Origin of the sequence: Glaciecola petra, assembly GCF_031846345.1 — a bacterium.
GTDB classification, from domain to species: domain Bacteria; phylum Pseudomonadota; class Gammaproteobacteria; order Enterobacterales; family Alteromonadaceae; genus Glaciecola; species Glaciecola petra.
Genome location: NZ_JAVRHX010000007.1, coordinates 57,672 through 115,342, shown reverse-complemented (window position 1 = coordinate 115,342; position 57,671 = coordinate 57,672). Strand labels below are relative to the sequence as shown.

44 protein-coding genes, 1 tRNA gene and 1 pseudogene (2 of these 46 cut by a window edge) are annotated in these 57,671 nt (G+C 40.0%); 26 read left to right on the top strand and 20 right to left on the bottom strand.

The features are described 5' to 3' along the window. Positions 1–1,741 carry the 3' portion of a GMC family oxidoreductase gene (locus RM552_RS16670; protein ID WP_311370015.1) on the top strand. Its footprint begins 32 nt before the window's first position, so the window shows 1,741 of its 1,773 coding nt (coding positions 33–1,773); its start codon lies beyond the left edge, outside the window; it ends in the stop codon at positions 1,739–1,741. After that, positions 1,734–2,501 carry a gluconate 2-dehydrogenase subunit 3 family protein gene (locus tag RM552_RS16665; protein ID WP_311370014.1) on the top strand — a complete coding sequence of 256 codons (768 nt, stop codon included), beginning with the start codon at positions 1,734–1,736 and terminating at the stop codon, positions 2,499–2,501. The genes RM552_RS16670 and RM552_RS16665 overlap by 8 nt, the downstream gene beginning before the upstream one ends. Before the next feature lie 30 nt (positions 2,502–2,531). On the opposite strand, the gene RM552_RS16660 is transcribed toward RM552_RS16665, so the two are convergent. Next, positions 2,532–3,551 (bottom strand): adenosine deaminase, encoded by a 1,020-nt coding sequence (locus RM552_RS16660; RefSeq protein WP_311370013.1) that lies wholly within the window; start codon positions 3,549–3,551, stop codon positions 2,532–2,534. Positions 3,552–3,959: 408 nt separating this feature from the next. On the opposite strand from RM552_RS16660, the gene RM552_RS16655 reads away from it, so the two are divergent. Next, complete coding sequence (locus RM552_RS16655; RefSeq protein ID WP_311370012.1) at positions 3,960–5,048, top strand: GGDEF domain-containing protein; 1,089 nt, start codon at positions 3,960–3,962, stop codon at positions 5,046–5,048. Positions 5,049–5,112: 64 nt separating this feature from the next. Here the strand turns inward: RM552_RS16655 and RM552_RS16650 are convergent, their stop codons facing one another. Continuing rightward, complete coding sequence (locus RM552_RS16650; protein WP_311370011.1) at positions 5,113–7,134, bottom strand: methyl-accepting chemotaxis protein; 2,022 nt, start codon at positions 7,132–7,134, stop codon at positions 5,113–5,115. Positions 7,135–7,417: 283 nt separating this feature from the next. Here RM552_RS16650 and RM552_RS16645 point away from each other — a divergent pair, with 283 nt between their 5' ends. The 3 genes from RM552_RS16645 (at position 7,418) to RM552_RS16635 (ending at position 11,361) form a co-directional block, all read left to right on the top strand. Continuing rightward, positions 7,418–8,155 (top strand): hypothetical protein, encoded by a 738-nt coding sequence (locus tag RM552_RS16645; protein WP_311370010.1) that lies wholly within the window; start codon positions 7,418–7,420, stop codon positions 8,153–8,155. Positions 8,156–8,281: 126 nt separating this feature from the next. Continuing rightward, positions 8,282–9,619, top strand: a complete 1,338-nt coding sequence (locus tag RM552_RS16640; protein WP_311370009.1) for an amidohydrolase family protein — start codon at positions 8,282–8,284, stop codon at positions 9,617–9,619. Between the two features lie 743 nt (positions 9,620–10,362). Then, on the top strand, positions 10,363–11,361 hold the full coding sequence (locus RM552_RS16635) for a haloalkane dehalogenase (protein WP_311370008.1): 999 nt from the start codon (positions 10,363–10,365) through the stop codon (positions 11,359–11,361). A gap of 64 nt (positions 11,362–11,425) precedes the next feature. On the opposite strand, the gene RM552_RS16630 is transcribed toward RM552_RS16635, so the two are convergent. Next, on the bottom strand, positions 11,426–12,499 hold the full coding sequence (locus RM552_RS16630) for a glutathione S-transferase (protein WP_311370007.1): 1,074 nt from the start codon (positions 12,497–12,499) through the stop codon (positions 11,426–11,428). 161 nt (positions 12,500–12,660) lie between these two features. On the opposite strand from RM552_RS16630, the gene RM552_RS16625 reads away from it, so the two are divergent. Then, positions 12,661–13,977 carry a DsbA family protein gene (locus RM552_RS16625; RefSeq protein WP_311370006.1) on the top strand — a complete coding sequence of 439 codons (1,317 nt, stop codon included), beginning with the start codon at positions 12,661–12,663 and terminating at the stop codon, positions 13,975–13,977. Here RM552_RS16625 and RM552_RS16620 read toward each other — a convergent pair whose 3' ends face one another. Further along, positions 13,978–15,048, bottom strand: coding sequence for an MBL fold metallo-hydrolase (locus RM552_RS16620; RefSeq protein ID WP_311370005.1), 1,071 nt, complete (start codon positions 15,046–15,048; stop codon positions 13,978–13,980). Positions 15,049–15,112: 64 nt separating this feature from the next. Further along, entirely contained in the window at positions 15,113–15,958 is an 846-nt protein-coding gene (locus tag RM552_RS16615) for an SDR family NAD(P)-dependent oxidoreductase (protein ID WP_311370004.1), read from the bottom strand. Between the two features lie 270 nt (positions 15,959–16,228). Between RM552_RS16615 and RM552_RS16610 the strand changes: the two genes are divergently transcribed. The 6 genes from RM552_RS16610 to RM552_RS16585 all read left to right on the top strand — a co-directional run bounded on the left by RM552_RS16610 (position 16,229) and on the right by RM552_RS16585 (position 22,241). Beyond that, positions 16,229–16,855 carry a hypothetical protein gene (locus tag RM552_RS16610; RefSeq protein WP_311370003.1) on the top strand — a complete coding sequence of 209 codons (627 nt, stop codon included), beginning with the start codon at positions 16,229–16,231 and terminating at the stop codon, positions 16,853–16,855. Between the two features lie 117 nt (positions 16,856–16,972). After that, positions 16,973–17,605, top strand: a complete 633-nt coding sequence (locus tag RM552_RS16605) for a hypothetical protein (protein ID WP_311370002.1) — start codon at positions 16,973–16,975, stop codon at positions 17,603–17,605. Positions 17,606–17,617: 12 nt separating this feature from the next. Next, a complete protein-coding gene (locus RM552_RS16600; RefSeq protein WP_311370001.1) occupies positions 17,618–18,706 on the top strand; it encodes a DUF2855 family protein in 1,089 nt (362 codons plus the stop codon). 11 nt (positions 18,707–18,717) lie between these two features. Then, entirely contained in the window at positions 18,718–19,623 is a 906-nt protein-coding gene (locus tag RM552_RS16595) for a haloalkane dehalogenase (RefSeq protein ID WP_311370000.1), read from the top strand. Positions 19,624–19,659: 36 nt separating this feature from the next. Next, entirely contained in the window at positions 19,660–21,294 is a 1,635-nt protein-coding gene (locus RM552_RS16590) for a sulfatase-like hydrolase/transferase (protein ID WP_311369999.1), read from the top strand. A 59-nt stretch (positions 21,295–21,353) separates the two neighbouring features. Beyond that, positions 21,354–22,241 carry a bile acid:sodium symporter family protein gene (locus RM552_RS16585; protein ID WP_311369998.1) on the top strand — a complete coding sequence of 296 codons (888 nt, stop codon included), beginning with the start codon at positions 21,354–21,356 and terminating at the stop codon, positions 22,239–22,241. Positions 22,242–22,484: 243 nt separating this feature from the next. Here the strand turns inward: RM552_RS16585 and RM552_RS16580 are convergent, their stop codons facing one another. The 8 genes from RM552_RS16580 to RM552_RS16545 all read right to left on the bottom strand — a co-directional run bounded on the left by RM552_RS16580 (position 22,485) and on the right by RM552_RS16545 (position 32,524). Beyond that, complete coding sequence (locus RM552_RS16580) at positions 22,485–23,600, bottom strand: glutathione S-transferase family protein (protein ID WP_311369997.1); 1,116 nt, start codon at positions 23,598–23,600, stop codon at positions 22,485–22,487. Further along, the gene (locus tag RM552_RS16575; protein WP_311369996.1) at positions 23,597–24,859 is read right to left on the bottom strand and encodes an NADH:flavin oxidoreductase/NADH oxidase family protein; all 1,263 of its coding nucleotides are present in this window, start codon (positions 24,857–24,859) and stop codon (positions 23,597–23,599) included. The genes RM552_RS16580 and RM552_RS16575 overlap by 4 nt, the downstream gene beginning before the upstream one ends. A gap of 16 nt (positions 24,860–24,875) precedes the next feature. Continuing rightward, positions 24,876–25,964 (bottom strand): glutathione S-transferase family protein, encoded by a 1,089-nt coding sequence (locus tag RM552_RS16570; protein WP_311369995.1) that lies wholly within the window; start codon positions 25,962–25,964, stop codon positions 24,876–24,878. Positions 25,965–26,416: 452 nt separating this feature from the next. Continuing rightward, on the bottom strand, positions 26,417–26,713 hold the full coding sequence (locus RM552_RS16565) for an SCP2 sterol-binding domain-containing protein (protein ID WP_311369994.1): 297 nt from the start codon (positions 26,711–26,713) through the stop codon (positions 26,417–26,419). A 165-nt stretch (positions 26,714–26,878) separates the two neighbouring features. Then, positions 26,879–27,190: a hypothetical protein gene (locus RM552_RS16560; protein WP_311369993.1), complete on the bottom strand. Its 312-nt coding sequence runs from the start codon at positions 27,188–27,190 to the stop codon at positions 26,879–26,881. A 126-nt stretch (positions 27,191–27,316) separates the two neighbouring features. Next, positions 27,317–29,494, bottom strand: a complete 2,178-nt coding sequence (locus RM552_RS16555; RefSeq protein ID WP_311369992.1) for a 3-hydroxyacyl-CoA dehydrogenase NAD-binding domain-containing protein — start codon at positions 29,492–29,494, stop codon at positions 27,317–27,319. Between the two features lie 12 nt (positions 29,495–29,506). Next, positions 29,507–30,721, bottom strand: coding sequence for an acetyl-CoA C-acetyltransferase (locus RM552_RS16550; RefSeq protein ID WP_311369991.1), 1,215 nt, complete (start codon positions 30,719–30,721; stop codon positions 29,507–29,509). 24 nt (positions 30,722–30,745) lie between these two features. Then, positions 30,746–32,524, bottom strand: a complete 1,779-nt coding sequence (locus RM552_RS16545) for an acyl-CoA dehydrogenase C-terminal domain-containing protein (protein ID WP_311369990.1) — start codon at positions 32,522–32,524, stop codon at positions 30,746–30,748. 152 nt (positions 32,525–32,676) lie between these two features. On the opposite strand from RM552_RS16545, the gene RM552_RS16540 reads away from it, so the two are divergent. The 4 genes from RM552_RS16540 to RM552_RS16525 are packed head-to-tail and all read left to right on the top strand — an operon-like array spanning position 32,677 to position 37,137. After that, positions 32,677–33,429, top strand: a complete 753-nt coding sequence (locus RM552_RS16540; RefSeq protein ID WP_311369989.1) for an SDR family NAD(P)-dependent oxidoreductase — start codon at positions 32,677–32,679, stop codon at positions 33,427–33,429. Between the two features lie 24 nt (positions 33,430–33,453). Continuing rightward, the gene (locus RM552_RS16535; protein WP_311369988.1) at positions 33,454–35,223 is read left to right on the top strand and encodes an arylsulfatase; all 1,770 of its coding nucleotides are present in this window, start codon (positions 33,454–33,456) and stop codon (positions 35,221–35,223) included. A 41-nt stretch (positions 35,224–35,264) separates the two neighbouring features. After that, positions 35,265–36,092, top strand: a complete 828-nt coding sequence (locus RM552_RS16530) for a type 1 glutamine amidotransferase domain-containing protein (protein ID WP_311369987.1) — start codon at positions 35,265–35,267, stop codon at positions 36,090–36,092. Positions 36,093–36,099: 7 nt separating this feature from the next. Further along, positions 36,100–37,137, top strand: coding sequence for a glutathione S-transferase family protein (locus RM552_RS16525; protein WP_311369986.1), 1,038 nt, complete (start codon positions 36,100–36,102; stop codon positions 37,135–37,137). Here RM552_RS16525 and RM552_RS16520 read toward each other — a convergent pair. Beyond that, positions 37,121–37,303: a hypothetical protein gene (locus tag RM552_RS16520; RefSeq protein WP_311369985.1), complete on the bottom strand. Its 183-nt coding sequence runs from the start codon at positions 37,301–37,303 to the stop codon at positions 37,121–37,123. The two genes, RM552_RS16525 and RM552_RS16520, sit on opposite strands and share 17 nt — an antisense overlap. 231 nt (positions 37,304–37,534) lie before the next feature. Between RM552_RS16520 and RM552_RS16515 the strand changes: the two genes are divergently transcribed. Next, positions 37,535–40,141: a TonB-dependent receptor gene (locus tag RM552_RS16515; protein WP_311369984.1), complete on the top strand. Its 2,607-nt coding sequence runs from the start codon at positions 37,535–37,537 to the stop codon at positions 40,139–40,141. Positions 40,142–40,186: 45 nt separating this feature from the next. Here the strand turns inward: RM552_RS16515 and RM552_RS16510 are convergent, their stop codons facing one another. Continuing rightward, positions 40,187–40,768, bottom strand: coding sequence for a TetR/AcrR family transcriptional regulator (locus RM552_RS16510; protein ID WP_311369983.1), 582 nt, complete (start codon positions 40,766–40,768; stop codon positions 40,187–40,189). 242 nt (positions 40,769–41,010) lie between these two features. Between RM552_RS16510 and RM552_RS16505 the strand changes: the two genes are divergently transcribed. The 4 genes from RM552_RS16505 (at position 41,011) to RM552_RS16490 (ending at position 46,274) form a co-directional block, all read left to right on the top strand. After that, positions 41,011–42,840: a long-chain-acyl-CoA synthetase gene (locus RM552_RS16505; protein ID WP_311369982.1), complete on the top strand. Its 1,830-nt coding sequence runs from the start codon at positions 41,011–41,013 to the stop codon at positions 42,838–42,840. Between the two features lie 71 nt (positions 42,841–42,911). Then, the gene (locus tag RM552_RS16500) at positions 42,912–43,661 is read left to right on the top strand and encodes an electron transfer flavoprotein subunit beta/FixA family protein (protein WP_311369981.1); all 750 of its coding nucleotides are present in this window, start codon (positions 42,912–42,914) and stop codon (positions 43,659–43,661) included. A gap of 13 nt (positions 43,662–43,674) precedes the next feature. Continuing rightward, complete coding sequence (locus tag RM552_RS16495; protein ID WP_311369980.1) at positions 43,675–44,601, top strand: electron transfer flavoprotein subunit alpha/FixB family protein; 927 nt, start codon at positions 43,675–43,677, stop codon at positions 44,599–44,601. A gap of 32 nt (positions 44,602–44,633) precedes the next feature. Further along, positions 44,634–46,274: an electron transfer flavoprotein-ubiquinone oxidoreductase gene (locus RM552_RS16490; RefSeq protein WP_311370037.1), complete on the top strand. Its 1,641-nt coding sequence runs from the start codon at positions 44,634–44,636 to the stop codon at positions 46,272–46,274. A 93-nt stretch (positions 46,275–46,367) separates the two neighbouring features. On the opposite strand, the gene RM552_RS17790 is transcribed toward RM552_RS16490, so the two are convergent. Then, entirely contained in the window at positions 46,368–46,463 is a 96-nt protein-coding gene (locus tag RM552_RS17790; protein WP_432277241.1) for an efflux RND transporter permease subunit, read from the bottom strand. Positions 46,464–46,537: 74 nt separating this feature from the next. Here RM552_RS17790 and RM552_RS16485 point away from each other — a divergent pair, with 74 nt between their 5' ends. Continuing rightward, positions 46,538–47,695 carry a glutathione S-transferase family protein gene (locus tag RM552_RS16485; RefSeq protein ID WP_311369979.1) on the top strand — a complete coding sequence of 386 codons (1,158 nt, stop codon included), beginning with the start codon at positions 46,538–46,540 and terminating at the stop codon, positions 47,693–47,695. A 214-nt stretch (positions 47,696–47,909) separates the two neighbouring features. Then, positions 47,910–48,038: pseudogene (locus RM552_RS17785) on the top strand (hypothetical protein); the annotation flags it as partial. Positions 48,039–48,325: 287 nt separating this feature from the next. Here the strand turns inward: RM552_RS17785 and RM552_RS16480 are convergent. The 3 genes from RM552_RS16480 to RM552_RS16470 all read right to left on the bottom strand — a co-directional run bounded on the left by RM552_RS16480 (position 48,326) and on the right by RM552_RS16470 (position 52,823). Then, positions 48,326–48,402: transfer RNA gene (locus RM552_RS16480), tRNA-Arg, on the bottom strand. Positions 48,403–48,594: 192 nt separating this feature from the next. Further along, the gene (locus RM552_RS16475) at positions 48,595–51,549 is read right to left on the bottom strand and encodes a TonB-dependent receptor (protein ID WP_311369978.1); all 2,955 of its coding nucleotides are present in this window, start codon (positions 51,547–51,549) and stop codon (positions 48,595–48,597) included. A gap of 803 nt (positions 51,550–52,352) precedes the next feature. Then, complete coding sequence (locus RM552_RS16470; protein ID WP_432277240.1) at positions 52,353–52,823, bottom strand: YHS domain-containing (seleno)protein; 471 nt, start codon at positions 52,821–52,823, stop codon at positions 52,353–52,355. Positions 52,824–53,248: 425 nt separating this feature from the next. Here RM552_RS16470 and RM552_RS16465 point away from each other — a divergent pair, with 425 nt between their 5' ends. Together RM552_RS16465 and RM552_RS16460 are read left to right on the top strand one after the other, a co-directional pair. Next, the gene (locus RM552_RS16465; RefSeq protein WP_311369977.1) at positions 53,249–53,653 is read left to right on the top strand and encodes a c-type cytochrome; all 405 of its coding nucleotides are present in this window, start codon (positions 53,249–53,251) and stop codon (positions 53,651–53,653) included. 44 nt (positions 53,654–53,697) lie between these two features. Next, entirely contained in the window at positions 53,698–56,316 is a 2,619-nt protein-coding gene (locus RM552_RS16460) for a sensor domain-containing diguanylate cyclase (RefSeq protein ID WP_311369976.1), read from the top strand. Positions 56,317–56,337: 21 nt separating this feature from the next. On the opposite strand, the gene rep is transcribed toward RM552_RS16460, so the two are convergent. Next, on the bottom strand, positions 56,338–57,671 hold the 3' portion of the coding sequence (gene rep, locus RM552_RS16455) for a DNA helicase Rep (protein WP_311369975.1). Its footprint extends 679 nt past the window's final position; the window shows 1,334 of its 2,013 coding nt (coding positions 680–2,013); the start codon falls outside the window, past its right edge; it ends in the stop codon at positions 56,338–56,340.

The window sequence follows — 57,671 nt, the reverse complement described above, 5'->3', positions numbered from 1 at the left end:
TGAAAATTTTGAGCATGATGTGCTAGTAGTTGGTTCAGGTGCAGGTGGTGCCATGGCCGCTTATGTGTTGACTAAAGCTGGCCATAAAGTGCTTATGCTCGAAGCTGGCAGGGATTATGATCCAAAAACCGAGACCCCTATGTTTCAAACAAACGCGCAAGCGCCTTTGATGGGTGGTGGAAATTCTGATAAAGAATTTGGTTTTTATGATGCGACCGTTGACGGTGGTTGGCAAGTACCTAACGAACCATACACTAACGCAAGTGATAGTGATTTTATGTGGTGGCGAGCGCGTATGCTGGGTGGCCGGACAAATCACTGGGGACGTTACTCCTTGCGTTTTAGTGAACACGATTTTAAGGGCAAAACACGCGACGGTTTGGGTGCAGATTGGCCAATGGTTTACGAAGATATCGCTACTTGGTACGACAAAACAGAAGCTTTAGTTGGCGTGTGTGGCACAAATACAGGGCTTGATGACATGCCACCCTCTTCAGATGGTATTTTGCAAACACCCCCTGTGCCACGAGTAACAGAGTTATTGGTGGCGGCGGCGGCCAAAAAACATGGTATTGACGCAGTGCCAATGCATAGAGCAGTGCTGACCAAACCATTAGACGATCGCGCTGCTTGTTTTTATGCCACTCCATGTGGCCGAGGTTGTTCAATTGGTGCTGCTTTTCAGACGACCACTTCGCTTCTTCCTATGGCAAAAGCGACCGGTAATCTAAAAGTCATTACAAACGCCATGGTTAAGTCAATTGATGTTGACCAACAAGGGCATGTAAATGCGGTTAGCTATGTCGATAAAAACAATGTAGACAATGTTGTCAGCGTTGCTTCACCAGTGGTGATTTTAGCGGCAAGCGCCTGCGAATCAGCGCGTATTTTATTAAATTCTAAGAATAAACATCATCCTAATGGTCTAGCTAATAGCAGTGGTCAGGTAGGTCGTAATTTAATGGATTCGACGGGTGCATGGTTGGGTGCCAGCATTCCAGCTTTGCAAAATCGCCCCCGCTATAACGAAGATGGACACACCGCAAACCATTTGTTTATACCCTGGTGGGGACATAAGGCTCAAGAGACGGGCGAACTTGATTTTCCACGCGGTTATCATTTTGAAATTAGCAGCGGTTTTAGACAACCTAGTTCATGGATTGCAGACTATTACCATGGCTATGGAAAGACCCTCAAACAACAAGTAAAACGAGATTATGGTGCATACATTGGATTTGCCTTGAGGGGAGAAATGCTGCCCAATGACAACACCTATATGGATATCGATCCTAAAGTGAAAGATAAATGGGGCATTGGTGTTGCCCGCTTTCACTTTAGTTGGTCAACACATGAACTTAAGCAAATAGAGCATGGACTAAAAACAGCCAAAAACATACTTGAAAGTATGGGCGCAAGTGTTGGTGAACTGCCTTGCGCAGAACAAGCGATCTCAAAAGGCGGCTCCATTATACACGAGGTAGGGACTACTCGTATGGGCAGTTCGCCTAAAGATTCTGTCACGAATCAATGGGGACAAACATGGGATTGCCCAAATTTGTTTATAATGGACGCGGGCGTTTTTGCCTCCAACCCACATAAAAATTGTACCTTAACCATTATGACGCTAGCCATGCGAAATGCGGCTTGGTTGAGTGAGCGTTTAATAGACGGGCAACTAAACCGCGAATATGTTGGTTTTGGGCAAACCAATAGCAATTTGGGGGACATACAGCATGCATAAACCTAAACCAGAACAGCCTACTTATAAATCTACAATGAATCGAAGAGAGTCACTCAAGTGGTTAGGAGCACTTATTGCGGCAAGTTCAACGCAAGCGGCTAGCGCCATGACACCGGCAAGTAGGTTGTTGGGAAATGAAACGCTAAAACAAACATCGACCAAAAATAGATGGCCAAATATACAACCAAGTGCAATAACTACCAAAGGATATGGCAAAGATCCAAATTTGATTGTTCCACCTAAATCGCCTTGGCCGCGAACGTTAAGCGCCGACGAATTAACACTCTGCGCTGTACTTTCAGACATTGTCGTCCCAAGAGAAGGCAATGTTCCATCAGCTTCTGAAGTGAATGTCCCAGACGTGATAGACGAATGGATAAGCGCTCCATATTCAACACAACAGCAAGACCGCACCAAAATTCTTAATTTGTTATTGTGGTTGGATATTGAGTCGGACCACCAATTTAAAACCTCGTTTGTTCAATTAAGCGATTCAAATCAAAAACGAATAATAGAAAATATCGCCTATCCCGTTGATGATGTAAAAAGCGAATATGCGCAAGCCACTGAGGCATTTTCGCGTTTTAAAGGCATTGTTCTTGCCGCTTTCTTCAGCTCAAAAGAGGGTATGAAAGACATTGGATACATGGGAAATGTACCAATATCTGGTGATTATCCTGGGCCGAGTAAAGCTGCAAAAGCGCATATTGATAAAGTCATAGAAGAGTTAGGTTTAGGTAAATATGCATACAAAACTTGAATACACTTTGTATGCACAATAAAAAACTACTCAGTCTAATATGCTTTTGTTTTCTATATCTGCTATCCATTGTTGTTTGGCTGCATCAGGCAAGAAACTAGCACGAAATCCATTAACAATAAGTTGCTTTACTTGCCGCTCACTAATGTCTAAATTTTCGATAATAGCAGCATAATTTTCATTTAAATAACCACCAAAGTAAGAAGGGTCGTCAGCGTTAACGGTTACCAATAAGCCTTGAGACAATAAGCTAAGAATATTGTGTTCTTGCATGCTACCGACAACACAAAGCTTTACATTGCTCAATGGGCATACGGTTAACGGAATTTCATGCTTTCTTAGGTATTCAATCAGTGCTAAATCTTCACTGCTACGCACGCCATGGTCAATTCGATGAACATCTAATAACTCAATTGCTCCCCAAATATAAGAAGGTGGTCCTTCTTCTCCAGCGTGTGCTACACGTTTAAACCCCAATGATTTGGCTTCAGCGAAAACTTTTTCAAATTTCTCTGGCGGATTGCCTAATTCGGAACTATCAAGCCCAACCGCCTTTATCATTTCATAATAAGGTTTAGCTTGGTATAAGGCGTCAAACGCACTCTGTTCACTTAGATGACGTAAAAAAGACAATATGAGGTATACCGACATGCCAAATTCTTGTTTTGCCTGTGCTATTGCCTTCTTAAAACCCTCCATAAATATAGAAAAATCAATGCCACGAGCAGTATGAGTTTGTGGGTCGAACATAATTTCTGTATGTACTACTTTTTGTTCATGGCATTTACACAAATATGACCACATTAAGGTGTAAAAGTCGTCTTCATCCCTAAGCACATCTGCGCCTTGGTAATATAAATCCAAAAAACTCTGCAAGTCTTCAAATTGATAAGCGTGCTCTATTGCTTCAACACTTTCAAAGGGCAAAGTAATGTTATGTTTTTGCGCCAGTCGCCACATTAAAGCAGGCTCTAAGCTACCCTCAATATGAATATGTAGTTCTGCTTTAGGTAGTTTATTGGCAAATTCTACCAATCTATTTTTACTCATTACTTTATATCCTAAGCACTATTTTTATTGCCCAAATTCACAATGTATACATCATACATAGTCGCACCTTCACTATAACGGAACAATAGTAATATTATATTTTTATCATCAAATTATAGACTTTACGATATAGCAATTGGCGCATTAGCTAGTTCGAGCCCAAACAAAATAATAAAACATGCTAAGTATATTGATTCGTCTAAAGATTATTCAATTAGGCTCAATAATGACGATGGTAACTACACTTCGTATAGTACTTATTTTTGCTTGAATATGTGTTCTCATCATGTATACAATATGTTAATAACTATACTAAAGTTAAAGTTCTAAACATCCAAACAAGATAGTAAAAAGCAGAACAAACAAGGTGTAGCGTTTCATATACTTATCTCGCTGGGGACTTTATACATGCTTAATTGGCCACAAAAAGCCGCGGTTGCATTACTGGAGTATGGTGTACATGACTCCCACAATGCCACCAATCGGCAGCGTATTGTGGTTGCCAACTTTTTTTCTATCATTGGCTACAGCATCACATTTTTGATGTCAATTTCAGCTTTTGTTAATAATAACCACGCATTAGGGATTAGTCTTTTTATAGCAGGGTGTATATTTGCATTTGCTCATTTTTTAAATGGCTTTGTTAAGCACGAAAATAGCTACAAGTGGTCAGCCAATATCGTGCAAACATGCTTAATTGTTTTGATGCTTTATTTGGTATATTCCGGCGGAAAAAGCAATACTGGCCCTCTGTGGATATACATAGTCCCTCCCGTCGTATTCTTTTTTGGTGGTTTGAAATTAGGTGGTACATATTTATTTCTTTTTTTAACAGTAGTTGGAATGATGTTGTTTTACCCAGCAGATTCCTTTTTGGCAACGAGCTATACCTTTGATTTCGCATCGAGAATATTATTTTCATTTTTAACGGTAAGTCTTTTGTTTGGTTTTTACGAATATAGCCGTCAATTAGCCATTAGACATACCCAACAATTAAGCGACAAATTTGAAAAACAAGCAATGACCGACCCCTTAACCAAAGCACCAAATAGAAGGGGGATGAAAGAACATTTACTGCATGAATATGCTCGCTCAAAGCGCAGTGGACGTAATGCTTGTATATTACTCTGTGATATCGACTATTTTAAAGAAATTAACGATAAATTTGGTCATGATGGTGGTGACCATGCACTAGTAGAATTAACAAAACTATTAAAGATGAACTTGCGAGAACAAGACAAGCTAGCCCGATGGGGCGGGGAGGAATTTTTAATCCTACTTCCCGAAACTGCACAAAAGCAAGCTTACGCACTGGCAGAGCGATTACGAGCCGCTATCGACAACTCGCCTGTCAGTTACAATACAAAACAAATACACATGAGTATGAGTGTAGGTTTGGCCATACTTGACCCCGAGCAATCAGTCGATAATGCTATTAACGAAGCGGATAAAAAACTTTATAAAGCCAAGGAAGCAGGTCGCAATAAAGTCCTTTAGTCACAGTAATTCTAGTGAAGGCATGTTGAAACTATACAACTAATCGCTCACACATTAATCCAACCTATAATTGGAATTTAGAAACAATGTTCGCCAACTGCACTGCTTGTCCTTGCATGCTTTCAGATGCTGCTGCCGCTTCTTCTACCAAGGCAGCATTTTGTTGAGTTCCATCATCCATTTGTTTAATAGCATTCCCAAGCTCAGAGATACTAGCCGCCTGCTCAGAGGATGCAGTATCTATTTGCGACATTATTTTGTTTACTTCAGTCACCGAGGTAACAATTTGTTCCATTGTTCCACCCGACTCCTCTACCAAACCATTCCCTTCTTCTATTTTTGTGACTGAATCGGTAATTAATTCTTTAATGTCTTTTGCTGCATTGGCTGAACGCTGCGCCAAATTTCTTACTTCAGTTGCAACAACCGCAAATCCGCGGCCTTGTTCACCCGCTCTAGCTGCTTCAACCGCTGCATTTAGTGCCAATATGTTGGTCTGAAAGGCAATCCCATCAATCACACTGATAATATCAGATATTTTACGTGACGATTCTGTAATAGAGGCCATATTCGTCACGACTTTCTCAATCACATCGCCGCCTTTTGTCGCAACCTGCGAAGCTTGAACAGCTAGTCTATTTGCTTGATTTGCATTTTTAGAATTTTCTCCCACCGCGCTGGTAAGCTCTTCCATTGTAGAAGCGGTTTCCTCAATGCTAGCAGCTTGTTTCTCGGTTCTTACCGATAAATCAGAATTACCTTTTGCGATTTCAGTGGAAGCATTTTTGATCGTGACAGATGCTTCATTCATTTCTTCAATAATACCCAATAGGTTTTGGATAAAACTATTTAAAGCATGTCCTAAGCTATAAAGCTCGTTTTGCTGATCGATGTCAATGTTTGCGGTAAGATCACCAGCAGCCAGTTTATCAATCACCTTACGTATAGATTCAATCGTTTCTTTACGTTCAGTTACATTTGCCGCATATTTTACAACTTTATAAGGCTTGCCGTTATCATCAAAGACTGGATTATAAGATGCTTGCAACCATATAATTGAACCGTCTTTTCTGACTCGTTTTATTTCATCGGCAAAAAATATGCCCTTGTTAAGATCATCCCAAAGCGCTTTGTATTTATCGCTCTTGGCATCATTTTTGGTCATAAATATACGGTGATGATTACCAACGATTTCATTTAACTGGTAACCAGCAGCCGCTAAAAAGTTATCATTTGCGGTCCTAATTGTGCCGTCCATATCAAACTCAATAACCGCCTGAGACCTATTAATCGCATCTACCTGGCCAATAAAGTCTATTGTTTGGCGTTTATTTTCTGTAATGTCTGTCGCAAATTTTATAACACTCGTAACCTTGCCATGTTTATCAAATAAAGGATTGTAAGAGGCAGATAGCCAAATTTCCCGATTTCCTTTAGCAATGCGTTTGAATTCTGCTTGAAAAAATTCACCTTTTTCTAAACGCTGCCAAAACGCTTTATATTCGGCAGAATTTTTCTCGTTTTCAGGCATAAACAAACTATGGTGTTGGCCTATTAATTCTGACAATTCATAACCCATACCCGCTAAAAAGTTATCATTTGCACTTTTTATAATCCCTTTGGGCGTAAATTCTATGACCGCTTGAGATTGGTCAATCGATGCTACTATCGATGATTTCTTTTTAAGAACAGTCGTATCTATCCACTCTACCATTATGCCTACATATGTTTGCTGCGAGCTATACAAAGGGACAAAATTCAAAGTACAGTGAAATTGGTCAAACTCAAGTTCAAATGATTGCTTATTTAATTTATTAGCAGTTGAGCCACCAAACTGCTGTGGCTTGATGAACGCGTTAACATTGTAATTTTCGATCGTGGCTAAGTTAAAATCACGAAGGCAAGAATGAATATCTTGGGAATATTTTCCGAGTAAAGACTTTGCAGCGTCGTTTGCAAAACTTATCATTCCTTTTGTATCACAAAGTAAGCTAGGCATTGAGCTAGAAATCATTACTTGTTTATACTGTGTGAGCAAATTTTCTTGCTCCGAACTTGTATCTTTTGCAGCTTGTTGCTCTGACACACTGATCTTAAATTTATTGAAAATGCTCAAAATTTTTCTCTCTATAGAGTTGCACTAATTGGCCTTAACATTCAATCGGCGCAACAGTGAAGATACTTAAGCTTATTTTGTAAAATAGTTCATCTTTGCTGATTTATTATTGCTTCGGTAATAAAAGCACCTCAAACAACTAAAATTAGGGGGTAATCAAACGAAATATAGGTGCTATTACTCATGTAATATTTGTTATGAAGTTTATCATTGAACAAGTGATTGGAAGAAGCTAACACAATGAGGAAAGAATATGCTTATTACACTAAAAAAAATGATGACACTTATTAGTTTAATATTTTTGGGTTTCGCTGCATCTCAAAGCGCTCAAGCAACATTATTACTGGCTGGTGAAACAATTGACGTGACCGCTACGACCTTCGCGGAACAACCTAGGTTAGGCGGTTCAGTATTACATGACGAAATAATCGACGACTTTGCCATTATTGGAGGCAATCCCTTTTTCCAAGTTGGCGTGGCTGTGCAAAATCGCGTGGTTCGCTCAACAATGACGGGGGAGTTGATTTTTAGTCCACGTATTATTTCCTTATTCAACAATACCAGCGGAAATTTTTTAATCGATTCCGCCACCATTTTTGGTTATTCCGATTTTTCACTCGATGTGAATTATCGTACCGATGGTTTGGGCGACAGAGGGCCAAACCAAGCAAGTCGCTCAGCTGATGGTGACACCCTCAACTTTAACTTTTTCACTCCCTTAGTGGTTTCAAATTTGTTCCCAAACCCACAAGAGGATAGTTACTTCTTCAGCTTATACTCTAACGCGACCTCTTATTCCTTGGACGGACGCATGATAATAAGAGGCCGTCATCTAGATTACCCCGGTGAATCATTTACCTTATCGTACGCAAACATCGCCATCCCGACTATTGCTCAGGTCAGTTCACCAGCTATTTTCGTTTTGTTCTTTTGTGCTTTGGTGTTTACTTTGCGCAGTAAACTATTCGACAAAACTTATGTGAGGCGTTAGCCATAGGGTTTGACCGCATGCTTCAGTGATTGTTGTAACTGAAGCATGACCCACTCACTTGTATGCCCGTGCCATTTTGTTTATTCTTTTTATTCCTTCCCGCGGATATTTAAAAGGCCGATAAGCATGCAACGCTATTTAAGCTCTCTGATCATACTGGTACTTGGCGTTTATTTGCTTGGGTTTCATGCCTTTGCGGTTGATGATAATCAATATACCGCTATCACCGGCGGTATGCTGATAGACGGCTACGAAACGCCACCTATTCACAACGCAACAGTGTTGATTAAAGGCAATATCATCATAGATGCAGGTCCTGCCCATACTATTGAGATACCTGAAGGAACGACACTAATTGATGCGAGAGGCAAAACGGTGTTACCCGGGCTGATTGACTTACACATGCATCTCGACTTAATTGGCCATGGCGACTACGACGAATATTATAGCTATATAAAAGGCACAGAACGTTTAGCTGAAATAATGCCCATTGCAGCTAAACAAATGTTGCGAGCTGGCATTACTAGTGCTGTTGATCTGGGCAGTCCCTTGTCGATTCTAGACATTAAAGAAGCTATCAACAAAGGGAATATCTTGGGCCCAAGACTGTCGGTTTCAGGCCCCTGGATAACGCGAATAAAGCTCGGTGGAGTGCCCGATTCATATCAAATAGTGATTGACTCACCCAAGCAAGCGGCAAAGCAGGCCCAATACTTAATTGACCAAGGTGTTGATGTGATTAAATTATGGTTAGGGCTAACGCTGGAAGACTATAAAGCTGTGGTAAAAGTGGCTCATCAAAACAACATTAAAGTGCATGCGCATTTATATAAAGTAGATGCTATACGTAATGCCTTAAAAGCTAAAATTGATGTATTGCAGCATGTCGGCAGTGCAAAAATGCCGCCATATCCCGAGGATTTACTGCACCAAATAGCCGAGTCTCGCACGCCCGTTATACAAACCATTGCACATCGAATTTGGGTGTATCCTGCAACTTTAAGTAATCCGGGGCGTCTTGACACACCACAAATGCAAAGCGATATGCCCGCCGACCTTTATCAAGAATTACAACGCAGCTTTACTCATTTCCACCGGCTTGGTTATTTTCACGACACACCCGACGAAATACGCAACGCCAAGATTAACGCTAAACAGTTTATTAACAGTAACGCTTATATTGGCGTAGGCACCGATGCCGCCAGCCCTCTTAATTTTCATTCTGATGCCATATGGCGAGAAATGTCGGCGCTCGTCGACAGCGGCATGACCGAATCTAGAGTCATTACCGCAGCCACCAAAACAAACGCTGAAATTTTAGGAAAAGGCGATCAGCTCGGCACAGTTGAGGCCGGTAAACTTGCCGACATCATTATTGTTGATGGCAACCCCTTGTTTGATATCAACATGCTCAAATATGTCGACACCGTCATTAAAAACGGTGAGGTACAGGTGTTTGAGTAGTTTGAATGCATGGTTTAGCGAGCTCCGACTCGTCAATGTCAATACTTGAAGATGCTTTAGAAGCCATGCAAAGAGTAAAAAAAGGATGTATCGATGGGGAAACAAGAAATCCCCTCAAACATACTGATGGAGACAGAAATGAATACTGGACAATAGAAATTTATACACACAACCATAATGGGTCTTGTGGCAATTAATTAACTAATTTCAAAGTTGCAAAAAATGGCGCTCCCGACGCGATTCGAACGCGTGACCTACGGCTTCGGAGGCTAATAATGAAGTGTCATACTATTTTTAATAAATCTGCTGTTTTTGCTGATCTAATTTTAGACAGCTAAGAGGCAGTTTCCGGACGGATTGTGCACTATTTATTAGATACATCCCTCTCGTCATTGGAAACATCCCTCTCGTCATTCCCGCGAAAGCGGGAACCTCCCGCAATCAAGGCGTGATTTATAAAAAACAACGTATTTGAGCTTTTTTGAAAATGGCTTTTATTATATTTATTAAGCTGTTTTAGAGGTTCCCACTTTCGTGGGAATGACCTAGGATGTTTATAAATTTGAGGTATAGCTATCTCTGCTTTTGGGATGCTTTTTGTCTGATTGCTACAGGTGCTTTTAGTTATGAAATTATAATTCTGAGCGTCTGGAATGGATGCAAATTAACAAATTTATTGACATTGCGACGCTCAATAGATTATATATTGTCACCATGTATGACATTACTTAAAAATAAGAGCTATGGAATTTAAACGAACACCAGAAGAACGATTTGAAAACTTACAAGGTTATTCATTTGCTCCGAATTATATGGAAATTGATGATACTGAGGGAGGTTTATTAAGACTCCATTATCTAGACAAAGGCCCACGCGATGGTAAGATAATTCTTCTTATGCACGGTCAACCCATGTGGAGTTATCTGTATAGAGATATGATCCCTTTATTAGTGGATTCTGGATATAGAGTGATTGCTCCAGACCTTATCGGATTTGGCCGCTCAGATAAGCCGACACAGCAAAGTGACCATACATATGCAAGACATGTTACTTGGATCGGTCAATGGTTTGAAAAAATGAATGTTTCTGATGTAACTGTATTTCTTCAAGACTGGGGAGCCAACATTGGACTAAGGATAGTCGCAAATAATAAAAGTAAATTCTCGAGCGTAGTTTTATCAAATGGAGGGTTAGTGGCCGGTCCAATACCAAGTGAAATGGTTGGATTTTTGAGGGAGGCCTATAAAACCTTACCCGTCGTTAAAGCATCAGAATTGGATGGTAAATTTAGAGATAGAACTGGTTTTCCTGGTTTTTTATATTGGCGGAAGTTTGCTGCTGAAAGCAGTGAATTTTTAGACATTAGTTGTATGTTGGATCAGATAGGCTCTGCTCGAAAACTCACCGACTCTGAAAAACTTGCATTTAATGCTCCATTTCCAGATGAAAGCTTCATGGCAGCAGTAAGAGTCTTTCCTTCTTTAGTACCTTTATTCCCGGATGACGCTGAAGTAGAAGAAAACAAACAGGCACTTTCTAGTCTAACTGACTTCGACAAACCATTCTTACTAGCATTTTCTGATGATGATCCTGTCAGTAAAGGTTTGGGCAAAGCGTTTTTACAAAATGTTCCTGGTTGTAAGGACATGCCACATAGAAGAATATCTCCTGCAGGTCACTTCGTTCAACAAGATCAGCCTGAGCAGTGCGTAGAGGCGATTAGAGACGTACTGACATGTTGAACTCATAACAACCAACTCTGAATTGGCGTTAAGTTATTAACATGGAGTGATTTAATACCATACCTTAAGCTAGCTTAACGCCTAAACCAGATCGTTCTAACTTGGGTCCGAAAGAAGATTCCATTAAATTACCCATACCCAATTCTGTCAAGAGTGCATCTACACTCTGTTTTTGATCAACATCAAAGCGATCGTATTCACTTTTTATTCTCTGCATCATCCAGAGTGTATAACTGAAAACATTGCGCCTAAAGACGCCCTCTCCCATCGGAAATTCAACATTCTTAAATTGCCTAGGCAACCTATCTCCTTTCACCTTATTTGCTTTTATTACGTATTGTTTAGACAGTTCAACGGTAGTGTTAACCATAGGAATAAACTCATTTGCCACAGTATGTAAAATTGGCAATAGCGTTTCAGGCAATTTATCATTTGCCGAAAGCTTGTCATAGTCGTCGAAACCACCATGGGTTCGAGAGACCCAATTCCTAAGGTTGGGCAGTTTATCCATGAGCTCCTTTTTAGGCCAAGGGTCTCTATTTAAATGACCATACATGGGGCCAAGTAAACCATAATCTGCAATTGTCGGGCGATTGCCTAAAAGGTACTTTTGTGATGAAAAATGAGTATCGAGTGCCTTCAGTTGCTCACGTAACCACATATCTATGATTTTCACTTGTGAATCTGATACGCCCATGCTTGACAAATACAAACGCATGCGGGCCATTCCAGTCTTTTCAATCGCAAACTCTCTAATGAATTTGGGAAAAAAGGGAAGTAGAGCTTTGCCTCCTTCATTTTTAAAGACTGAGAAAGATTCAGGGAACAACCATCTTGTATACAGCGCCGGCGTTAGCCAACTATCGTCAAACCATGCCTCTAGTAGCATTGAAATAATTTTTAATCGTGGTGTGGTGACTTCAATAGACGGTTGTGGATGAATTCTCTCTAGTTTTTCAATTATCTCGGTCGTATCAGACAACCACTCTCCTGTATCTGTTTTTATGACAGGCATTGAAGAGGAACCTATTACCTTTGGAAATCGATACATCAAATCAATAAAGTTTGGATCTTTATGAATGTATTCGATTTTCTTGTAATTTAAGTATCCTCTTAACTTCCCGGCAAAGTAGGACAATTCCCATCCGTAAAAGGTATAAGCTTTTCCCAAGGTTTTGACTCCAAAGTTTATTGACTATATATTGACACATAATGTGACATTAATATAACCGTCCAAATTTGCAAGTAATTTCGATTCCTCTGAATCGGTTTTGAATCAGACAAGGAAATTAGAGGGCTATGAAAAATACGATCAGATCACTCGTTACAGAGTTTTTATTGAGCGATTCAAGACAAGCTAGAATACGAAATCAGTTTGAAAAGAAAAGACAACAAGCAGGCTACTCCCATTGCTTAAATGTGTACATTGCGATTGACGATCCCGCAAGCTATCTTCTTTTACAAGTTCTCCCTGAACTAAAACAACGTTTTGGTGTTGAGCTTGACGTCAAAACTGTTAAAAAACGCCAACTTGATATGTTTCCTGAACCTCAACTTTGGGACAAAAATGTATTAGAAGACTGTCAAAAGATGGCTGGTTTGTATGGTTTGAAAGCTCCAATGCTAGTCACCGAAAACACACAATTACTTATGCAGGCAAGCCTTCAACTAGTCGCTTGGGAGTCAAAACCTGATTTCTTAAAGCTTGCAACCTCACTATTTGATGCGTTTTGGAGAGAAAGTAAAAGCGATGTTCAAAACTTACTTAGTGGAGACATGCAGCTAAACCGAAAATTATATGTTAGCCAACTTCTCAAAAATGAGAAACTGCTGAAAAAAGGCGGACATTATTTATCTGCAACCATTAACTATGGAGATGAATGGTATTGGGGACTAGAGCGCTTGCAGCACCTCGAAAATAGGCTCAATAGTCTTATTGTAAGCAACCACTCAGATAAACTCGTAAAATACGACAGACTCCATAAGCTTTACCTACCTTTTTCCGAGAGTGCAATAACTTCCCAAAGTAGGAGAATGAACTTGGAGATTTTTTTCTCTGTTCGCAGTCCTTATTCTTATTTGGGTTTAATGAAATCAGCGAAATTAGCAAAACATTACAACATCAGTCTTATTCTTAAACCTGTATTACCGATGATGATGAGAGGCTTAAAAGTTCCACCTAGGAAAGGATTGTATATAGCATTGGATACGAAACGTGAAGCAAAGTTGCTTGGACTTCCCTTCGGTAAAATTGCAGACCCTTTAGGAACTGGGGTCGAAAGATGTTACTCGCTATTCGAATATGCACGGGAAGAAGGTAAAGAGATTCAATACATGCAAAATTTTATGAGAGCAGTTTGGGGTGAAAGGACTAAGTCAGAAACGGACTCCGGTTTGAGAAAAATTGTTGAAGAGTCAGGCTTAGATTGGCAAAAAGCAAAGATGCTGATCAATAATCAGGGTTGGAAAAATTGGGCTAAATCAAATTTAGAAGAACTTTATTCATTAGGTCTGTGGGGAGTTCCATGTTTTCGTTTTTCTAACACTGTTGTTTTTGGTCAGGACAAATTGTCATTTGTCGAAGCCGAAATTCGAATGTCTTTAGATTTAGAATAATTACCAAATCAATTCTCTTATTGTTATTTCGTCAGTTGTTAAAGATAGTGTTACCAATGTACCGTCTTTTGATATTTCATAGTCTCCTGTAAAAACCCCATCTACCCCTTTAACAAACATTTCCTCCATTGTGATTAAAGGAAGGGGCGGAACTATGTGATTGAATAGCAGAAAATCAACTTTTGCTTCTTGAGCAACTGCAGCGGCCTCTAAAGGTGTAGCATGGTAATCGAGAATATCGTGAGTGATTTTTGCGATGTTGTTTCGTCCTGCGGCTTCTGCTTGTTCAGTTATCAACCCCAAGATTTCAGAAGAAAGCGCCTCATGAATCAATAAATCAGAACCTTTAGCATGCAATATAATATTTTCTGATTTTACAGTATCTCCGCTTATTACAACGGACCGGTTTTGGTAATCAATTCGGTACCCTACAGCGGCTTCAACAGGACTATGAGCTACTGAGAAAGCGGAAACTGTTAAGCCATTTAGTTCATAAACAGTCCTTAAAACACCTTTCTCTGGTTGTTCAAATGTCATTGATACTGCATCCCTTCCCCCTGGTGGCATGGTAATCATTCCATGGTGAGCCATTCTGTATTTGTCATCATGCGAATAGGCCTGATTGAAACCATCTACAACTTTCCCAAGGCCATTTGGCCCATAAATTTCTAATGGCTCTTTCGCTGAACTCGCCGCCCATCTTTGCATTATGATTTCTCCAAGCCCATCAATATGATCAGAGTGAAAATGAGTCAAAAACACAGCCCCAATCTGAGATTGTGGTATTTGGCCTAAAGACAAATTTCGTGAAGAACCTGAGCCCACATCAAAAACAAGCACTAAGTCGTTTACAATTATTGCCGTACATGGGCCTGAACGTTTTATATCTGGCATTGGTGACCCTGCACCACATATATACACATGTAAACCGTCACCCAATTGCTCTTTCAAGCTGGTTTCTAAATTCCCCTTAATCGTTTTCTTTAATAAAGCTATCGTGATGCTCTCTCTATTCATAAACGCAATTAATACAAAAGCTGCGGCTAATGCTACTAAACCGTATTTTTTCAATTTACACTCCTTATATTTTTCAAATTTTATTTGGGAGAGTTAGAAACTACATGTCTGGCCTTACCTACTGCTTTGAGGAGGAAAACAACTTATGGATAAGCTTGAAAAACAAGTTAGGTGCGATCCGCTTTAAAACGTTAGCTAACGATGCTTGTCTTCCAGCCATGATTACAATTGAATTTTTGGAAACAGCATCCAACGTTCTTTGTGCCAATTCAGCTGGAGTAATCGTGCTCTTTTCAAACATCTTCTGAACTTGTTTTCTGGACCGAGGGCTATCCATTCTGCCAAACAATTTCAAACTTGAGCCTATGGGTGTTTTAACGAACTCTGGGCAGACTGCGGTTACTCCAATATTTTTGGAATGTAGTTCATGCGCCAATGTTTCACTGATAGTAATAACACCTGCCTTTGTTGCGCTATAAGCGGCCATTCCAGCAAGATTTAATACTGATGAGGCTGAAGCGATATTGACAATGTGCCTAGAAACACCATCGTTCTCAGATTGTATAAGCATATCCGGCAATAGAGTCTGCAAAACAGAAACAACACCTTTAACGTTAAAAGCATAGAGGCGATCCCACTCTTCTAGAGGAGTCTCAACGAGTAGGCCAGCACTCACTATTCCTGCACTATTAACAACCAAATCGGCGCTAGGAGCAATATTGAGAACGATGTCTCTTAATAAACTTACTTGTTTAGGGTTAGTGACATCAATACTGGCAATGTGGATTTTAACTTTGTACTTTTCTGTTAATTCGCGCTTCACAGATGTAAGTTTCAATTCATCTCTGGCAATCAATAAAAGATCAAATCCTTCATTTGCGAGCGCTTCACCAATAGCTAGCCCAAGCCCACTAGACCCGCCAGTTATAACCGCTAACTTTTGATCGACATTACGAGTTTTCATTTTTTACTTTGAAGACCAGTCAATAATAGATATTGTCACATATAATGACATTTTAAATAAAAAGTCAATTTTATCTTCCAATTGCGGATAAACGAGTTCTTGCATCCAATTTATTGTTATGACATATTGTATGTCATAACTTATATTGGTACTAATTAGAGTGGAACTTACGCGTCCGAACTTTAGAGCAATCAGAATGCTTAGAAGCCTTTGAGCCCGAGCAGAAACGACAAATTAGGACAGCACTGGACACACTCAGCGGAGACCATGATGAATAAAACATTGGAAGCTTTAAACGAACTTAGTCTTGGAAATGCTTGCACAATCGATGCTGACAGAGATGCAAAACTAATGGAGTGCATCGATTTTGAAAGTCGCGGTATATGGATGGCCACGACTCCAGTTTCAAAAGGTGATTTTAAGAAAATTACCGATATGCCAACAGGTTTTGTTTTAACTGGACTTGCGACTCCTTCTTACGACTACTGCTTATTTAGAAGATCTACACTAGATAAAACTACAGTCACTCTAAAGTCCTTCGCAGGTTACGATTGGGTTCAAAACGCATATGTTGAAGATATGGAAGACGCTGAAAAAGATGGGCTGCCTAAGAAAGGCTTAATTGATAAAGATCACGTTCTAGCTTTTGATGCTGGTAGAACCCTTAAAGTCATGACCATTGGTACTAATGACTATGTTGAAGTGGTTGGATCAGGCAGAAATGATGATCAACTTGAGTTTCCCGAAGGAGCCACCTTAAGAGAGATCAAACTCAAAACGCCCTTGATTTTAGAATTACCACAACCCACTACCGTATATTTTTGGTTTCCAGCTAAAGGGCAAGAAACAAGAAGCTTTCAAGGCCCCGTTGCGCTGCCAAATGAATACAAGAATTAAGACTTAACATTTCGGTATTGATGTTGCAGGTAATCAGGCTTCTCCATAAACGGTATCTTTGGAAACCTGTCACCTTCAGTCAAATGACGACACTAATCTTACAATCAGGATAACAAAATGATTTGGGAAATTTTTATTACTGGAATTGCGTTAGAAGTCCTCTTTTTGCGGTGGTATTTCAATTGGAAAGGCCCAATGACGAAGAAAGAGATTGAAGACTTCATGGAAAAATTTCCTGAACTTCCATTCAGCTCCAATACCGATGCAGGCGTAATAAGACAGTTTCTTGAGGAAGATAACGGTAAAGATTTTTGCATGGCAAATTTCATAACCCTTAATAAGGGAAAAGTGAAAAACCCAGTAACGGGTGAATCACAGGATGCGTTGTCTGGAGCTCAATCATATATGAAGCAAATATTGCCTACATTGCTTAAGCATGGATGCCACCCAGTCCAACAAGCTTATCGAGTTGGTGGTCACATTGATACTTGGGGAACAGAAGACAAAATGGAGTTTCCAATGCTCGCGATGGTTCGCTGGCGCTCTCGTAGAGATTTCGCAAAAATCGTTGCTCCGAGCAGGCCAAAAGGTTCAAAAGGAGCTCTTGAAACCAAAGTATCGTCAATGAAAAACACCCTGAATGTACCAATTGAAATTAAAGTTTCATTATTCATGCGACCCCAGTATTCAGTCCCGTTGCTAATACTTTTAATGTGCTGCATTGCACAGATAGCGTTAACCACTATTTAGAGATTTAATAAAATGAAAATCACAGAAATTTGGGTAAACAAAAAGAACTTCCGAGAAACTAAAGTGGTTTGTAAGGACGCCCCTCAATTAGATGAAGGTTGCATTAGAGTAAGAATTGACAAGTTTGCATTAACTTCAAACAACGTCAGTTATGCGGTAAGCGGTGAGTTGTTCAAGTATTGGCAGTTTTATCCCACAGGTATGGATGAGAAATGGGGAAATGTAACGGTTTGGGGCATGGCAGATGTTATCGAAAGTAGTCACAATGATATTAGTGTAGGTGAGAGAATCAATGGTTTTTTCCCAATGGCAAGCCATACAGACTTGCAAATAGGTAAAGCTAAAGATCAATTTTTGATAGACACGTCTGAACATAGACTATCACTTCCACCGCTCTACAATAATTATCCCAGATGTCAGTCAGAGCCAGAAATGATGAAGATGCTCGAAATTGAGCGTTGTGTGCTGTTTCCGCTTTACATGACTGGTTACGTGCTAGCAGATTTCGCTCAATGCAACGATTATTTCGAAGCAGAGCAAATTATCGTCGGTTCTGTCTCTTCAAAAACAGGCTACAGTACTGCAGCTTTCCTCAGAGAGAATGGGTACAAAGGCAAAGTCGTCGGGCTTACGTCGCCTCGCAACATAGAGTTTGTTCGAAGTTTGGAAGTTTGTGACGAGCTAATTACCTATGCTGATGTAGAGCAGATCCAAAAGATTCCTAGTCTTTACCTAGATATGTCTGGAAACAAAGGTGTTATTTCGGCACTACATAATCACCTTAAAAACGATATCAAGTCGAGCCAATTGGTTGGCGCTACTCATTGGGACAGTACGCAATTCGAATACAAACTTCCTGGGCCAAAACCCGAACTATATTTCACACCTACACACGCTGAGAAGCGAGCGAAGGAACTCGGTGCTGCTGTTTTTATTCAGCAAAATTTCATGGCCTCAGCACAACTATCAATAAAACTTAAAAGTCTGCTGAAGAATGAATTCCACCGCGGCACCGAACAGGCTATTTCTATTTGGGAAGGTCTGTTGGATAACAAAGTCGATGGTCAACGCGGAATCATGATCTCTTTGAACGAAGACTAGAGTAGTTAAAAATGAAAGTACTGCGTACCCCTGATAAGCATTTTCAAAGTCTTCCAGATTTCGATTTTGAGCCAACATACACTGTGATACATGACGCAGACGGTACTGAATTGAGGATACACAGTGTCGATATAGGCCCCCGCGATGCTGAACCAATATTGTTAATGCATGGGAATCCAAGTTGGGCGTATTTGTACCGTCATGTCATCAAAGGCCTAATACCAACGGGTAAAAGGATTATTGCAATAGACTTAGTTGGTCTTGGTAAATCAGATAAGCCAGCAAAGAGAAGCTATTACTCTGTTGAAAGACATTTAGATTGGTTAACTAAATGGCTAGAAACAAACAATTTGAATAACATTACATTAGTATGCCAAGACTGGGGTGGTGTATTAGGCTTATGGCTAGTCGCGAATTATCCTGAAAGATTCTCACGAGTATTTGCGACAAACACGACTGTTCCTATTGGTGACGGCGGCAATAAAGTTCTAAGAATTTGGCAAACTGTCATGAAATGGATGCCTTGTTTTCCGTGGAAGGTAGCTTTTGCCCCCTCCTTCCAAAGTAAAACACTGTCTACTGAGGAATACAAAGCGTATTTAGCGCCTTTTCCACAATGGAAATATCAATCTGGAATAATGCAATTCCCACAATTGATACCAGTCTTTGCAAACAATCCTGCTGTGCCAATCTTTAAAGATGCTTGGCAAAAACTGGGTAATTTCAAAAAGCCGTTCTTAACTGTTTTTGGTACGCATGACCCCATCACAAAAGGCGAAGAAAAGAGATTGCAAGCGCATATACCAGGCTGCAAAGGTCAAGCTCATGAAAGACTCTATAAGATTGGTCATTTTTCACCAGAGGAAGCCCCTGAGCTACTAGTCGAGCGTATTATTCCTTTTTTGGATGTCAATTAACACACATAATCGCATGCGAGAAACGAGGACAAATCAGTGCTAAAAAAAACGTTTATTTCGATATTAATCATTATTTTGATTTTAGGTGGAGTAGTTTGGGTCAATCGCTTCGATATTTTATTGTATGTAGCTGGCAAACGAGCTCAAATCCCAATCGCTGCAAACAAATCTGTAACTTGGTCTTCTGGACCATCTAAAGAGACAGAAAAACCCAATGTAATCCTAATCGTAATGGACGATATGGGTATTAATGATGTTTCTACTTTTGGCGCAGGTATGGTCGCGACTCCTAATATCGATGTATTAGCCTCTAAAGGTGCTCTTTTTACCAATGGTTATTCTGCTCACGCAAATTGTGCGCCCGCTCGAGGAGCACTAATGACTGGAAGAACCCCTGCTCGCAATGGATTCGAAGTAACTCCCATGCTTGATAACATGGGTAGACTACTTTCAATAATTGCTAATTCAACGCCGCAAGGGCGACCTGAGGTCATATATAAAGCGGAGGTAGACAAGAGTAATCCACCTTTTGAGGAAAGAGGTCTGCCTGGAACGGAAGTAACTATGGCAGAGGTACTTCAAGAACAAGGGTACCAGACACTTCATATCGGAAAGTGGCATATGGGTCGAAATGACGAGATGAAACCCAATGCACAAGGGTTTAATGAAAGCTTGATGATGGATTCTGGTCTTTACCTACCGATAGAGCATCCAAACGTTGTTAATGGAATGGTCGAATCCTCAATAGTTGGCAAATTTATATGGGCCACAATGCAATATTCAGTCCGTTGGAATAGTGGTGAAGCTTTCGAACCTCGCGGTTACCTTACTGATTATTTTACTGAGGAAGCTGAGAGGGCAATCGAAGCAAATGCAAACAGACCATTCTTTTTGTATCTAGCGCACTGGGGAGTTCACAACCCATTGCAGGCGACTAAAGAAGACTATGAAGCTGTTGGAGAAATCGTACCCCATCATAAGCGAGTATATGCTGCAATGTTGAGAGCTTTAGATAGATCTGTAGAAAGGATCATGTCGAAACTCGAAGAACAAGGTATTGCAGACAACACAATTATTGTTTTGACTAGTGACAATGGCGGTGCTGATTATGTAGCCATCGACGATTTAAATGCGCCGTACCGTGGCTGGAAAAACACTTTTTTTGAAGGGGGTATTAAGGTTCCCTATTCCATTACGTGGCCAAAGGCAATTAACCCGGGAACCATTGTTGATGTTCCAGTTAACCATTACGACTTAATGCCTACTATAGCTAAAGCAACCGGTGCCAATTTACCTACAAATCGCGTTATTGATGGCAAGGACCTTTCTCCACTATGGAGTGGAGAGCTGTCACTTCGAAGAGAAAATGAGGCTTTATTTTGGTCTACAGGTTCTTATCGAACGGTCCAGGCAAATGGCTGGAAACTGCAATTGAATCCAGATTCAAACCAAGAATTTCTCTTCAATCTAAATGAAGACCCGACTGAACAAATTAATCTTGTTGATTCTCACCCTGTCAAGCTAGAAGAATTGAGAAAGATTATTTCCGAATACTTTTCAGAATTGGATGAACCTGCTGCACGTTCGGTAATTTTAGCACCTATAGGAATTGATATTAATAGAAGCGAAGTTCTCTCTGAGGATGGCACATACATAATATGGGCTAACTAATGACCGAAATGTAAATCAGCGCTTTTTCATTAATGTATTGAAAGACAGGAAATACCAACATGGACAATGCTTTCGTATTGACATTAATTCAAGTAGTTGTGCCAATAACTATGTTTACTTTGATGTTTGGGATGGGATTAACACTAACCAAATCAGACTTCAAACGCATCGTACTGTACCCAAAACCGGTACTGGTAGGGTTAGTTTTACAGCTTGCCATAATGCCATTGATCGGTTTTGGATTAGCGTTGCATTTTGAGCTATCAATTATGTTAGCAGTAGGTCTAGTTGCACTAGCCGCGACGCCGGGAGGAACTACTTCTAATGTTATAGTTCATATGGGTAAAGGCGACACAGCTCTCTCGATTACACTTACTGCAATTGCTACAAGTGTCACATTATTAACACTGCCTATTTGGGTTAATTTCGTATTGCTGCAACTAGGTACAGATGCCTATCGAATTGAGATGCCTATATTGAAAACGGCAGTTCAACTGGCAATTTTCACTGTAATACCTGTGTTAGTAGGAATGTACGTAAATTCAAAATATCCGAAGCTCAAATCCTATGAACCATTAATATCTAGGATCAGTTTAGTTGCAATGATTGCAGCATTTATTGGCGCAGCTGTTGCAGACAATGGAAATGCGCTTACTAACGCCGGTGACGTTTTTTTACCCACATTCTTACTTCTAGTATCCGCAATTATAATTGGATTTATCTTGCCTAAAAGTCTGGGTATTACAGCAAAAGAAAGCGCAACTATTGCGGTTGAAACATGTTTGAAAAACATCCTACTTTCATTGTTTATTGCTACAAACTCACTTAAGGAGCCTGAGGCTTCTTACGCAAGCGCCATTATGGGCATTATTATGATCCCAGCTGCAATTATGATCATGGTGTTTTTTAAATACTTTAATAACAAACAAACTACTTTTAGAAACTAATACGAGCATGTAACCATGACCAAAGAATTTGATATTGTAATATTCGGTACCACTAGTTTCGTTGGTGAAATTATAGCCAAGTTGAGCTGACTCGAGTGGTCTGTATTTTGGGATGAGCAACCCATAAGATAAACAGAAGCAATCAAGGCAACAAAGAATATCTTTACATCTTTACCGTTAACCCAAAAATTGCTAATGCTCATTGACCAGTGATGAACAGAATTTGTGTTATGGACTCCATACCTATCGCAATCTAACCTGAAGTCCATATCGTTCAACCTTTGGTCCTAAATCCAAGTTAAAGAAATCAATTTCGCTATAAATTCTCATCCATGAGGAGACTTTTATTCGCTCCTGTTCGTCAAGTTTTAAGCATTCACTTTGAATCCTTTGCAGCATCCACAATGTATAGCTAAACGCTACTTTTGAATATGGCTTACCTAGCATTGGGAACTTTATTTTTCCTGGAAACCTAGCAATGATATCTCCTTGCTTCTTATGTTTTTTTTCAATGTATTGTTGTGTTGCCGTAACAGAGGTTTGTACTAGCGGTAAAAATTCATCAAACAACATTTGGAAAATTGGTTGTAGTGTTTCAGGTAGAGCTTCATCAGGTAACCAATCACCGGTAGCGGGTGTGCCAGAATGAACTCTTTCAATATACCTCTTTAAATTTTGTCTCGGTTCAATGAGCTCTCGTCGCGGCCAAGGATCTGTGTATAGGTGTCCATAACATGCACCAATAAGCGCATAGTCAGCAATACTAGGTCTATTACCTAACAAGTATTCATGGTGCGTAAAATGTTGCTCTAAGAGATTTAAAATTTTGTCGATCCATTTATCGAGTAAGCTGATTTGCTCTTGAACAATTCCAAATCTGATTTTGTTCATTTTCATGAAAGAAACTGCTGTCCTATCGACAAGTTTGTTCCTAATGAATTTTGGCAACCAAGGGAACATGGATTTACCCATCGTATCTCGAAATAATGGATAATTTTCATCATGAGACCAACGAGTGTGAATAGCTATCAAATGGCCGACTTCGTCAAGCCAAGCTTCCAACATCATTGCAGCAATTGTTTGAATTGCCGTGTTTGGCTGAATCGACCGATCAGGATGTATTTGCTCGAGTGATTCAATAATTAATGAAGTATCATCAATAAGGTCACCATTGCCCAATTGAACGACAGGTATAACACCGGCATGTAGTTTTTTACCGAAGCGCTTGAAATCAAAAATTGTTGGTGCGCGCTCGGTATAATTTAACCTCTTATAATTCATATAAGCCCGAACTTTGCCAACAAAGTAAGAAATTTCTACACCGTACAGAATATACAGGGGCGACGGTTCGGAACTCATTTCACACGCCTCTTCTTGAAACTATTTGAACCCATTGATAGCACTGCGCTTAGAATCGTCCACCAAGCAGATAAATTAAGTTTCGGATTTTTACCTTTACCAATCCTCGAAATCTGCGTCTCATACCAAGAAATTTTTAGCATAAACATATTGTCTAAGAGCTTGAAACCACTAGTTGGGTGACCTACATCGATCTTATAATCTTTGTTCGTTGCTGCATTCAACGGCAGTTCAGGGTCAATAACTAGCGGCCTTGCTAAACCAATAAAATCAACATCTTTACTCGCTATGGCAGCTTCCATTGCCGCCACTGAGCGAAACCCGCCGGTAACGGCTAAAGGCACATCAGTAACCTTTCTAGCTTTTTCAGCAAACTCTAAAAAATATGCTTCTCGCTTTAAGGTAGAAAACCTTGAGCCAGTCATTGCTGGTGATTCGTAGTTACCACCAGAAATCTCTATGTGATCGATACCCTCTTCTGATAAACGTTGGATTAGTTCATAAGCTTCATTTGACTCAAACCCACCTTTTTGAAAATCCGCTGAATTCATTTTTATACCTATTAGAAACTCGGGGCCTACTTTTTCACGAATGGCTTTATATATTTCTAAGGCAAAACGTTGTCGCTTCTTTGCATCCCCTCCCCATTCATCATTTCGCTTATTATGATGGGGAGACAAGAACTGACTCACCAAGTAACCATGAGCACCATGGATCTGAACGCCGGTGAAGCCAGCTTTCTTTGCCAAAGCTGCACTAGCTGCGAACTTTCTAATTATCTCCCGTATCTCTTTATTTTCTAACGCTCTTGGCTTCGCAAATGCAGCTTCTAAACCTCTACCTAAAGCAACCGCACTAGGAGCTACAGGCTCTGGAGATAGGCTTTTGGGACTTTGTTTACCTGGATGGTTTAATTGCATCCAAATGTGAGTACCTTTGTTTTCATCTGTTACGGCTTTAGCCCAACATTTGAAAGGTGCCAAGTCTTGATATTCATCTAGCACAATGTTTTTTGGTTCGCCAAGAGCGTTACGGTCGACCATAACATTGCCTGTAACAAGAATTGCAACTCCTCCTTTAGCCCACCTTTTGTAAACATTGATTATACTAATGCTGGGTGAAAATGTTTTACTTCCCAACTGTTCGCTCATTGCAGATTTGAAATAACGATTCCGAGCAATTTGGCCCTCCTTAAATTGAAAGTTGTCATAAAGGTTTTTTGCATGACTTACGTTTAATTTTTCTTTCTCTGCATTCATAAAGTTGACTCGTATATTATTGGTCGAAATCGACCATTTTAAATTTAGCTTTAAAGGGAAGAGCTTTTTCTTGGTTAAAAGAACAAGGCAGTGTGTTTATTGCCCATAAAGGCTCCCAACAATCATGGAGCCGTAAGTAACTTTCAATTTTCTGTCTGGCGTTTTCTGAATTATTTAGAAATCGAAGGCGCAGTTCATTCAAACACCACACTCGATATTTAGACGCCCTTGCGTTTTTATAAACAACTCCACCAATTTGCGGACTAAATTTCCTTTTGTTTAATCGAACACACTCGGCATTCGCATTAAGGTATGGTAAATAATGGAGTCCAATGCTCTTGATAAGTGGGGATATATCTTCTGGTATGTCATCTGTCCATTCATTGCTTAAGTCATCTAACGATGCATTCCACAATCTTGTAGACCACTCCAATACAGAAGGTGCTTCACGCTTTAAAATTCCGGCTGGAACGGGATCGAGTGCGAAATGCCTGAAAAATGGTCCTGATAAACCAATATCTGCCAGTGAAGGTCGATCACCGAAGAAAAATGGACGCTTTTTGAAGATGTTTTCTAAGTGAGAAAAAAGTTCTCTAACTTGGGTTTCAATTTGTTTAACATTCTTACGACTAATGCCATCTCCAGTCGTATATCCTAACCTTTGGCGTTTAGTTAAATAATATCTTTTTATGAAGCGTGGCAAAGGTACAGAATGAAGTAACTCTTTTGAAAGGTGATTAGAAGCAAAAGAAGCACCGATATCGTAATGCCAACGGTAGTGCATAGCTGGACGCCACCACCATTCATCGGCCCAATCTTCAATTAAGTAACAAATAAATGCTTTAACAGGATCATCAGGAACAATCCCTGGTTTTGGAAGTTGTGACTCAAACCATTGGATGATCTTGGTAGAATCAGTTTGCCACCTTCCATCTGACAGTTTAATGGAAGGCATTTGTATGACACCAAGCTCAGACTTCAGACTTTTCCTATCTTTCGGAAACTGCATTGGAAAGAACTCATGGGGTATTCGCCTCAACCGGAAATAATTCTCTACCTTCCCAGTAAAGTAAGAAATACTTGAACCATAAACGGAATGTTTCATCGTTGAATCTGAATTCATAATACTAATGCTCCACTCGATTCTGCCTTTGTTTAGCTGTGGCGAAGAGATATCCGAAATATTTTAGTCGCAGTCCAAACTTACTCTAATCGAGCTATAGCAAACCTGGTGAGGTTTCGGCTACAACTACGTGCCCAAATGAAGACAAGAAAGCTGCAGTATTGTTAAGAATACATGGCGACTGCTTTCTTGCGATAATAGTATTTGCGGCACTTTTCATAGTATTGATATCGTGATCTGCAAATTGCTCTCTCAGTCATATTTTGACAAGTAAGCCAATCAAAAAGTAAAAACTTCAGGTCTTGTTGATTCAAATAATCCATATGCTTGTCTCGAAAATGCCTGGGATAGATCCACAGGGAGTAATAAAAATATAAATGAATGTCTCAAAATGTTGAGATGTGAACTTTCACTAGAGAGCATGAAGGTTTTTCTTAACTTAAAATTTTGTCGAGCTTCATGGCTAACCCCATGTCACCTTCGATTTTTATTTTTCCCGTCATAAACGCCATCGTCGAATTTAAATTTCCATCTAGCAACTTTGCAAACGTCTTCGAGCTAGCTTTGACCGTAAGATCTGTTTCAGTGTCAACGTTAGCTCTAGTGGCTCCTCTCCCCGTGAACAATATCGCAACTTCATTATCGATTAAGTATTTGACACTCTTTTTTAATCCTGATTTTTTTGCTTTGGGATCAAGCTGCGAGATTGCTTTTTGAAGTATTTCTTCCATTAACCTATCCTATATTGACATTCTTTGTGACAATATATTTTATTACATATATTATGTCAATACATTGCGACTTAACCGAGGTCAATGTTGGTTATAACTTTGAAAACTTGCTGAACTGGCAAGATCAAGTCAGATAAAAAAAGAGAATTTTAAGAATAGGCGATTCTATGCCTTAGTTTCTAGATTCTTAGCTGTTAGTGCCAAGATAGTTGCAAAAATAAGCTCCGCAACAATACGTTCAATAGCAAACGATGCGTCATGAATAGCCCATGCTGCCAACCTACCCACAGCAGTCATAACGAGTAAAATAATGACCGGATATAGAATTAATTTTTGTTTGTATACTATCGCAATTATTATGCTAATTGAGATACTACAAAAGAATACGCTCATTCCACCAATCAAAGAGCTGAGCCCCAAACCTTTGGGTAATGTCAAACCAAATGATGATAGGCCTCTGAAGGAGATACAATCCATAAGAAACCAATCAATGCAAAGAATAAAGCGATAAAACAACTTAAGAAGAATAAGATTTTCGACATTTATCTGTCCACAATATTGAATGGCTAACAAGCATTAGCTTGCAAGCCATTCTTAACAATTTTAATAAAAGGTTGTTCCTAACTGACTGTGCTCAAGAAGTTTCTTTGGAGGTTTAAATTGTTTGCCGTATTTGATGGCTAAATCGTTCCCTTTGGCTACAGCGTTATCTGCACCGACAATATCTAGGTAACCAAATGGTCCACCTGACCAAGGCATAAAACCCCATCCCAAAATAGCGCCAACATCACCTTCTCGTATATCTTCCAATACACCTTCTTCGAGCGCTCTAACCGCTTCAAAGCTCTGACTTAGCGCTAATCTATCTTTGATTTCTTCAAATGAAGGTTGTACCTCAAGAAGCGGAAATTGTTTGTTGAGGCCTTTCCAAATTTGTTGACGTTTCCCATTCGAATCGTATTCGTAGAAGCCTGCCTTTGTCTTCTTCCCGAATCGCCCTGCATTATACAAAAACTCTACGACTTCTTCGGTACCTGTTGGCTCATATTCATCACCGAGATCAGCTTTAGTTGCTGTCATTATTCGATACGCTAAGTCTATGGCGGTTTCGTCATTCAACTGTAATGGACCAAGCGGCATTCCTAGTTGTTTTGCTGCATTCTCGATAAGGTGTGGATTTACTCCTTCCTTCAACATTTTTACGCCTTCGTTTGCATAAGGAATGATGCAGCGATTTGCGTAAAAGTAACGAGCGTCATTTACAACAATAGGGGTTTTACCTATTTGTCTTACAAAATCTAAAGCCTTTGCAACTGCATGGTCACCCGTTTTTTCACCCTTAATGATTTCGACTAAGGCCATTCTTTCCACTGGAGAAAAGAAATGGATGCCAATGAAACGTTCTGCGTTTTTACTTGCCCTCGCTAGTTCGCTAATTGGCAAAGTGGAAGTGTTTGACGCAAAAACAGCGTCAGTGGTCATCTGAGCCTCCGCTTGTTTTGTTGCTTCGGCTTTCACACCTTTGTCTTCAAAAACAGCCTCAACTATAAGATCGCAACCAGAAAGATCTTCGTAATTAGCAGTAGGTTTTATTAACGCAAGCAAGGCTTCTTTTTTGCTAGAAGTCGAACGCCCTTTTGCGATTGCTTTGTCAAGAATATTCGCTGAGTAAGCTTTTCCTTTTTCTGCAGATTCCTGATCGCGGTCCAATAGAACAACTTCGATTCCCGCCTTTGCCGATACTTGAGCAATTCCCGCCCCCATCAAGCCTGCACCTAATATCCCTAGTTTCTTAACAGACATATCTGGTATTTCTTTAGGACGATTTGCACCTTTCTCAAGCGCTTGTTTGTTCAAAAACAACGAACGTATCATCGCTTCCGAAGATGGATTCAATAAAACTTTAGTGAACCATCTTGCTTCAATTTCAATAGCTGTATCAAAATCGACCATTGATGATTCATACATTACCGATAGTAGAGCAGACTGATTTTGATACACGCCTTTGGTGCTATGATGAACAATTGCAGTTGAACCCAAAAAGTTCATCATACCAGCGGGATGATAAGCTCCTCCCCCAGGAAGTTTAAAACCCTTTTTGTCCCACGGCTTAACTATATCTTCATTTGAAGCAGTTAGAATCCATTGTTTCGCCCTAGTAAGCAATTCCTCATGAGGCACGACTTCATCAACGTACCCCGCATTTAGGGCTTTTTGTGCATCTAGCATTTTCCCTTGAGATAAAAGCTGCATGGCATTAACAAGCCCTACACGGAAAAGCATTCGAACTGTTCCGCCTCCACCAGGAAAAATTCCAACTAAAGATTCAGGTAATCCATATTTGGCACCTTTACGATCAGAAACGAAAACTCTATGAGTGGATAATGCCAACTCAATTCCAATCCCGGCAGCTGTTCCAGGAAGGGCAGATACGATTGGCTTTCCACCTTCGTTGGTTTTTTTATCCATTCCTGCACGTTCAATTCTTCTTAGAATTTGGTGGCCATTCATTACGCTTTGAAAAATGGTGCTTGCAGGGTTTTCTTTACCCGCATTTGCTTTCATTGCACCAAGTTCATTTAGATCCATTCCGCCGGCAAAGTCTTTTTTACCAGAAGTTATGACAGCACCCTTAATTGAGTCATCCGTAAGCACTGTTTCAATATGAATGCTCAACTCTTCATAGCCCGCGGAAGACATGACATTCATCGTTGCGCCGGGAACATCCCACGTGATAATTGCAATTCCATTGGCATCAACAGATAAGTTAAAAATAGACATTATTACCTCCGATTAGACCAATTCAAGTATGGTTGCAGAACCCATGCCCGCAGCGACACACAATGTTGCTAAGCCAAGCTTTTTGTCGCTTCGTTCTAGTTCATCAAGCAACGTTGATATAAGCATCGCACCAGTTGCTCCCAGAGGGTGCCCCATAGCAATTGCGCCACCATTTACGTTGACTTTGTCATGCTCGACATTGAAAGCTTGCATAAATCGCAATACCACTGACGCAAATGCTTCATTTACCTCAAATAGATCAATGTCATCAATGGAAAGACCAGCTTGCGCCAATATTTTTTCTGTAACTGGGACTGGACCAGTCAAGTTTATTGTTGGGTCGGAACCTATTTTGGCCATTGCTCTAATTCTAGCTCTAGGCTTAAGGTTATTTCTTTCTCCAAATTCCCTGGATCCAACGAGAATCGCAGCAGCACCATCTACAATGCCAGAAGAGTTTCCAGCGTGATGGACGTGTTCAATTGCTGGAAGATGTGGATATTTCAGCAATGCAACATGATCAAAGCCAGGAACGCTTTCTCCTTGCTTTTTAAAGGCTGGGTTTAAGCTTTGTAAAGACTCAAATGTTGTTTCAGGTCTTATGTATTCGTCTCGGTCAAGAATTGTAAGTCCATTTATATCTTTCACTGGTACTACTGATTTGTTGAACCTATTGTCTTGCCATGCTTCGAACGCGCGTTTTTGAGACTCTGCAGAGTATCGATCACACTCTTCGCGAGTAAAACCATATTCTGTCGCAATGATGTCTGCAGAAATTCCTTGGGGTACGAAGTAGGCTTTATGGGCAACTGAGGGATCAACCGCAATTGCTCCGCCATCTGACCCCATGGGAACCCGCCCCATCATCTCGACACCACCGCAAATATAAGCTTCACCTACTCCACCTTGAATCTGTGCAGCGCCCAAATTCATTGCTTCAAGCCCTGAAGCACAAAACCTGTTAATTGATAAACCAGGGGTTGATTCAGCTAAGTTCGAATTTAATACAGCTGATCTTGCAAGGCATGCTCCTTGCTCACCAACTTGGGTTACATTGCCCCATATAACATCCTCGATTTCTGTGACTTCAAATGCATTCCTTTCAATAAGGGCATTCAACATTTCAGATGAAAGATGCAATGCGCTAGTTTGGTGTAGTTTGCCATCTTTCCGGCCCTTGCCTCTCGGGCTTCTTATTGCGTCATAAATAAAAACATCTCGTGTCATGTGAGTTTCCCGCTTTATATTTCGTTAGAATGATTCAACTGATGGAGACATAACAGTATCAGGACCAGCCTGAATACGTTTTAGGTGCATCCTTGTCATTGGTAATTGTCTATGAAGGTAGTGTTGGACAGTGTTAATTTTTTGGCAATAAAACTCTTCGTTCATATCGCTTTCACCGAGCTTCTCATGAGAAGCTTTCGCACTCATTCCCAAAACATATCCAAAGCATAAATGCCCCATTAGATGAAGGAAGTCTGTGGAACCAGACAGCGCTGCATGAGGGTCTTGGGCACCATTTTGCATTAAATATGTGCATCCGGTTTGAAAATCACCCAATGCAGCTAGAAGAGGCTTCCCAACCGAATATGAAAGAGATCCGTCTGAACTGATAGAATCAATGAATTCTTTGATCATCATCCCAAATGCCATGACCGGCTTTCCGCCCTTAGCGCCCAACTTACGACCAACCAAATCTAACGCTTGAACGCCATTAGCACCTTCGTATATTTGTGATATTCGCACGTCTCGGACAAATTGAGACATACCCCACTCTTCTATGTATCCATGACCCCCAAGCACCTGTTGTGCATTTGTCGCAGCTTCATATCCTTTATCAGTAACAAATGCCTTTATTACTGGGGTCAACAAAGCGAGCATATCTGCCGCCTGTTCGTCTTTTGCACGTTCGCTCTTATCGACTAAAGTGGCTAACCATAAACTGAATAAACGTGCCCCTTCTATATAGCTTTTCTGATCCATTAACGTTCTGCGAATATCAGGATGAACTATGATTGGGTCAGCAGGTCCTTCGGTATTGTTAACTGACTTAACGTCACGTCCTTGTAGCCTATCTTTAGCGTATTCCACAGCATTAGCGTAAGCTGATGCGGCAATACAATAACCTTGCATACCAGTGCCGATTCTTGCCTCATTCATCATTGTAAACATTGCTTGCATACCTTTATTAGGCTCGCCTACTAGATAACCTTCTGCATCGTCATAATTTAGTACACACGTAGCGTTGCCATGAATTCCCATCTTATGTTCTAAACTGCCTACAGAAACGCCATTACGGGCACCTAATGTTCCATCTTTATTGACTAAATATTTAGGAACGATAAACAAAGAGACTCCTTTAATACCTTCAGGGGCACCTTGAATTTTTGCAAGAACGAGATGGATAATGTTTTCTGCGAGTTCATGATCACCGGAAGAAATGAAAATCTTTGAACCGGACAATTTGTATGAGCCATCATTCGAGGGTACAGCTTTAGTTCTCATCAACCCTAAGTCAGTACCACAATGTGGTTCAGTCAGATTCATAGTTCCTGACCATTCACCTGTGGTCATTTTATGAAGGTAAGTCTCTTTGAGTTCTTCAGAGGCATGAGAATGAATTGCCATCCAAGCACCATGGGTCAGGCCGGTATACATGCAGAGTGCTTGATTCGCTGAAACAAACAATTCGTTCGTTGCAAGGGTAACAACTGTCGGAATGTTCTGCCCTCCGTATTCTTCAGGCAGATCTAGTGCACTCCAGCCGTTTTCACAAAATTTCTGATAGGCCTCTTTAAAACCTGTTGGTGTTATCACAATGCCATTTTCTAGCTTACAGCCCTCTCTGTCCCCAACTTGGTTTAATGGCGCGAATACATCATTTGCTAATTTGCCAGCCTCATCGAGAATAGCTGAAGTTAACTCTTCATCCAAGTCGGAATAACCCGGTATATCTTGCTCTGAAACCTTTAACACATCATGTAAAACAAATCTGAGATCGTCTAAAGGGGCTTTAAAAAGTGGCATTGTACTTCTCTCAATTTCTATTGTTGAAAACTATTGTCATAATTAATGCTAATTTATTTAACTGGTCACTTCAAGGCAATTTCAAATATTTTGTCATATACTGTGTAATTTGTTATTGTCTTAGAAATATTCAATGAATTTGAACTTGGACAATGACAATAAACGAGAACAAAACAGTTCTAGTAACGGGTGCTTCTTCTGGGCTGGGGTCGCAATTTTGCAGAGCGCTAAGTAAGGATGGATATAAAGTAGTTGCCGCTGCCAGACGCTTAGAGAAGTTAAGGGAATTGTGTGCCGACATAAATAAGCATGGAGGTGAAGCTGTTCCGCTCGAGCTAGACGTTACCGATTTTGAATCGTACAGCCTAGCTATTGACGCAGCAGAAGCACAAGTAGGCATGGTTCATTGTCTTGTCAACAATGCTGGTTCGTCTATAAGTAAAAAAGCAACTGAAATGACGGTAAAAGACTTTGATTTTATTATGGACCTCAATCTTAAGGCCCCATATTTTTTATCAACGGAATTAGCTAGACGGTGGATTGCAAATGGAGTGAAAGGAAGAATCGTCAATGTCGGCTCAGTTTCTGATAGAAAAGCGATGCCTGGTCACACAGTCTATGGAACGTCAAAAGCTGCTATCGCTCGACTCAGCCAGCAACTCGCCAGAGAATGGGTTAATCAAGGGATCAATGTAAATACACTCGCACCTGGATATATCAAGACAGATCTCAATGAAAAGTATTTTGATAGCCCCGCAGGCTTAGACGTAATAAACAAACTCATGCCAAGGAAACGAATTGGCACATCTGAAGTGTTAGATAAAGCAATTGTCTATTTATGCTCACCAGACCAAGAATATCTAACTGGTCAAACATTGGCGTTAGAAGATGGGCAAACCCTATAAAGACAAAATATTGGAGAAATTTTAGTGAAAATTACTTTTATTCTGTTGGTCATGGCATTTTCGGTTTTCGTGAACGCAGATCAAGAAGAAAAACAAGAGCAACCCAATATTCTGCTCGTCTTGTTTGATGATGTGGGTTTCATGGGTCTAGGACCGTACGGCAGTGATGCCAAAACCCCTAACATTGACTCACTTGCAAACAAGGGTCTCAAGTTTAGCCAGTTCAATACATCACCACTGTGCGGACCAAGCCGAGCGATGTTAATGACCGGTATGAACAGCCATAGTATGGGAATGTCGACACTGGTAGAGGTTATTTCACCAGATATGGAAGAGAACCCCAGTTATTCAATGACTTGGGAGCAAGACCAAGAGACACTTGCGTCTAGGCTTAGAGGTGTCGGATATCAAACATTTGTCTCTGGCAAATGGGGAATTGGTCGAGTTGGAGCAAATCTTCCACACAGGTTTGGCTTTGACCGGTCGTTTGTATTGGATGCTACAGGTGGTAGTAATTATAGAGAAGCGCCATACATGCCTCTTTACAAAGACGTTAAGTGGTTTGAGGATGGAGAGCGTACGAATTTGCCTCCAGATTTTTATTCGTCGAGAGATCTGGTAGAAAAAATGATTTCTTATGTTGACAGTGCGGATAAAGACCGTCCTTTTTTTGGTTTTTTATCACTTCAAGCAATCCATATCCCTGTACAAGCACCTATCGAATACATCGAAAACTACAACGGCGTATTTGACCAAGGTTGGGATATTATGAGGAATCAGAGATTGGCTAAAGCAAAAGACTTAGGGTTGATTCCTAGTTCTAGCCAATTGGCTGAAACACACGAGTCTCATAGAGACTGGAACAGTCTGTCAGAAGAAGAACAATACTATTGGGCTCGTTCAATGCAAGTAAATGCTGGTATGACTGAAGCAGCCGACTTCCACTTAGGTAGACTCCTTCGCTATTTGGAAAGCACCGGTGAATTAGAGAATACGATTGTAGTCATTACGTCTGACAACGGAGCAGAATTTAATACTATCGGAAAGATGTCTGGTATTAAGCTCAATTGGCAATTATACGCTGAGAAAATTTGGATGAGGTCTCAGGGCTGGGATGTTGAACCAGAAAACCTCGGGCTTCACGGAAGTATGGGAGCTATTGGACCAGAGTGGGCAACAGTAGCAGCCGCACCTCTCAATTTATACAAGTTTAATAGTACAGAGGGTGGCCAAAGAGTCCCACTTATCATATCCGGACCGGGTATCAATGAAACTGGTACTACCCATAGTCGGAGTCACGTTTCTGATATTACCCCAACCTTACTCGATGCCGCTGGAGTGGAATTCGACCCGAGTGAGTTCTATGGAAAGAGTTTACGTTCATTGTTTTCTGATAAAAAAGCCAATATTTGGGGAGACGATAGCTACGCATTTGAAGTGAGCGGCAATGCATCTCTTTACAAAGGGAAATGGAAAATAACTCTCGTTAAAAGCCCTTTCGGCGATGAAAACTGGCAACTGTTCGATTTATCGACCGACCCGGGCGAAGCGATAGATTTATCTGCAACCCATCCGGATGTGCTGAATGAATTAATACGTGAATACCAAGATTACTCTCAACAAATGGGAATAATTGAATTGGCTAAAGGCGAAACAGCTCTTAAGCAACTTCTAAGAAATGCTACAAGGCAGTGGTTCAATGAAAATGGGTTGTTATTGATTATAGTCCTAATTGTCTTGTCTAGTTCGCTCACTTTTCTAATTCGAAGACGGCGAAACCGGAAAGCTAAATAGTAGTTACGCTAAATAAAGAGAAATAAAAAAAGGAAATCTAAATGCATTGGTCTTATTTTCTTATGATAGGAATCCCCCTATTCCTACTGGTTATTTATTATGGGCTTCCAAAGTTCCTTAATACGCTGGGGCTTCACCCACATTATAAAATTCCTCACTATAATTTAACCGGTCAAAAAGCCTTAGTTATCACAACAAGTCACGATACGTTAGGAGAGACTGGAAAGAAAACAGGTGTTTTTGCTTCAGAAATGACGGTTCCCTATTACGCTTTTTGGGATGCGGGTATGAAGGTTGATATTGCTTCCATAAAAGGCGGTAAAGTCCCGGTAGAACCTCACTCTATGGGATGGCCTCTAGCGACTGCAGATGACTATCGATTCAAGCGAGACGCTATCGCAATGGAAAAATTAAAGACTTCTCTGTGCATCAATGATATCGACATCGCTGACTACGATGTAGTTTTTCTAGCAGGTGGCTGGGGAGCAGCATATGATTTTGCTCAATCTGACAAACTAGGAGAATTAATCTCAAATGCTCATTCGAAAGGTGTTCTTATTGGTTCTGTTTGTCATGGAGCTTTGGGCTTAGTTAAAGCAACAGACAGTGCTGGCAAACCAATTGTTGAAAATAGAAAAATAACCGGTGTAACTGATCAACAAATTTCTCAGTTAGGTATTGAAATAACGCCAAAACACCCAGAATCAGAATTGCGCAAACTTGGTGCAAATTTTGAGGCCAATACTGCATTCAAAGACATGTTCGCAACTCACGTAGCAGTAGACGGAATTATATTTACTGGCCAAAACCAAAATAGTGGTTATGAAACCTCCCACCGAATTTTAGAAAGACTATCAAGTAAAAGGTAATTAGAGTATGAATGAACTGGAATTTTTAGGCTCACCTGGTTCACCCTACAGCATGAAAATGCGGGCTTATCTTAGATATAGAAAAATTCCATACAAAATGCTTCGAGGATTAATGACGGGAATTGAAGGATATCCAAAGTCTAAAACTCCTATGTTACCGACTTTTTATTTACCGAAAGAAGATGGTGATTTGGAGGCAGTAATAGATAGTACACCAATTATTCGTCGATTAGAGAATGAGTATTCGTTGAAGAAAACACTACCAAACGACAATCGTATACGATTCATTGTTGACCTAATCGAAGACTATGCCGATGAATGGCTAACAAAAGTTATGTTTCATTATAGGTGGGCCATAGAACACAACGCAAAGCATGTGGCGCCAAAACTTGTTTATTGGATGGATCACACAATCAGTGAAAAAATAGCAAATGAAATGGTAGCAAGTTTCTCAAAAAGACAAAAAGATAGACTCAAGTATGTCGGCTCAAATGAAATAACCAAAGGTACAATTGAAAATAGCTACACACGATTCATAACAATTCTAGATTCATTGCTTTCTCAACATGGATTTGTTGTCGGGAAACAACCAAGCGCTGCTGACTTTGCAATCTATGGTCAGTTATCACAGTTAACAAGAGTAGAGCCTACGTCTTCAGAGATTTGTTCGAATTTAAGCCCACGCGTTATGGCATGGGTAGATCGTGTTTCCGATGCTTCTGACATATCGTTTGATTCCCAACATTGGTCAGATTTCGACGAAGTTTGCTCCAATCTGCAGCCATTACTTTCAGAAATTGGGAAAACGTACATTCCGTTGCTAATAACTAATGCAAATGCTCTAAAACAAGATGACAATACCGTTAAATTACAGATTGATGGGATTGAATGGATACAGGATACTTTTACATATCAAGGAAAATGTTTAATCGCTCTCGCTCAAAGTTATACATCTCTAAATGATAGCGAAAAAGCATCACTCTACAAATGCCTTCAAGGGACTGGATGTGACGTACTCATCGACGAATTTAATAAGGCATCCTGAATTTAACATGCTCTAAATTAAGCCCTATATTGAAAAACTTGTTTTGACCAGTAATTATTAATCCACAATTACCTTCACTGTGGCCTTCAACTTCATCAAGCGCGTTCATAAAAGCATCAATCCACACCGAACGAATCGTCTGGCCAGACTCCAACATCGTCAACACAAAAACATCTTCAACCCCTTGTTAATCAATCATGCAGACTTTATCTCCTCTTATTTGCATTCAGACTGGTACTACCAATAATATTATTGTCACTATTTATGACATTTATAGCAACAATGTATTGACAATAGTTATGACAAAATGTTTTTATTGCATCAGAATTAACAGATAAATTACAACGTCTTTACATATCTTCATGAAAAACGTTGGCAAAAAAAGGTGGAAAAAAACATGAACAAAACACTCTTCTCATCAGCTATATCTTTGGTTCTAGCTGGATACTCTGATGTGTCTTTGGCTCAAGAGCAAACCAATAAAGAAAACCGAGCACTGGAAGTTATTGAGGTTAAGGCGCAAAAAAGAACACAAAACTTACAAGATGTTCCTGTCGCGGTTAGTGCTGTTAATGGAGAAACTCTAGTAGAGGAAGCAATTAGCGATATACACGACCTAAAGGCGAGTGTACCAGGTCTTAATGTATATAATACTCTTGCTTCCACTCAGCCTTCTATATCAATCAGGGGCGTCGGAACAGCTTCCACTAACTTCGGACTAGAATCGTCAGTTGGCCTTTATCAGGATGGCGTTTATCGGGCTCGCCAAAATGCAATGATTAACGATTATGTAGACGTTGATACAGTTGAAGTATTACGTGGACCTCAGGGCACTCTATTTGGAAAAAACACTCCAATGGGAGCAATAAACGTCAGAACGGTAGCTCCAAGACACGATGGCGCGGACGGTTTTTTCGAAGCCACGGTTGGGAATTACGGCCTATTGAGCTTTTCTGGAGCAGGAAACTTTAATGCCATTGAAGATGTTTTGTCTTTTCGTCTTACTCACTTTATGACAGATCGAGATGGCACTATTGACGATGTTAATTTTGGTGAAGATGTCGTAAACGACAGAAATAGATACGGTACAAGACTGCAAGCCCTATATACACCTAGTGATGACGTATCATTGCGTGTAATAGCCGATTACAACAAAATTGAAGAGATTTGTTGTGGTGGAAATGTAATTGTCAATAATTTTCAAAACTTTGCTGGTCGACCTGGCACGGATGCTGCCATTCCCGTTATTTTAGGCTCACCAGTTTCATTAGCAGAGAATTACCAAGATAGAGTCACTAACACTACATTTTTACCGGTTTCAAACTTAGAAGATAAAGGGATATCGGCCGAGTTAAATTGGGAGATAAATCCAGATCTAACGTTCACATCAATAACATCGTACCGAGATTCTTTATCCTTCGATAAAATAGATGGTGATTACTTGCAAGCTGACATAATTGGCAGCTCAAAAACAGGTGATCAGAAAGCCTTTACTCAAGAACTTCGATTCACTTATACAACGGATGATTTCAATTTTGTTGGCGGTGCGTACTACTTCACGCAAGAATTAGTTTCTGTCGGCGAAATACCGGTTGGAGAAGAATTTAACAATTACGCTCTCAATGTGCTGTTAGGCGGCAGTTTGAATCAAGTACTCGGTGGAATTAACGGCCTTAGCCAGGCGACAGGTGGCTTAATCGCGCCTGCAGCTCAAGCAGGTCCTGGTGGAACTCGTTTCTTCGCTAATGCTACTCAAGACCAAGACAGTATAGCGTTGTTTGGTCAATTTGATTACAAACTATCAGATACTGTGACTTTAACCGCAGGACTTAGATACACAGACGAATCAAAAGACTTGGTAAACGTTTTTACTGAAGAGTATGCCTCAGGTATAGACCATCCAACTTTCTTTACTTCTATTGGTGATCCAACTAACCCCCAAACTATTGTGCCTGGCTCAATTTTATTCGGTGCGGCTGTTGCAGGTCAAACTATACAACAAATCCAATCAGGAATGATTCAACCTGGCACGCCTCAATTTGCTCAAGCCGTTCAAAACCTTGTACCGTTCCAAACTCCTGGCTGGATTTTTAATGTGATGTCAGCTCAAACAGCTGACCGTCCTGACGAAATGGCGACACTTGAAGATAGCAATGTTTCAGGAACTGTAAAACTGAGCTATCAACCTGATTCAGATACCCTATGGTATGCGTCATATAGCACTGGCCATAAATCTGGTGGAACCAACGCTGATAGAATTGCGGTTACGTTCGATACGGTATTTGATGCTGAGTCTTCAAAAGCTTACGAAGTTGGGCTTAAAAAGGATTTTCCAGATTATGGTTTGAGACTAAATTTGGCCGCTCACAAAACTGAAGTTGAAGACTTCCAAGCAAATTCATATGTTGGTGAGGGCTTTAATCTACAAAATGCTGGAACATATGACATTGAAGGTCTGGAAGCAGAAGTTAGATGGATGTTAACCGATACAACTCTCCTAACTTTTAATTATGCATATACAGATGCAGAGTATGGTGAGTTTGAACAAGGCCCCTGCTGGATTGTTACTCCATTCCAAACTGGTCAACCTGACCCTGGTCAACAAAGCACTGACCCACTTAATCCAAACTCGTTCTGTGATAGACAAGGTGGAAAGCCACTTGCACAGCCTGATTCAACTGCGATGTTGCAACTCTCCGAAGAATTTACTGTTAGCGATGACATTTATGCGACGGCAAGTATCGACTATTCTTACATTGGAGAACACTTTGGAGCGTCAGATAATGACCCATTGTCACTTGTGGATTCTCAAGGGTTCGTTAATGCTCGCGTGAGATTTAACTTCGAAGACTACGACTTAAGCGTCCTACTATGGGGCCGGAACATAACCAACGAAGAGTCTGTAGGTGTTTCAGCACCGGCATCTCTTCAAGCTGGGAAGTTGGTAGCTTATTACATCGAACCTGCTACATTTGGTCTGACTGTTGTTAAGAAATTTGACTAAAGGTTTGTGATAGAAGAAAAGCTGTTCAGAAGTGAACAGCTTTTTTTATTGTTCTGATACTAACTCAATCATTCTATTTCTTAGTATTGTCTTACAGTCTTCGACTGATAAATCCTGAAAACTATAGAGCCTCTCAAAATATTCAAAAGAAGTAATCGCATCTGCAATTTCTATTGCGTAAGGCTTTTGGCTATCTTTTAATTCTGGGAGAATCTTAAGTAGAGTCTTCCGGATCAATATTTGGTTTCTTTTGTAGGTAGATTGAATGACTTCGGAGCGCCACATAAGTACGTGAGTCGCCTTTTCCAAATGAAACAACTCTACATATGCATTTATACAGGCATCAATCAACTCATGAACTCGATCATTGAGTGATTCAGAGAACTCTTCAAAAATGAAAAGCTTCTCATATGTGGGTTTACAAAAATCGTCTATTTCTTTGTAAAGCAAATCCATTTCAGAGAAATGTCTAAACACCGTTCTTATCGTAATTCCCGCCTCATCGGCAACTTGCTGAGCAGTAGGAATATAAATGCCCTCGCCGATCAATTTAATCATGGCATCTATTATCGATTGTCGATTTCGCTTACTTCTTTCAAAGCGTCCGTCTTCTTTTACTTCTGTCATATTTTCATTCATATCGAATTTTATGTAGTGCTTCGTATTCTCGAATTCACAATGGTTAGTTATGCGAGAACATAAGTTATTAAGGTCTTATTACATAATCAGCCGCAAATGTATATCAATTTTTTAATCTGCATTGCATTCGTTCGATGTTACTTCATAAACTTTACATATTGTCATATAGTGTGTCAATATAACGAAAAGACATTTGAAGCTGCCTGTTTACTAGGGGAAATGGACATAAAATGAATGAAGTAATTAGAGTACTCAAAGATTTCTTTGCAATGCTGCCAATGCTAATAACATTTAAGCCACCTGAGGATTCTGAGAAAACGTCATTAGGGCTAGTATTTGAAAAAACTGCTGAGGCACACGCAAACTCTACGGCATTAGTCTATGAGAATGAAATTTTCCAATGGAAAGAATTCAACGAGAGAGTAAACCAATTTGCCCATGGTTTTAAGTCGATTGGCATAGAGCGTGGTGATACCGTCGCACTGTTTATGGAGAATCGCCCCGAGTTTTTGATGAGCCTTGTCGGGCTTAATAAGTTAGGAGCAACAGCAGCACTGATAAACACAGGACTAAAAGGAAAGCCATTAACGCATTGTATTACAGTTGCAGAATCTAAGAAATGTATAGTAGGTGTTGAACTTTCTGATGCCGTCTATGACGTATTGGAACAATTGCCCATTTCAATAGACGATTGCCTATTGGTCTCAGACCAGATGCTTCCGTCTGAGTGTTCAGCATATCAAACCTCACAATCTATGATTAACAAAGGTGCCGTTAACTTCAATGAATTAACGAACCTCATGAGCGAATCAAATCTAGAGGTAACAAAGCAAATCGAAGCTGGCGAAAAAGCCATGTACATATTCACTTCTGGTACTACTGGACTTCCTAAACCTGCAGTTTTGTTTCACAGGCGCTATTTGTCTGCAGCGTACCCTTATGCAAAATTGGGGTTTAGGGCAAAAAAGAGTGACCGAATATTCCTAAGTCTACCACTTTATCATATTACTGGACTTGGCCCTGGTTTTGGTTCTTCAATTGTATCGGGCGCGTCAATCTTTCTTAAACGTAAGTTTTCTGCCAGCAATTTCTGGAAAGATGTGCAAAAACATCAAACGAATTTGTTTGTATACGTAGGCGAAATATGTCGCTATTTAGCTCTTCAACCCGAATGTAAAGAAGAAAAAAACAACCCAATTGAAACAATGCTAGGCAATGGTTTGCGACCAGATATTTGGGATCAATTTAGAACGAGATTTGAAGTAGACCGAATAATAGAAATCTATGGTTCCAGCGAAGGAAATGCAGCTTTCTTCAACTTCTTAAATAAAGACAAAACAATAGGCATGTCAACTGGCAAAATCATGCTTGCAAAGTATGACATTGACAATGACGAACTCGTAAAAGATGAGCAAGGTAAACTTGTTGAGGTCGAAAAAGGCGAGCCTGGACTATTGTTATCCAAGATTTTCGGAAGATATAAGTTTGATGGTTACAAAAACTATGAAGCAACAAACTCCAAAATATTACACGACATTAAAAAGATAGGAGACCGTTGGTTCAACACTGGCGATTTGGTGAAGCAAATAGATGTAGGGTTCGCAATGGGAATGCCTCACTTTCAATTCGTTGATAGAACTGGTGATACATTTAGGTGGAGAGCCGAAAATGTATCGACTAACGAAGTTGGAGAGATACTTAACACATCTGAATTTGTTGAAGTGGCGAATGTTTATGGAGTTCCGATCCCTGGAGCCGAGGGTAAAGCTGGAATGGCAGCAATAACCTTGAGTAATGGTATTGAATTCGACCCTATTTCCTTTTCAATATTTGTTGAGAAAGAACTTCCTCACTATGCGCGGCCGGTTTTTGTTCGAATACAACCGCAATTGGAGACTACGGGAACTTTTAAATTGGTTAAAGGTAATCTAAGGAATCAAGGTTACGACATAAATCAAACAGATGACCCAATTTACGTACTAAAGCCGAAATCAAACACTTACGAGCAGCTTGACCAAAATTTCCATGACAAATTAAGAAATGGAGATGGAGGCTATTAAGCCGTCATTGTCTGGTCATTAAAATCATCTTTTTTGACCAAAGTTAATATGCAAACCCTTAGGAAATTTCAATGAAAGTTATTGTACCGGTGAAACGCGTAATTGATTACAACGTGAAAGCACGTATTAAGAAAGACCAAAGCGGAATCGATCTTTCAAACGTTAAGATGTCGATGAATCCATTTTGCGAAATAGCTGTTGAAGAGGCGGTTCGCCTGAAAGAGTCAGGTATTGCATCTGAAGTTTTAGTTGTTTCTATAGGTGACAAATCTTGCCAAGAACAAATCAGGACCGCCTTGGCGTTGGGCGCTGATAGAGGCATTCAAATCGAAACGGACAACGATCTGGATTCCTTACAAATAGCCAAGATTTTGAAAGTTATTGTAGACGAGGAAAAGCCTAAATTAGTGATACTTGGGAAGCAAGCAATTGACTCGGATAACAATCAAACCGGGCAAATGTTAGGTGCACTAACAAAAATGCCACAAGGAACATTTGCATCTAATGTAGATGCAAATGAAAACCAGGTATTAGTTACCAGGGAAATTGATGGTGGATTACAAACTGTTTCCCTAACACTCCCTGCAATAATCACTACAGACCTAAGGCTTAATGAACCTCGTTATGCAAAACTTCCTGACATTATGAAAGCAAAACGCAAACCTATCACTGTCCGAAATGCAGAAGAATTAGGAATTGACTTATCTTCTAAGGTCAAAACAATTCTAGTTGAAGAGCCTCCCACTAGAGAAGGTGGAGTGAAAGTTGAAGACATTGAGATGCTAATCCAAAAACTTCGTGAAGAAGCAAAAGTAATCTAATGGAGTAATTTAAATGAAAATTTTAGTTATCGCAGAACACAACAATAATGCGCTTAAGTCTGATACATATAAAACGGTTTCAGCCGCTTCTCAAATTGGAAGCGATATCCATCTTCTCGTCGCCGGATACAATTGCGAAACAGTAATAGATGAAGCAACAAAAATAACTGAAGTAGCAACTGTACTTAAAGCCGATGAGGCTTGTTATGAATATCAATTAGCCGAAAACATTGCAGACCTCGTTTTTAACCTTGGAGCTAAATATACTCATATTCTTGCACCAGCGACGACTACAGGTAAAAATTTCATGCCTCGTGTGGCTGCTCTTTTGGATGTTGCACAAATCTCAGACATAACTGAAATAATAAATGGAAACGTCTTTAAGCGGCCAATATACGCAGGTAATGCTATAGCAACTGTTGAATCTGAGGACCCTATCAAAGTTATTACTGTGCGTTCTTCAGCTTTTGATGTTGCTTCAAGAGATGGGAATGCAGCAACGGTACAACTTGAACTCATTTGTGATTCGCAAAGCTCCTCTTTTGTAAATGAAGAACTAACTAAATCAGAGCGCCCTGAATTACCGGCGGCGGATATCGTGGTATCTGGTGGTCGAGGAATGCAAAATGGCGATAATTTTAAACTATTAGAATCGCTAGCGGATAAACTTGGCGCTGCAGTGGGTGCCTCCAGAGCTGCGGTAGATGCTGGTTTTGTACCCAATGATATGCAAGTCGGTCAGACGGGTAAAATTGTCGCGCCTAACTTATATATTGCAGTTGGTATATCTGGTGCAATACAACATCTAGCAGGTATGAAAGATTCAAAAACAATTGTTGCCATCAACAAAGATGAGGATGCGCCAATTTTCCAAGTCGCAGATTATGGTTTAGTTGCAGATCTGTTTGATGCGGTCCCAGAACTAGAAAGCAAATTGTAAGGAACGTTATGGACGCCGTAGAAAGAGAATCCATGGAGTTTGATGTTCTGATTGTAGGTGCAGGGCCATCAGGTTTATCGGCTGCTTGTAAAATAATGCAATTAGCGAATTCTGATGATAGAGAGATATCGGTATGCGTAGTAGAGAAGGGATCTGAAGTTGGCGCGCATGTACTTTCTGGGGCGGTATTCGATCCTGTAGCGTTAACGGAATTATTTCCAGATTGGAAAAACCAAGATGCCCCCATCCGAACTCAAGTTAAAGTAGATCTAGTTTATTTTTTGCAGGACTCCGAAACTGCAATTCGTATTCCGGAATTTGCATATCCAAAAACCATGCGTAATGAAGGTAATTATGTTGTAAGTATGGGGAATGTGTGTCGTTGGTTAGGTGAAAAAGCCGAAGCGCTTGGTGTAGAAGTTTTTCCTGGGTTTACTGCAGCAGATATCATCATCGAAAACGATATTGTCAAAGGTGTGATAACTGGTGATATGGGTGTGGGCCAAGATGGAACACTTAAGGATTCATACGTTCCCGGTATGGAGTTAAGAGCTAAGCAAACTATCTTCGCTGAGGGTTGTAGAGGGCATCTAGGGAAACGACTGATATCTGAATTTGATCTATCAAAAGGGAAATCACCACAACACTACGGACTAGGGTTTAAAGAAATTTGGGACGTCCCACCGGAACAACATCAAGAAGGACTAGTAGTGCATACCGCAGGTTGGCCCCTCTCTCGTTTTGATACTCAGAATACTGGAGGCTCATATCTATATCATGCCGAAAACGGTCAAGTCGTTGTTGGGTTAATTGTTGATTTGAATTATTCAAACCCCTATCTAAGCCCGTTCGATGAGTTCCAGAAATTAAAAAAACACCCTGTCATAGCAAAAACATTAATGGGTGGAAAGCGTGTGGCTTATGGTGCACGAGCAATTGCTAAAGGTGGTTTAAATTCTCTGCCTAAAATGACTTTCCCTGGTGGCATGATCGTTGGTTGTAATGCGGGCACTCTTAATTTTGCAAAGATCAAAGGCAACCATACGGCAATGAAGTCTGGAATGCTTGCTGCTGAGACCATTTATGAAAGTATTGTAAACAAGAATAATACAAGTGCTGACTTAATAAGCTTTAATGATAAATTTGCTTCATCCTGGATTCATGAAGAACTTTATCAGTCTCGTAATTTTGGTTCAGCCATCCATAAATTTGGCCCAATATTTGGAGGCCTCTACAATACAATAGATCAGAATCTATTTAACGGTAAATTACCATTCCGATTAAAGGATGATATCGAGGATTATAAACACCTCAAGTCAGTTAGTAGTAGTCAGAAAATCAACTATGAAAAACATGATGGTGTAGTAAGCTTCGATAAATTATCGTCAGTTTTTTTATCTAATACTAATCATGAAGAAGACCAACCTATTCATCTGAAATTGACCGACATAACAGTTCCTATTAGTGTCAATCTAAAACAATGGGATGAACCAGCGCAAAGATATTGTCCTGCAGGTGTTTATGAAATAGTAGAGTCTGGCAATGACAAAACCTTTCAGATAAATGCGCAAAATTGTATTCACTGTAAAACATGCGATATAAAGGATCCGAGTCAAAATATCACATGGGTGGTTCCAGAGGGGACCGGCGGTCCAAATTACCCTAACATGTAACCATAAACTTCTATGCGCTATTGTCTAAGTTACACTTACATTTGAGCCAATGCCCTCGTTTGAGGGCTTTCTTTTACTCGAAAGCAATAGACTTTAGATAACCGGAAGAAAACCAAGTATTGTAGTTAACGTTGTCATCAAAATTGATCGCATTCTGGCCAAGCTAGCATCGATGTTCGCATCAATCATTGAATAAGAAGTTTGAAAGTCACCTTATGTTATGTCACTATTTATGACATTACATTGACAATTGAGTAATCTTCATGCCTTCTAAACTATTAACGCTTTATGCCATGCAAGCATCATTGTTCTCTGCGAAGGTTCGAGCGTGGTTGAAATACAACAACGTAGACTTTGTTGAGAAGTCTGTAGGTGAAGAGTATCTAGAATCAATAGCACCGAAAGTTGGGAGGTGGATTATTCCGGTAGTAGTAACGCCTAACGACGAAATTCTGCAAGATGGAACAGATATTTTAGATTGGTTGGATAAAAATGTACCAAATAAGGGTTCAATATATCCTGAAGAACCGGTTTTGAGAGCAATAGCACACGTATTTGAGCTATTTGGAGGTGAGGGACTGTTAAGACCTGCAATGCATTACAGGTGGAATTTTGATCAACATAATCTCAGTTTCCTAAAAGTTTCTTTTAGAGATATTTTCCCTACAAGCATAGATTCCGAGTCTGCAGAAATGATGTTTGAGCATCAGGTTGCTAAAAAGATGAGGAAAGCTGCGTGCTTCTTTGGTGTTACCGAAGATACGACAACACTCATAGAAGAAGCCTATTTAGAATTCCTAGATTTATTGGAAAAGCATCTAAAAACTTATCCTTTTCTACTGGGCACTGCGCCGTCGATTGGTGATTACTCTTTATTTGGCCCTCTGTTTGCACATCTAGGAAGAGACCCCTACCCTCTTTCAATTATGCAGGCCAGAGCACCCAATGTTTTTCAATGGATAGAACGCATGCAATCACCACAAACCATAGAAAACCCAATTTATCAAAAAGCGAATATTTACTCTTTTGATGGGGAGAATATCCCGGATACATTACTCGCACTTTTGACATTTGTTTCTGAAGAATATTTACCTGAAATAAGTGCACATGTTGCCTTTGCAAATGAATGGCTATCCGCAAATCCGAATATTAAACCTGGTGAAGTAGGTATTGAAAAGCCTCATCCTCAAGTCACATTGGGGATGTCTGAGTTTGATTGGCGAGGCACGAAAATCAAGACATCAGTAATGATTTACAGATTCTATTTGCTGCAGAGGTTAACTGATCATTTTCATAAATTGGCTTTAGACCACCAAAACACTGTTAAAGAAGCATATAGAAAAGTTGGCCTTTGTAATTTGTTGAGCTTAAAAACAACTAGAAGAGTCGTCAGAAATCAATTCAAAGAAGTATGGGAATAGTGGTTTCCAATCTATAGATGTTTTCTCACTGTTCCAACCGCAAAATGCAGTTGGTTAACACTTCGAATAACCAATTAATCCAGATAAAAATTACAGAAACAGCCAGAAGAGACTAAACAAAATGAATTTTACGCAAATACTTACTAAACAGTTTTACGAGGGAAGTACCGATAAAATATTTGAAACAACTCATGATTAGCCAGCGGACTTAAATGACGGTGAAGTTCGGCTTAGAACAGATTGGATCTCTTTCGATCCTGCGATGAGAGGGTGGACTACTAACTCCAAGTTAGTCCAAGATTATAGCCGCACGCTCAGTGGTGCAGTTTTGGATGCAAATTAACAAATGAGTACAGGTGCAAATACTTATACTCTAAAAAAATTTAAGTCAAATATTATGTGAAAAACAAATATGTCGCCAGACGGACGACAATCTTTAAGCATAAAATGACAATTCAAAATACATTACGCACAAAACTGTCACATAGCTGTCACAGCCTTTGATTAGTCATTTTGTGCCAGTTTAAGTAATGGTCGTCGTCCAACCTAGAGGCAGATCGGTTGCTAAGCTATTCATAACTGAAAGTTGCAATACTAAATTCAAGGTAGAATCCTTCCAACTCAACAAAATGGCGCTCCCGACGCGATTCGAACGCGTGACCTACGGCTTCGGAGGCCGTCACTCTATCCAGCTGAGCTACGGGAGCATATTGGTAAGCGGCACGAATGTTAACACATCGAAGTAGCTTAATACCACGACCTTTGAGGCATTTTTTATCACTTCAAATAAAAAAAGCGAGCCTTGAAAAGGCTCGCTTATTACTGACTACCTAAGTAGCAATTAGCTTGTCGATATAAAAATAAAAGGGTGATCATAGGGGAATCACCCTTAAATCATTCTACCAACGGTAGCTAGCACCAAGTGTTATACGACGGTCTGGAAGACCAACGAAACATAATAGTGCATCTTCTGCTACACAGTATTGGTCAATACGCTCTTCTGTTAAGTTAACCGCTTCTAAGCCAATGTTAAACTTATCAGTTACGTCATAGCTTATACTCGCGTTAAGCTGGCCTCTGTCTGCAGTAACAACAGGGAAACTAAGTGTACTACTACCACTGGTGTTTGCACCGCCGCCGAAATCTTGCGTACGGAACGCTTCACGCCATGTGTAACGCATACGAGCAGAAATACCATACTTCTCATAGTACAACGTAAAGTTGTAAGCATTCTCAGAGAAATCAAGCAATCCACGCTCTATGCTTACATCGCCAAGTACTTGCAAACCACGACCTGAAGTAGTGTCTACCACTGAACCGCCTGAGAAATCTTGGATGGTGTAGTTAGCAATAACACCAAATCCTGAAGCCCAACCTAAGTCATCTTCAAAACTTGAAAGGTCATACTGGAAAGCCATCTCAACACCAGTTTGAGTAGTTGTTTCTGGATCGTTACCCGGTGTAGTTTTATCTACACAAAGACCAAGCTGACTTGGATCACCTAATACGTTAGGAACAACGATTGGGTTAAAGATACCGCCGCCTGGGCATGAAGGGTCAGTTTCACGTGCTAAACCGCCTGGAGTTGATGGGTCAGCTATAAGCGCTGCACCTTCAAAGTCGATTCCAAAGATGTTTGTACGATCCTTTTTAAAGTAACCAACACTCACTACTGCAGATTCTGCGAAATACCATTCAACACCAATATCGAATGAATCTACTTCTTCAGGCTCTAGCCCCGGATTACCTAAAGCAACTACAGAGTTCTCTGAAGTATCAAGGGTAAAGCCAGTCGCTAACTGATTGAAGTTAGGACGTCTAACATCTGTACCGTAAGCAAAACGAACAACAACATCGTCATGCGGAGTGATAGTTAAGTTCAAACGAGGTAATACAAAATCGTAACTACCGCTAGTGGTTTCTAGCTGGTCGTCTGGATTAAATCCTGTTGAATCGATATCTGTTTCAATATAACGAACACCAATGTTACCAGTGACCATGTCACCAAATTCAAAATTGGCTTGCGCATATATTGCTGTAGTGCTTTCTTCAATATCGCGGAATGCAGTATTGTTAGAGCGTACGTTTAAGATATCTGGGCTATCAGGGTCATGTTGAATAACCGCCGCTTGCAGAGTATCAATTACGTTTTGACGATCAGAAAATGAAGCATCTGGGTCAAGTAATAGGAAGTTAGCAATAAACAAATCTCTACCATCTGCGTCGCCATAGTTGTTTGGTCCGGCAACAAGAAGGTCTGAGAAAAGTGCACCATTTGGACTATCAACCATACGGCTGAATCCACCGATGTTATCACCGATATCTTCAAACTTACTGGTCGCTTTGTTTACGCGGAAACCAAAATCTACCGAGCTTATGAAATCAACTTGGTCAACAAAGTATTCGAAATCAACACGAAATGCGGTTTCAGAGTTTTCGGTTGTATCATCACCTACTTGCACTTGGTCAAGCACTACGTTATTTGGATCGAGTAACTGGTCAGTTGTTGGAGCAAATGGTGAATCAAAGTTGATACCAAATGACAAGCTGTTGTTTGACAAGTCATATCTAAACGGTACACAGTTATCGTTACTTGTACCATCTAATGGACAGTTCGGGTTGATAAAGTTAAGTGTCGTACTTAAATTTGGGTTTTCAGTGTCAGCACTAGAAGAAGATATCTCAGCAGATACCTTAAGGTTATCACCTTGCCACTCACCACCGAAGGTGAATACGCTGCTGTCTGTTACACGAGCACCTGTATCACTAGAAAAACGTAAGTTAGGATCATCATCATCAACCGCTAAGTTTGGCTCGAGAGTACCTCTAAGTGCTGCTTGATAAGTACCTATGTTTGTACCATTTACAACGCCATAGTTAATAGTTTCAAATGCCTCTGGAACACTAATATTCCGTAAACTACTAACACCAGACGCCTGTAGTCTGTAACTGTCTTGGCTACGCTCTTGTTGATTGATAATTGCGTCAAAATGGAACTTCATGTTGTCAGTAGGCGCAAATTCAAAAGTAGTTGAAAGGTTGACTGTCTCATAGTCATTATTTTCTTGTTCTTGTACTAAAAACTGAATACCTTGGAACTCTGGAACACCGTCTATATTTACCAAATTATCACGGTCAGTACGAGGACGGAATGACACGGCTTCTTGTTCAGTGTAACTACCACTTACTACAAAACCAAAACGACCAGAATCAGTTTCCCAGTTGTCGCCATATGCGCCAGACAAACGAGGCGTAGGACTTTCTACACTTAAACTACTTTCTTCTAACTGTACGCGAACAGAACCCAAAGTCTCTGTTAACTCAAGCGGACGTATTGTACGCAAGTTAATAGTACCACCAACCGAGCCTTCAATAGTTGAAGCTTGTGGCGCTTTAGTTACCTCAACAGATGAAATGATAGAAGCATTAACATCTTCGAAACTAATTCCGTTACGGCCAGAACCTGCGCCAACAGTTGAAACACCGTTGATTTCTATGCGGTTTGCGTTTGAACCACGGATTTGAACACCAGTACCAATACCGGCTGTTCTTGTAATTTGTATACCGGTAATATTTTCTAGTACTTCTGCCAAGTTTTGGTCAGGTAGTTTACCAACATCATCGGCGTTTATAACTTCGATGAGGTTTGGCGCATTTCTTTTTTCAGCTAGCGCGCTTACTAGAGAAGCTCTTATTCCTGAAACTTCAATTACTTCAGTATCTTCAGCGGCGGCTTCTTCTTGTGCATTTACAGCAGGGACCGACATCATCGCAAGTGCCATAGCACTAAAGAACGTGGCTGGTGCCTTACGCTTTCTAAGTGCGGAACTTATTTTATTGAGTTGTGTTTTCATGTGCATTTTATTCCGTATGTGTTGTTGTTTATTTTGTATCTTTTGTAAGCAAACAAACCACTTTATTAATAAAACGTTAATGAAATGATTTGATCCTGTTATAAAAATAACCTCTTTGAGGGGGGGATGTCAACCTTTGGTATACCAATTTATGTAAAAATTTTGTGTTTTTTGTTTAAACTCTGCTCTAACTTTGTTTTTTTGGTATTACCAAAAAGTATAGTTTTCTAATTTTTGCCTTTTAAGTGTCTGTTTTATATCAATTTATTAAATATCATTGCGATTGTTGGAAAAAATGAAAGTGGTTAATTAGTTCATTGGTATTAGTGTTACAAAAAATGACAAAAAACTCAGAGGAATTAACCAAAAAGACGAATGAATCATTTGATAAGGTGTAAATCTATACAATAATTGGGAGCCTAACGTGCAGATCTATGTCTTTGAGTGGTTTAGTCGTAACGAGCATATATTAAGGTTATTGGAGCAAAAATGGTAAGAAGATCCCCTAAAAACACAGCTTTTCTTTCATTTTATTTTTAAGCCCAATAAAATTGGTATACCACTTGGTTTTAAAAATGAAAGAAAAATAAATAGAAACGAAATATTAACAATATATATACAATTGGTCATAACGACCCGGTGTGTAAGGGACTATTGATTGAGTATTTTCTAGCCTGATTGCAATAACAGTCAATAGCAAGGGCGGGAAATATCTACCGTTAATAATAGAAAGAAGGTAATTGTCTGGTAAACCACCCTCAACAAATGAGTGGTTTACATATTATTATGGTCAAGGTTTAGTGTTAGAGGTCTGCATTTGCCACATATTCAGCATCTGCAAGCTTAATAAACCCACTAGTATCTTCTAACCAATCCTCCCTAACGCTTTTACTGTAGTTTAGATAAAGCTTACCTTCTAATATTGTGAAAGCTTCTTCATCAACCCCAACAAACCTGCCCTTCGACATTGCATAAGCGCAATAGCCGCCATACTGTGGTGCGTATTTCTCAGGATTTGCATCAAATAAAGCTTTATTTGATGCAGAAGAAAAATACCAATCCGCACCTCTCCATTGGCTGGTGATACTTTCGTCACCTTTGACTGGTTTATTTTGGGTAAAATACGCAACAGTATCGTAACCATAAATAGCTTTGTTGTTGAAGGTACCGGTTTCTATAGGGTCTTCGCCCATGGCATGGGTATTCAAAGAAATAAAACTCAAAGAAAAAGCTACCCATATCAATCCTAATATTTTTGTAAATGACGCTTGCATATTTACTCACTCCCTTAAAATTTGTTGTTCTCAATTTAAAATAAAAAACACATGGCCTTGCGTTAGATCAGTGTATTAATTTTGTTTACCTTGAACAGGACCGGATACTCCAATAAATATATTCAATTTATTAGTTGAGAATTTCTTTTGCATGCCGATAACAAGAAAAGGTGCGATTTGGCTTTTGCCTCCATGTTGAAAACACATTCGCGAACTTGATGCTCAGCTTCGAAAGCGTTAAACACAATAAAATGAGCTATAGACATCAAGAAATCAGGCGTAAAAGCTTGTTTTGTAAACTTTTGCATAGTCTAATTTTACGAGATTAGAGTAAATTGACTGATATGGTAGTTGTTATGCTGAGTGATGCGGTTATAATCTCTGCTGTTTAATTTCTAAAAAAGCGCAGGAGAGTGTTTGTGAAAATGAAAGCAATTAATGCAATGCTTGCAGTTGTGGTCGCAAGTTGTTGTTTTATAGCGGTTAGTATCGCTCAAGAATCAACAAGTGATCTAGAAGATAGAATTAAGCCTGTTGGTAAGGTAAAAATTGCAGGTGCTGCACCAGAAGCATCAGCAAGTGCCGGGCCTCGCTCAGGCGAAGATATTTACAAAGCTGCATGCACTGCATGTCATGCTGTTGGGGTGCTTGGCGCTCCAAAAACGCAGGTTGCTGCCGATTGGCAACCACGCTTGGACGAAAAAGGTTACGACTTAGTGTGGAAAAATGCTATCGATGGTATCAATGCAATGCCGGCCATGGGAACATGCGGCGATTGTAGTAATGATGATATCAAAGCAGCTATCGATTATATGATCGAGGGTATCTAGGTAAATTCTCTCTTTTCACCATACAATGGATTAGTTAGTTTAGAATGCATAAAGATGAAGTTATTGGTGAATTGTCAGAATCAGAACTGAGGGCGCTCGTCCCTCAGTTGCAGAGCCTCACTGATAAATATAAACGTTCAGAAAATATCCAAAAAGCACTTTACCACATAAGTGAATTATCAAGTTCGGTTGATAATTTTGAAAAACTTTACCAAGAAATACACGACGTTGTGTCCGGCTTTATGACGGCCGACAATTTCTTTGTCGCCTTTATTAATCAAAAAAATGAAAATATAGACTTTGCCTATTTTGTTGATGAGCGCGACGAAGAGGTGGTTCAGTCAGTTCCCTACGAAAAAATCAAAAATGGTGTTACTGCACATATATTGAGAACCGCTGAGCCTTTGGTAATGACCAAAGAAAATTCCCAGTCTTTGCTTGAGAAACACAAAATGGAAGTGCTTGGCAGTATGCCGGTAGATTTTATTGGTATTCCATTGCTCAGGGATGAAGCCGTTATTGGTGCCATGGTGGTGCAAAGTTATAATGAAGATGTTCGCTACGACAATGAAGATTTAGAGATTCTGATTTTTATATCACAACAAATTGTTAGAGCTATCGACCGCGTCAAGCATCGTGAACTCACAGAAGCACTTATTGAAGAACGCACCCAACAGTTGGTTGAGATAAATACAACTCTTGAAGACGAAATTCAAGAACGTAAGCGGATGGAAACCCTCCAAAAAGCATTATTCCAAATTTCCGAGCAATCTGGCCATGTCGAAGGGCCTATCGAAGATTTTTATGAGAAAGTTCATGGCATCTTAAAAACGCTTTTAGATGCTGAAAACTGCTACGTAGCCACGCTCAATGATGAAAAAACCCATTTAAGCTTTCCTTATTTTGTTGGCCGTGGAAATGATTCGACCGCTAGCCGAAAATTAAAAAATGGCTTAACCGAATTTGTTATCCGTAGAGCCGAAGCATGTTTGGTTGATTCAGAAACGGCAGAAAAATTAAAAGGCAAAAATGAGTTAGATGAACGCATCATTGAGGGGCTTATCACCGAAAAAAACTCGTGGTTAGGCGCACCTTTGATTATCGATAACGAAGTTATTGGTGTTATTTCTGTCCAAACATATGGTTACAGTGAAGATTATACGAGTTTAGATTTAGATGTGCTTAAGTTCGTTTCGCAGCATATTGCGAATGCGATTCAGCGTAGAGATAGCGCTAACGCCTTGCTCAAATACAATCAACAACTTAGTGAAAAAGTAGAAGAACGAACGGCTGAATTAAACACAAGCAACAAATCGCTGAAAAAACAAATTGAACAACGTAAAGATGTAGAATTGAAACTCATCCACGACGCGCATCACGATGGTTTGACCGATTTGCCAAACCGAGTGATGTTTAACAGTCGCTTAGAGTTAGCAATTGCTAGCAAGCACCGTTATCACGAAAATAATTTTGCCTTACTCTTTATCGATTTAGACCGGTTTAAGAATATCAACGACACCTTAGGCCATCATGCTGGCGACCAGTTTTTGGTTGAAGTAGCTAATCGCATAACTCATTGTAAAAGAGGACATGACTTACTTGCTCGTTTAGGTGGCGATGAATTTGTTATTTTGGTCGACAGTTATAATGATATGGATGACGTAAAGGCAATCGCGCAGCGTATTGTGATGTCTATTGGTGAACCTTTTGTTATTGACGAAAAAGAAGTGTTTTCTGGTGCAAGTATTGGTATTACCGAAATATCACACGACTATAAAACCGCTGACGAAGTGTTACGTGATGCCGATGCCGCGATGTATCAGGCAAAGAATGAAGGTCGTAATCGATACGTCATCTTTAATATTAGAATGCGTGAACAGATTTTAGAAGAGATTGAAGATGAACGTATGTTCAGGTCGGCTTTTAAATCTGATCAGTTTCACTATTCAGTGCAAGCCATTCGTAATTTGGATGATAATAAAACTTTGTATTACGAATGCGCCGTAAATTGGCCTGAACATCCTAAATGCCGTAAATCTGAGCATTTTTGGGCACTTGCAGATAAATGCGGTTTAACTCTCTCAATTAGCGACAAATTGATGGATGAAGCGTTTAATTTATTGCGCTCGTGGAGAAATATTCCCGATAAGAAGCATTTAAAAATAGGCGTGAGTTTATCTATTGAGCATCTGTTACTAAACACCAGTTTCGAGGAGCTCTTACAAAAAATAGAAAATAGCCGTGTCAATACTGAATTACTGGTAGTTGAAATCTCAGAAGTAGCGTTAACACGATTTAACAAACATTTACCAAGTATCATGCAAAGGCTTCAGAATCTTGGTATAACCTTGGTGCTTGATAACTTTGCGAGTCAAAGCGCATCGCTTAACCATTTGTTTAGATACGATTTTGATTATTTAAAGCTAAATCAAAATTTAGTGAATACCTTTGCAATGTCAGACAAATATCACCGCTTAATGAAATCAATTATTTTGATTGCTAACGATATGGGCATTGGGGTTATAGGTGATGGCATCGGCGACGAAATGATCATGCAAGACTTAGTAGAAATTGGCTGTCACTTTGGTCAGGGCGCTTTTATCGCGCCGCAATCTAATATCAATGAATCTAAAAGTTTTAGCGTTGTTTCCGAACCAAATTAGCATAACGCAAAACAGCAAGTATTAGTCACCCAAAATACTTTTCAATCCTGCTAGGCCTTTTGCCGTTTTTGATTTTCTTACTTCGTCAGAATCAGGCGTTTTTTGCCACTCCCATTCAATATCATCACTTGGTAGCTCATACAAAAAACGACTCGGTGTTGGCTCAATAAACTCACCCATTTGGCGGCGCTCTCTAGCAACGCTAAAGGTCAATTTTTGCTGTGCTCGGGTAATACCAACGTAAGCTAAGCGACGCTCTTCTTCAATATTGTCTTCGTCGATGCTACTTTGATGAGGTAATAAACCTTCTTCCATTCCTATCAGAAAAACGTTTGGAAACTCTAAGCCTTTGGAGGAATGTAAAGTCATTAGCTGCACCTGATCGGCTTCGCCATCATCTTCACCTCTTTCCATCATATCGCGCAGGGTTAAGCGTTGAACTACCTCAGGCATCGACATAGGTGCATTTAAAGCGTCACCTTTCAGTAAATCCTGCACCCAAGTAAATAAGGTTGATACATTTTTCATCGAAATTTCGGCAACTTTTGGAGAGTTTGCATGAGCGTAAAGGTGCTCTTCGTATTGCAGAGTTTTGATAAAATCTCTCAGTACTGCAACGCTGTCACCGCGGGCCAAATTATCACTAGTCATTACGATGAGGCGCGTGAAAGCTTCTACCGAAGTTGCCGCTTTAGCGCCCAAAATAGCATGGAGTTGTTCATGGCACATGGCTTCAAACAAAGCGATATCTTCTAAATGAGCAAACTCTCCCAATTTAGCCAGTGTTGCCCTGCCAATTCCTCGCACCGGCGTATTGATCACGCGTAGCAAAGCGTTATCGTCGTCTTGATTTGTCAACAAGCGTAGGTAGGCCATCATATCTTTCACTTCTGCACGCCCAAAGAATGACATGCCACCACTAATTTTGTAAGGGATACGATTTTTCATTAGCGCTTTTTCAAACACTCTAGACTGGTGATTGCTGCGATATAAGATCGCATAATCTTTATATTGAGTGTCTTGCATAAACTTTTGAGCCATCAACTCCGCGATCACTTTGTCGGCTTCGTTCTCTTCATTTTTTGCCACTAGTACGCTTAACTTCTCACCTTGAGAAAGTGTCGAAAAAAGCTTTTTTTCAAACACATGTGGGTTGTTCTCAATTAAAATATTCGCACAGTGCAAAATACGCTGACTCGAACGATAGTTTTGCTCAAGCTTAATTAACTTTAAGCTTGGATAGTCTTGATTCAATAGCTTTAAGTTTTTTGGTTGGGCCCCGCGCCATGAATATATTGATTGGTCGTCGTCGCCTACAACAGTAAAGCGTGCTCGCTCACCTACCAACAACCTAA

Excerpts from the sequence above, each read along its gene's own strand:
- RM552_RS16665 (WP_311370014.1), top strand. The coding sequence starts at position 1,734 with ATGCATAAACCTAAACCAGAACAGCCTACTTATAAATCTACAATGAAT.
- RM552_RS16660 (WP_311370013.1), bottom strand. The coding sequence starts at position 3,551 with ATGAGTAAAAATAGATTGGTAGAATTTGCCAATAAACTACCTAAAGCA.
- RM552_RS16655 (WP_311370012.1), top strand. The coding sequence starts at position 3,960 with ATGCTTAATTGGCCACAAAAAGCCGCGGTTGCATTACTGGAGTATGGT.
- RM552_RS16645 (WP_311370010.1), top strand. The coding sequence starts at position 7,418 with ATGCTTATTACACTAAAAAAAATGATGACACTTATTAGTTTAATATTT.
- RM552_RS16640 (WP_311370009.1), top strand. The coding sequence starts at position 8,282 with ATGCAACGCTATTTAAGCTCTCTGATCATACTGGTACTTGGCGTTTAT.
- RM552_RS16635 (WP_311370008.1), top strand. The coding sequence starts at position 10,363 with ATGGAATTTAAACGAACACCAGAAGAACGATTTGAAAACTTACAAGGT.
- RM552_RS16625 (WP_311370006.1), top strand. The coding sequence starts at position 12,661 with ATGAAAAATACGATCAGATCACTCGTTACAGAGTTTTTATTGAGCGAT.
- RM552_RS16615 (WP_311370004.1), bottom strand. The coding sequence starts at position 15,958 with ATGAAAACTCGTAATGTCGATCAAAAGTTAGCGGTTATAACTGGCGGG.
- RM552_RS16610 (WP_311370003.1), top strand. The coding sequence starts at position 16,229 with ATGAATAAAACATTGGAAGCTTTAAACGAACTTAGTCTTGGAAATGCT.
- RM552_RS16605 (WP_311370002.1), top strand. The coding sequence starts at position 16,973 with ATGATTTGGGAAATTTTTATTACTGGAATTGCGTTAGAAGTCCTCTTT.
- RM552_RS16600 (WP_311370001.1), top strand. The coding sequence starts at position 17,618 with ATGAAAATCACAGAAATTTGGGTAAACAAAAAGAACTTCCGAGAAACT.
- RM552_RS16595 (WP_311370000.1), top strand. The coding sequence starts at position 18,718 with ATGAAAGTACTGCGTACCCCTGATAAGCATTTTCAAAGTCTTCCAGAT.
- RM552_RS16585 (WP_311369998.1), top strand. The coding sequence starts at position 21,354 with ATGGACAATGCTTTCGTATTGACATTAATTCAAGTAGTTGTGCCAATA.
- RM552_RS16580 (WP_311369997.1), bottom strand. The coding sequence starts at position 23,600 with ATGAGTTCCGAACCGTCGCCCCTGTATATTCTGTACGGTGTAGAAATT.
- RM552_RS16575 (WP_311369996.1), bottom strand. The coding sequence starts at position 24,859 with ATGAATGCAGAGAAAGAAAAATTAAACGTAAGTCATGCAAAAAACCTT.
- RM552_RS16570 (WP_311369995.1), bottom strand. The coding sequence starts at position 25,964 with ATGAAACATTCCGTTTATGGTTCAAGTATTTCTTACTTTACTGGGAAG.
- RM552_RS16565 (WP_311369994.1), bottom strand. The coding sequence starts at position 26,713 with ATGGAAGAAATACTTCAAAAAGCAATCTCGCAGCTTGATCCCAAAGCA.
- RM552_RS16560 (WP_311369993.1), bottom strand. The coding sequence starts at position 27,190 with ATGGATTGTATCTCCTTCAGAGGCCTATCATCATTTGGTTTGACATTA.
- RM552_RS16555 (WP_311369992.1), bottom strand. The coding sequence starts at position 29,494 with ATGTCTATTTTTAACTTATCTGTTGATGCCAATGGAATTGCAATTATC.
- RM552_RS16550 (WP_311369991.1), bottom strand. The coding sequence starts at position 30,721 with ATGACACGAGATGTTTTTATTTATGACGCAATAAGAAGCCCGAGAGGC.
- RM552_RS16545 (WP_311369990.1), bottom strand. The coding sequence starts at position 32,524 with ATGCCACTTTTTAAAGCCCCTTTAGACGATCTCAGATTTGTTTTACAT.
- RM552_RS16540 (WP_311369989.1), top strand. The coding sequence starts at position 32,677 with ATGACAATAAACGAGAACAAAACAGTTCTAGTAACGGGTGCTTCTTCT.
- RM552_RS16530 (WP_311369987.1), top strand. The coding sequence starts at position 35,265 with ATGCATTGGTCTTATTTTCTTATGATAGGAATCCCCCTATTCCTACTG.
- RM552_RS16525 (WP_311369986.1), top strand. The coding sequence starts at position 36,100 with ATGAATGAACTGGAATTTTTAGGCTCACCTGGTTCACCCTACAGCATG.
- RM552_RS16515 (WP_311369984.1), top strand. The coding sequence starts at position 37,535 with ATGAACAAAACACTCTTCTCATCAGCTATATCTTTGGTTCTAGCTGGA.
- RM552_RS16510 (WP_311369983.1), bottom strand. The coding sequence starts at position 40,768 with ATGACAGAAGTAAAAGAAGACGGACGCTTTGAAAGAAGTAAGCGAAAT.
- RM552_RS16505 (WP_311369982.1), top strand. The coding sequence starts at position 41,011 with ATGAATGAAGTAATTAGAGTACTCAAAGATTTCTTTGCAATGCTGCCA.
- RM552_RS16500 (WP_311369981.1), top strand. The coding sequence starts at position 42,912 with ATGAAAGTTATTGTACCGGTGAAACGCGTAATTGATTACAACGTGAAA.
- RM552_RS16495 (WP_311369980.1), top strand. The coding sequence starts at position 43,675 with ATGAAAATTTTAGTTATCGCAGAACACAACAATAATGCGCTTAAGTCT.
- RM552_RS16490 (WP_311370037.1), top strand. The coding sequence starts at position 44,634 with ATGGAGTTTGATGTTCTGATTGTAGGTGCAGGGCCATCAGGTTTATCG.
- RM552_RS17790 (WP_432277241.1), bottom strand. The coding sequence starts at position 46,463 with ATGATTGATGCGAACATCGATGCTAGCTTGGCCAGAATGCGATCAATT.
- RM552_RS16485 (WP_311369979.1), top strand. The coding sequence starts at position 46,538 with ATGCCTTCTAAACTATTAACGCTTTATGCCATGCAAGCATCATTGTTC.
- RM552_RS16475 (WP_311369978.1), bottom strand. The coding sequence starts at position 51,549 with ATGAAAACACAACTCAATAAAATAAGTTCCGCACTTAGAAAGCGTAAG.
- RM552_RS16470 (WP_432277240.1), bottom strand. The coding sequence starts at position 52,823 with ATGCAAGCGTCATTTACAAAAATATTAGGATTGATATGGGTAGCTTTT.
- RM552_RS16465 (WP_311369977.1), top strand. The coding sequence starts at position 53,249 with ATGAAAGCAATTAATGCAATGCTTGCAGTTGTGGTCGCAAGTTGTTGT.
- RM552_RS16460 (WP_311369976.1), top strand. The coding sequence starts at position 53,698 with ATGCATAAAGATGAAGTTATTGGTGAATTGTCAGAATCAGAACTGAGG.